The 43923-nt window shown below is 74.2% G+C and carries 42 protein-coding genes; 26 read left to right on the top strand and 16 right to left on the bottom strand.

What is annotated here, in order from left to right; translation table 11 throughout:
* Positions 1 to 208: 208 nt before the first annotated feature.
* Positions 209 to 457, bottom strand: a complete 249-nt coding sequence (locus ACFWI8_RS29615) for an acyl-CoA carboxylase epsilon subunit (RefSeq protein WP_387097821.1) — start codon at positions 455 to 457, stop codon at positions 209 to 211.
* An 11-nt stretch (positions 458 to 468) separates the two neighbouring features.
* The gene (locus tag ACFWI8_RS29620; RefSeq protein WP_387097824.1) at positions 469 to 2064 is read right to left on the bottom strand and encodes an acyl-CoA carboxylase subunit beta; all 1596 of its coding nucleotides are present in this window, start codon (positions 2062 to 2064) and stop codon (positions 469 to 471) included.
* A 115-nt stretch (positions 2065 to 2179) separates the two neighbouring features.
* On the opposite strand from ACFWI8_RS29620, the gene ACFWI8_RS29625 reads away from it, so the two are divergent.
* From ACFWI8_RS29625 to hutH, 5 genes are all read left to right on the top strand, one after another.
* On the top strand, positions 2180 to 3037 hold the full coding sequence (locus tag ACFWI8_RS29625) for a biotin--[acetyl-CoA-carboxylase] ligase (RefSeq protein WP_387097827.1): 858 nt from the start codon (positions 2180 to 2182) through the stop codon (positions 3035 to 3037).
* Between the two features lie 77 nt (positions 3038 to 3114).
* Positions 3115 to 4218, top strand: coding sequence for an adenylate/guanylate cyclase domain-containing protein (locus tag ACFWI8_RS29630; RefSeq protein WP_387097830.1), 1104 nt, complete (start codon positions 3115 to 3117; stop codon positions 4216 to 4218).
* Between the two features lie 32 nt (positions 4219 to 4250).
* Entirely contained in the window at positions 4251 to 5072 is an 822-nt protein-coding gene (locus tag ACFWI8_RS29635; RefSeq protein ID WP_387097833.1) for an enoyl-CoA hydratase/isomerase family protein, read from the top strand.
* A 50-nt stretch (positions 5073 to 5122) separates the two neighbouring features.
* Entirely contained in the window at positions 5123 to 6286 is a 1164-nt protein-coding gene (locus tag ACFWI8_RS29640; protein WP_387097836.1) for a diguanylate cyclase domain-containing protein, read from the top strand.
* 11 nt (positions 6287 to 6297) lie between these two features.
* A complete protein-coding gene (gene hutH, locus ACFWI8_RS29645; protein ID WP_387097839.1) occupies positions 6298 to 7875 on the top strand; it encodes a histidine ammonia-lyase in 1578 nt (525 codons plus the stop codon).
* A gap of 13 nt (positions 7876 to 7888) precedes the next feature.
* Here the strand turns inward: hutH and ACFWI8_RS29650 are convergent, their stop codons facing one another.
* Positions 7889 to 8062, bottom strand: a complete 174-nt coding sequence (locus tag ACFWI8_RS29650) for a hypothetical protein (protein ID WP_387097841.1) — start codon at positions 8060 to 8062, stop codon at positions 7889 to 7891.
* 119 nt (positions 8063 to 8181) lie between these two features.
* On the opposite strand from ACFWI8_RS29650, the gene ACFWI8_RS29655 reads away from it, so the two are divergent.
* The 5 genes from ACFWI8_RS29655 to ACFWI8_RS29675 all read left to right on the top strand — a co-directional run bounded on the left by ACFWI8_RS29655 (position 8182) and on the right by ACFWI8_RS29675 (position 11477).
* The gene (locus ACFWI8_RS29655; protein ID WP_387097844.1) at positions 8182 to 8514 is read left to right on the top strand and encodes a hypothetical protein; all 333 of its coding nucleotides are present in this window, start codon (positions 8182 to 8184) and stop codon (positions 8512 to 8514) included.
* Between the two features lie 160 nt (positions 8515 to 8674).
* A complete protein-coding gene (locus ACFWI8_RS29660; protein WP_387097847.1) occupies positions 8675 to 9940 on the top strand; it encodes an Ig-like domain-containing protein in 1266 nt (421 codons plus the stop codon).
* Positions 9941 to 10261: 321 nt separating this feature from the next.
* A complete protein-coding gene (locus ACFWI8_RS29665; RefSeq protein WP_387097850.1) occupies positions 10262 to 10813 on the top strand; it encodes a gamma carbonic anhydrase family protein in 552 nt (183 codons plus the stop codon).
* A gap of 71 nt (positions 10814 to 10884) precedes the next feature.
* Positions 10885 to 11334, top strand: a complete 450-nt coding sequence (locus tag ACFWI8_RS29670) for a phage holin family protein (RefSeq protein ID WP_387097853.1) — start codon at positions 10885 to 10887, stop codon at positions 11332 to 11334.
* A complete protein-coding gene (locus ACFWI8_RS29675) occupies positions 11292 to 11477 on the top strand; it encodes a DUF3618 domain-containing protein (protein WP_387097856.1) in 186 nt (61 codons plus the stop codon). Before ACFWI8_RS29670 ends, ACFWI8_RS29675 begins: the two co-directional genes overlap by 43 nt.
* A 778-nt stretch (positions 11478 to 12255) precedes the next feature.
* On the opposite strand, the gene ACFWI8_RS29680 is transcribed toward ACFWI8_RS29675, so the two are convergent.
* Positions 12256 to 13008: an ABC transporter permease gene (locus ACFWI8_RS29680; protein WP_387097859.1), complete on the bottom strand. Its 753-nt coding sequence runs from the start codon at positions 13006 to 13008 to the stop codon at positions 12256 to 12258.
* Positions 13005 to 13922 (bottom strand): ABC transporter ATP-binding protein, encoded by a 918-nt coding sequence (locus ACFWI8_RS29685; protein WP_387097862.1) that lies wholly within the window; start codon positions 13920 to 13922, stop codon positions 13005 to 13007. Before ACFWI8_RS29685 ends, ACFWI8_RS29680 begins: the two co-directional genes overlap by 4 nt.
* 87 nt (positions 13923 to 14009) lie before the next feature.
* Between ACFWI8_RS29685 and ACFWI8_RS29690 the strand changes: the two genes are divergently transcribed.
* The 4 genes from ACFWI8_RS29690 (at position 14010) to ACFWI8_RS29705 (ending at position 18580) form a co-directional block, all read left to right on the top strand.
* Complete coding sequence (locus tag ACFWI8_RS29690) at positions 14010 to 15245, top strand: sensor histidine kinase (RefSeq protein WP_387097865.1); 1236 nt, start codon at positions 14010 to 14012, stop codon at positions 15243 to 15245.
* 1 nt (position 15246) lies between these two features.
* Positions 15247 to 15927, top strand: coding sequence for a response regulator (locus ACFWI8_RS29695; RefSeq protein WP_387097867.1), 681 nt, complete (start codon positions 15247 to 15249; stop codon positions 15925 to 15927).
* A 130-nt stretch (positions 15928 to 16057) separates the two neighbouring features.
* Positions 16058 to 17662 carry an alkaline phosphatase D family protein gene (locus ACFWI8_RS29700; protein WP_387097870.1) on the top strand — a complete coding sequence of 535 codons (1605 nt, stop codon included), beginning with the start codon at positions 16058 to 16060 and terminating at the stop codon, positions 17660 to 17662.
* 63 nt (positions 17663 to 17725) lie between these two features.
* Positions 17726 to 18580, top strand: coding sequence for an LLM class flavin-dependent oxidoreductase (locus tag ACFWI8_RS29705; RefSeq protein WP_387097937.1), 855 nt, complete (start codon positions 17726 to 17728; stop codon positions 18578 to 18580).
* 15 nt (positions 18581 to 18595) lie between these two features.
* On the opposite strand, the gene ACFWI8_RS29710 is transcribed toward ACFWI8_RS29705, so the two are convergent.
* On the bottom strand, positions 18596 to 19204 hold the full coding sequence (locus ACFWI8_RS29710; RefSeq protein ID WP_387097873.1) for a TetR/AcrR family transcriptional regulator: 609 nt from the start codon (positions 19202 to 19204) through the stop codon (positions 18596 to 18598).
* Between the two features lie 105 nt (positions 19205 to 19309).
* On the opposite strand from ACFWI8_RS29710, the gene ACFWI8_RS29715 reads away from it, so the two are divergent.
* Positions 19310 to 20056, top strand: a complete 747-nt coding sequence (locus ACFWI8_RS29715; protein ID WP_387097876.1) for an SDR family NAD(P)-dependent oxidoreductase — start codon at positions 19310 to 19312, stop codon at positions 20054 to 20056.
* Positions 20057 to 20157: 101 nt separating this feature from the next.
* On the opposite strand, the gene msrA is transcribed toward ACFWI8_RS29715, so the two are convergent.
* Positions 20158 to 20814 carry a peptide-methionine (S)-S-oxide reductase MsrA gene (msrA, locus tag ACFWI8_RS29720; RefSeq protein WP_387097879.1) on the bottom strand — a complete coding sequence of 219 codons (657 nt, stop codon included), beginning with the start codon at positions 20812 to 20814 and terminating at the stop codon, positions 20158 to 20160.
* Between the two features lie 52 nt (positions 20815 to 20866).
* Positions 20867 to 21997, bottom strand: coding sequence for a hypothetical protein (locus tag ACFWI8_RS29725; RefSeq protein ID WP_387097882.1), 1131 nt, complete (start codon positions 21995 to 21997; stop codon positions 20867 to 20869).
* A gap of 117 nt (positions 21998 to 22114) precedes the next feature.
* Here ACFWI8_RS29725 and ACFWI8_RS29730 point away from each other — a divergent pair, with 117 nt between their 5' ends.
* The gene (locus ACFWI8_RS29730) at positions 22115 to 23269 is read left to right on the top strand and encodes a cystathionine gamma-synthase (protein ID WP_387097885.1); all 1155 of its coding nucleotides are present in this window, start codon (positions 22115 to 22117) and stop codon (positions 23267 to 23269) included.
* Positions 23270 to 23318: 49 nt separating this feature from the next.
* On the opposite strand, the gene ACFWI8_RS29735 is transcribed toward ACFWI8_RS29730, so the two are convergent.
* A complete protein-coding gene (locus tag ACFWI8_RS29735) occupies positions 23319 to 23834 on the bottom strand; it encodes a MarR family winged helix-turn-helix transcriptional regulator (protein WP_387097888.1) in 516 nt (171 codons plus the stop codon).
* Between the two features lie 181 nt (positions 23835 to 24015).
* Between ACFWI8_RS29735 and ilvA the strand changes: the two genes are divergently transcribed.
* The 4 genes from ilvA (at position 24016) to ACFWI8_RS29755 (ending at position 30755) form a co-directional block, all read left to right on the top strand.
* On the top strand, positions 24016 to 25233 hold the full coding sequence (gene ilvA / locus ACFWI8_RS29740; protein WP_387097891.1) for a threonine ammonia-lyase: 1218 nt from the start codon (positions 24016 to 24018) through the stop codon (positions 25231 to 25233).
* A 164-nt stretch (positions 25234 to 25397) separates the two neighbouring features.
* Entirely contained in the window at positions 25398 to 26438 is a 1041-nt protein-coding gene (locus ACFWI8_RS29745) for an ATP-binding cassette domain-containing protein (RefSeq protein ID WP_387097894.1), read from the top strand.
* Complete coding sequence (locus ACFWI8_RS29750) at positions 26435 to 27304, top strand: ABC transporter permease (protein ID WP_311601836.1); 870 nt, start codon at positions 26435 to 26437, stop codon at positions 27302 to 27304. The genes ACFWI8_RS29745 and ACFWI8_RS29750 overlap by 4 nt, the downstream gene beginning before the upstream one ends.
* Before the next feature lie 160 nt (positions 27305 to 27464).
* A complete protein-coding gene (locus ACFWI8_RS29755; protein WP_387097898.1) occupies positions 27465 to 30755 on the top strand; it encodes a tetratricopeptide repeat protein in 3291 nt (1096 codons plus the stop codon).
* A gap of 13 nt (positions 30756 to 30768) precedes the next feature.
* Here ACFWI8_RS29755 and ACFWI8_RS29760 read toward each other — a convergent pair whose 3' ends face one another.
* Positions 30769 to 31008 carry a hypothetical protein gene (locus ACFWI8_RS29760; protein ID WP_387097901.1) on the bottom strand — a complete coding sequence of 80 codons (240 nt, stop codon included), beginning with the start codon at positions 31006 to 31008 and terminating at the stop codon, positions 30769 to 30771.
* A gap of 4 nt (positions 31009 to 31012) precedes the next feature.
* Positions 31013 to 31885 (bottom strand): mycothiol conjugate amidase Mca, encoded by an 873-nt coding sequence (gene mca / locus ACFWI8_RS29765; protein ID WP_387097904.1) that lies wholly within the window; start codon positions 31883 to 31885, stop codon positions 31013 to 31015.
* 140 nt (positions 31886 to 32025) lie between these two features.
* Between mca and ACFWI8_RS29770 the strand changes: the two genes are divergently transcribed.
* The 3 genes from ACFWI8_RS29770 to ACFWI8_RS29780 all read left to right on the top strand — a co-directional run bounded on the left by ACFWI8_RS29770 (position 32026) and on the right by ACFWI8_RS29780 (position 35178).
* On the top strand, positions 32026 to 32442 hold the full coding sequence (locus tag ACFWI8_RS29770; protein WP_387097907.1) for a DUF4307 domain-containing protein: 417 nt from the start codon (positions 32026 to 32028) through the stop codon (positions 32440 to 32442).
* Positions 32443 to 32605: 163 nt separating this feature from the next.
* Positions 32606 to 33106, top strand: coding sequence for a transcription elongation factor GreA (greA, locus tag ACFWI8_RS29775; RefSeq protein WP_311601841.1), 501 nt, complete (start codon positions 32606 to 32608; stop codon positions 33104 to 33106).
* A gap of 83 nt (positions 33107 to 33189) precedes the next feature.
* Complete coding sequence (locus ACFWI8_RS29780) at positions 33190 to 35178, top strand: thioredoxin domain-containing protein (protein WP_387097910.1); 1989 nt, start codon at positions 33190 to 33192, stop codon at positions 35176 to 35178.
* Here ACFWI8_RS29780 and ACFWI8_RS29785 read toward each other — a convergent pair.
* Together ACFWI8_RS29785 and ACFWI8_RS29790 are read right to left on the bottom strand one after the other, a co-directional pair.
* On the bottom strand, positions 35175 to 35834 hold the full coding sequence (locus ACFWI8_RS29785) for a response regulator (protein ID WP_387097913.1): 660 nt from the start codon (positions 35832 to 35834) through the stop codon (positions 35175 to 35177). The genes ACFWI8_RS29780 and ACFWI8_RS29785 overlap by 4 nt on opposite strands.
* The gene (locus tag ACFWI8_RS29790) at positions 35831 to 37027 is read right to left on the bottom strand and encodes a sensor histidine kinase (protein ID WP_387097916.1); all 1197 of its coding nucleotides are present in this window, start codon (positions 37025 to 37027) and stop codon (positions 35831 to 35833) included. Before ACFWI8_RS29790 ends, ACFWI8_RS29785 begins: the two co-directional genes overlap by 4 nt.
* Positions 37028 to 37159: 132 nt before the next feature.
* Between ACFWI8_RS29790 and ACFWI8_RS29795 the strand changes: the two genes are divergently transcribed.
* Positions 37160 to 38068 (top strand): ABC transporter ATP-binding protein, encoded by a 909-nt coding sequence (locus ACFWI8_RS29795; protein ID WP_387097919.1) that lies wholly within the window; start codon positions 37160 to 37162, stop codon positions 38066 to 38068.
* Positions 38065 to 38898: an ABC transporter permease gene (locus tag ACFWI8_RS29800; protein ID WP_387097922.1), complete on the top strand. Its 834-nt coding sequence runs from the start codon at positions 38065 to 38067 to the stop codon at positions 38896 to 38898. The genes ACFWI8_RS29795 and ACFWI8_RS29800 overlap by 4 nt, the downstream gene beginning before the upstream one ends.
* Positions 38899 to 38907: 9 nt before the next feature.
* Here ACFWI8_RS29800 and ACFWI8_RS29805 read toward each other — a convergent pair whose 3' ends face one another.
* From ACFWI8_RS29805 to ACFWI8_RS29815, 3 genes are all read right to left on the bottom strand, one after another.
* Entirely contained in the window at positions 38908 to 39525 is a 618-nt protein-coding gene (locus ACFWI8_RS29805; RefSeq protein WP_387097925.1) for a TetR family transcriptional regulator, read from the bottom strand.
* Positions 39522 to 40847, bottom strand: a complete 1326-nt coding sequence (locus tag ACFWI8_RS29810) for an MFS transporter (RefSeq protein ID WP_387097928.1) — start codon at positions 40845 to 40847, stop codon at positions 39522 to 39524. The genes ACFWI8_RS29805 and ACFWI8_RS29810 overlap by 4 nt, the downstream gene beginning before the upstream one ends.
* Before the next feature lie 283 nt (positions 40848 to 41130).
* On the bottom strand, positions 41131 to 41775 hold the full coding sequence (locus ACFWI8_RS29815) for a hemolysin III family protein (protein ID WP_387097931.1): 645 nt from the start codon (positions 41773 to 41775) through the stop codon (positions 41131 to 41133).
* A 174-nt stretch (positions 41776 to 41949) separates the two neighbouring features.
* Between ACFWI8_RS29815 and ACFWI8_RS29820 the strand changes: the two genes are divergently transcribed.
* On the top strand, positions 41950 to 43791 hold the full coding sequence (locus ACFWI8_RS29820) for a phosphoenolpyruvate carboxykinase (GTP) (protein ID WP_387097934.1): 1842 nt from the start codon (positions 41950 to 41952) through the stop codon (positions 43789 to 43791).
* Positions 43792 to 43923: the final 132 nt, after the last annotated feature.

The raw sequence follows: 43923 nt of genomic DNA on the forward strand, positions 1-43923 counted from the left end.
GCTACCCCCCATGGCACCCCTTAGGCCCCCCCGCTGCCGCCGGTTTCCCCGCCCACCCCCTTTTTCCGGGGAATTGCACGGGGCCGGGGGGGGGGGCCACCTCCGGGTCGCCGCCGCCCGGCGGTTGGTGCAGATCCGACCAGAGCATGGGCCAAGGGTGGCAGCCAGGTCCGGCGGGCGCCTGAGTACCCGTACTCAGATCCGGCCCTCAGCCGGGCCAGAAGCTGGCCCGCCACGCGCCGGGCCCGGGGGCCGGCAGGCGGCGCGGGACGGTGCGGGCCGGGTGCGACCAGGCCGAGGCCGGCGGCGGCCCCGGATCCGCGTCCGCCTCGGCGGACGCCGCGGCCGCGGCGACCCGCGCCCGCATCACGGCCACCGCGGCGGCCAGTTCCTCGGGCGTCGGGTTGCCCCGCACCACCCTGATGCGCTCCGGCGCGTGCTCCCGTGCCTCGGACATCGACTCACCTCTCACAGTGGGATGTTGCCGTGCTTCTTGGGCGGCAGCTGGGCCCGCTTGGTGCGCAGCGCCCGCAGCCCGCGGACGATGTGCCGGCGGGTCTCGGACGGCTCGATCACCGCGTCCACGTAGCCGCGTTCGGCCGCCGCGTAGGGGTTGAGGAGCGCCGCCTCGTACTCGGCGGTGAGCCGGGCCCTGGTCTCCTCGCGCTCCTCCTCCGAACCAAGCTCCGCCAGCGCGCGCCGGTGCAGGATGTTGACGGCGCCCTGGGCGCCCATCACGGCGATCTGGGCGGTGGGCCAGGCCAGGTTGAGGTCGGCGCCCAGGTGCTTGGAGCCCATCACGTCGTAGGCGCCGCCGAACGCCTTGCGGGTGATCACCGTGACCAGCGGCACGGTGGCCTCGGCGTAGGCGAAGATCAGCTTGGCGCCGCGCCTGATGATGCCGTTGTACTCCTGGTCGGTGCCGGGCAGGAAGCCCGGCACGTCGACGAAGGTCAGCACCGGCAGGTTGAACGCGTCGCAGGTGCGCACGAAGCGCGCGGCCTTCTCGGAGGCGTGGATGTCGAGGCAACCGGCGTACTGCAGCGGCTGGTTGGCGACGATGCCGACCGGGGCGCCCTCCACCCGGCCGAAACCGGTGATCACGTTGGGCGCGAACATCGCCTGGGTCTCCAGGAACTCCCCGTCGTCCAGGACGTGTTCGATCGCCTGGTGCATGTCGTAGGGCTGGTTGTCGGAGTCCGGGATCAGCGCGTCGAGCTCGCGGTCCTCGACGGTGGTGGCCAACTCCTCGTCGGTGTACCGCTGCTCGTAGACGGGCGGCTCGGAGAGGTTGTTGGACGGCAGGTAGGAGAGCAGCGCCTTGACGTACTCGACGGCGTCCTTCTCGTCCCCCGCCATGTGGTGGGCGACGCCGGAGCGGGTGTTGTGGGTGCGGGCGCCGCCCAACTCCTCGAAGCCCACGTCCTCGCCGGTGACCGTCCTGATCACGTCGGGCCCGGTGATGAACATGTGCGAGGTCTTGTCGACCATCACGGTGAAGTCGGTGATCGCGGGGGAGTAGACGGCGCCGCCCGCGCAGGGGCCGACGATCAGCGAGATCTGCGGCACCACGCCCGAGGCGTGCACGTTGCGCCGGAAGATCTCCGCGAAGAGGCCGAGCGCCACCACCCCCTCCTGGATCCGGGCGCCGCCGCCGTCGTTGATGCCGACGATCGGGCAGCCGGTGCGCAGCGCGAAGTCCATCACCTTGACGATCTTCTCGCCGTACACCTCGCCGAGCGAGCCGCCGAAGACCGTGAAGTCCTGCGAGTAGACGCAGATCTGACGGCCGTCCACGGTGCCGTAGCCGGTGACCACGCCGTCGCCGTAGGGGCGGTTGTGCTCGATGCCGAAGTTGGTCGAGCGGTGTCTGGCGAACTCGTCGAGCTCGACGAACGACCCTTCGTCGAGCAGGAGTTCGATCCGCTCCCGGGCGGTCAGCTTGCCCTTCGCGTGCTGCTTCTCCACGGCACGCGCCGAGCCGGCGTTGACGGCCTCCGCCGCTCGGCGCCTGAGGTCGGCGATCTTCCCGGCCGTGGTCTGGATGTCCTCGGGCACCGGCATGGCTCCTCGTCCTCGGATGGCTACCGATCCGTAGGGTAACGGCGCGCCGGCGCGTCGCGCGGGCGCCTCCCTGGCAGCCGCCCCCGCCGGGGGCCGCTCCCTTAGATTGGTCCGCATGACTCCCCAGCCCAGCCGCTGGTCCGACCTGGACCGGCCGCCGTTGCGTGTCTCGCCGCTGCGCACCGCCCTGATCTGGCCGGACGGCGTGTGGACCAGGATCGACGTGACCGAGAGCACCGGATCGACCAACGCCGACCTGGCCGCGGCGGCGAGCGCCGGCCGGGCGGCGCCCGGCAGCGTGCTGGTCGCCGAGGAGCAGACCCGGGGCCGCGGCCGGCTCGGCCGCAGCTGGAGCGCACCGGCACGATCCGGCCTGTTCTTCTCCGTGTTGCTCGACCCGGAGCGGGCCGGGGTGCCCGCGCACCGGCTGACCTGGCTGCCGCTGCTCGCCGGGGTGGCGGCGGCGACCGCGCTGTCCCGGGTGGGCGGCGTGGACACGGCGTTGAAGTGGCCCAACGACCTGCTGGTGTCGGTGGGCGGCGAGGAGCGCAAGCTGGGCGGGATCCTCGCCGAGCGGGTCACCGGCGACGACGGCGCCGTGGTGCTCGGCCTCGGCCTCAACGTCTCGCTGCGCGCCGACGAACTGCCGGTGCCGACCGCCGGCTCGCTGCTGCTGGCGAACGCCGTCACCACCGACCGGGACCCGCTGCTGCGCGCGGTGCTGCGCTCGCTCGCCGACTGGTACCGGCGCTGGGTCGACGCCGCCGGCGACCCGGCGGCCAGTGGCCTCGACGCCGCCTACGCGGCCGGCTGCGCGACGCTCGGCCGCACGGTGCGCGCCGAGCTGCCGGGCGGCGGTGAGCTGCGCGGCGAGGCGGTGGCGCTGGACGGCGACGGCCGTCTCGTCATCGAGTCGGCCGGATCTCGCCAGCCGGTGGCGGCCGCTGACATCATCCACCTCCGTGCGACGTGACATAGGGCACACCTGCCGTAGGGTTGGGGCCGTGAGAACGCGCGAAGGGCTCGACAGGCGCGGCGTGGGCGAGGGCGGTGACCGTGTCCGAGGCTGATCCGGGCAGGCCCGAGGCCACCGCCGCCGGCGGCGACCCGGCGGAGGACGAGGCCCAGAACGTCGCGCTGCGCGTGGAGGCGTTGATCATCGGTGCCGAGCGGCAGTACACCCCGTTCCAGGCGGCCAGGGCCGCCGGGGTCTCGCTCGACCTGGCGTCCAGGTTCTGGCGCGCGATGGGCTTCCCCGACGTGGGCCAGGCGCGGGCGTTGACCGAGGCCGACGTGCTGGCGCTGCGGCGCCTCGCGGGTCTGGTGGAGGCCGGCCTGCTGAGCGAGTCGATGGCGGTCCAGGTGGCGAGGTCCACCGGGCAGACCACGGCCCGGCTGGCGGACTGGCAGATCGACTCCTTCCTCGAGCGGCTCACCGAGCCGCCCGAGCCGGGCATGACCAGGACGGACGTGGCCTACCCGCTGGTCGAGCTGCTGCTGCCGGAGCTCCAGGAGTTCCTGGTCTACGTGTGGCGGCGGCAGCTGGCCGCGGCCACCGGCCGGGTGGTCCAGGCCCAGGACGACACGGAGATGGTGGACCGCAGGCTGGCGATCGGCTTCGCCGACCTGGTGGGCTTCACCCGGCTGACCCGGCGTCTCGAGGAGGAGCAGCTCGGCGAGCTGGTCGAGGCGTTCGAGACCACGGCGGCCGACCAGATCGCGGCCCAGGGCGGGCGGTTGATCAAGACGCTCGGCGACGAGGTGCTGTTCGCGGCCGACGACCCGGGCGTGGCGGCGGACATCGGGGTGCGGCTCGTGGAGACGCTGGGCGACGACCCGATGATGCCCGAGTTGCGGGTCGGCATCGCGTTCGGCACGGTGACGACGCGGATGGGCGACGTCTTCGGCAACACGGTGAACCTGGCGAGCCGGCTGACGTCGATAGCGCCCAAGGACATGGTCCTGGTGGACGGCGTGATGCGGGAGGAGCTGACGGCGGCCGGCCTCGCCCCGCACTCGGAGAAGGCCGCCGACTCCGCCGACGGCCGCGCGGCCGGCTACCGCTTCGCCCTCCAGCCGCTCTACCAGCGCCCGGTGCGCGGGCTCGGCATCATCGAGCCCTGGCTGCTGACCCGCCGGGGCGAGACCGGCTGACGCGCGCCGAGCTGGGGCCGATAATGCCGGCCATGAGTGAGCTGAGCGAGCGAACGGTGACCCAGCGGTACGGCGAGTGGGTGTCGGTGGTGATCGACGAGGCGGCGCACGTCGGGGAGTTGGTGCTCGACCGGGCGGCGGCGATGAACGCGCTCTCCACCGAGCTGGCGTGGCGGCTCACGGCGGCCTGCGCCGACCTGTCGACCGACCGGCGGGTGCGGGCCGTGGTACTGACGTCCACGCACGACCGGGCGTTCTGCGTCGGCGCCGACCTCAAGGAGCGCAACGGCCTCTCCGACGCGGAGTTCGGCCGGCACCGCACGGTGCTGCGCGGGGCGTTCACGGCGGTGCTCGACCTGCCGGTGCCGGCCATCGCGGCGGTGCGGGGCTTCGCGCTCGGCGGTGGCTTCGAGCTGGCGCTCTCCTGCGACCTGATCGTCGCCGACCCGACGGCGGTGGTGGGCCTGCCCGAGGTGACCGTCGGCGTCATCCCGGGCGGCGGCGGCACCCAGCTGCTGCCGCGCCGGGTGGGCTCGGCCAGGGCGGCCGAGCTGATCTTCACGGGTCGCCGTGTCGCGGCGGGGGAGGCGCGGGAGCTCGGCCTGGTCGACGTGCTGACCGAGGACGGTCGGGCCAGGGAGGAGGCGCTGGCGCTGGCCGGCACCATGGCGGCCAACTCCCCGGTGGGGCTGCGGGCCGCCAAGCGGGCGCTGCGCACCGGCTTCGGCCTCGACCTGCGCTCGGGCCTCGAGGTGGAGGACGCGGCCTGGCGCACGGTGGCGTTCTCGCCGGACCGCAAGGAGGGGGTGGCGGCGTTCAACGAGAAGCGCACCCCGGACTGGCCAGGCGAGTGAAGGGCTAGCGTAACGACCCGAAGCCGGGCGTACGCCCATAGCCTGGGCTTATGGGTGAGGACAGCCGGCTGCGTGCCGTGGTGGAGCTGGCGCAGCGGATGGCCGCGGCGCAGGCGCTGCCGGAGGTCGCGCACGCCGCCGCCGAGGGGGCGCGGCGGGCGCTGGGTGGCGCCTTCGCCGCGCTGTCGGCCTGGGAGCGGGAGCGCGGCCGGCTGCGGGTGCTGGTCAACACGGGGGAGCTGGCGCCCGGCGAGGAGCCGTACCCGGAGGACGAGTCGTATCCGGTGCACGACTTCCCGGAGATCACCGAGTTCCTGCACGAGCGGTGGACGCGCGGCGCCGAGCCGCGGGCGTGGGTGGAGACGGCGGCCGGGCCGCGCGGCAGCAGGCGGGTGGCGGTGCTGCGGCGGCGCGGGCGCGGCTGCTGCGTGGTGGCGCCGATCGTGCTGCACGGGCGGGCGTGGGGGGAGCTGTACGTGGCGCGCGGCCCGGGCGCCGCGCCCTTCGAGCGCGAGGACGCGGACTTCGCCTCGGTGCTGGCGTCCGTGGTGGCGGCCGGCCTCGTGCAGTACGAGCGGCTCGCCGAGGCGCGGCGGCTGGCGTTCACCGACCCGCTGACCGGGCTCGCCAACCGCAGGGCGGTGGAGATACGCCTGGACGAGGCGCTGGAGCGGCACCGGGCGACGGGCGAGGTGGTGAGCCTGGTGGTCTGCGACGTGAACGGCCTGAAGAAGGTCAACGACACCTTCGGGCACGCCACGGGGGACCGGCTGCTCGAACGGTTCGGCTCGGTGCTGTCGCGCTGTGGCGCGGCCCTGCCGGGGGCGTTGGCCGCCCGGCTCGGCGGGGACGAGTTCTGCCTGCTGGCGGTGGGCGTGGACGCGGCCACGGTGGAGCGGGCGGCGGGGGAGGTGTGCCGGCGGGCGGCCGATCTCGAGCTGGGCGAGGGGGTGGCCTGCGGGATCGCGACCACCGGCGAGGCCATCGGGCCGCTGCGGTCGGCGCGATGGCTGTTCCGGCTGGCCGACGCGGCGCAGTACCGGGCGAAGGCGGCGCGCTCCCCGGTGCCGGTGGTGGCGGGGCGCGGCGGGGCGCACGACGTGGTGGTGGCGATGGCGGACGTGCCGGCACCCGAGGGGCCCGAACGCCGGGCGTTCCGGGCCCGGCCGGTCCCGGGGCCCCCGGCCGATGACGACAATCGATTCACTCCATAGGCTTAGTGAATATGAGTATGCACACCGGACCAGGCGGGGTCGCGCCCGTCCCGCTCTCCACCTCCGGCACCACGCCGGCCGACGTCGTCGCCGTCGCGCGGCACGGCGCCCGGGTCGAGCTCACCGAGTCGGCCAGGGCCGCGATGGCCGCCGCCCGCCGGGTCGTGGACGACCTCGCCGCCCGCCCCGAGCCGGTCTACGGCGTCTCCACCGGCTTCGGGGCGCTCGCCGTGCGGCACATCGACGCCGACCTGCGCGCCCGGCTGCAGCGCAACATCGTGCGCTCGCACGCCGCCGGCATGGGCCCCCGGGTGGAGCGCGAGGTGGTGCGCGCCCTGATGTTCCTGCGGCTGAGGACCGTCGCCTCCGGGCACACCGGGGTGCGCCCCGAGGTGGCCGAGACCATGGCCGCCCTGCTCAACGCCGGCATCACCCCGGTCGTCCACGAGCACGGCTCGCTCGGCTGCTCGGGAGACCTCGCGCCGCTCGCCCACTGCGCGCTCACGCTGCTCGGCGAGGGCGAGGCCGAAGGGCCCGACGGCGTGCTCGCGCCCGCCGGCGAGCTGCTGGCGCGGCACGGCATCGACCCCGTCGAGCTGCGCGAGAAGGAGGGTCTTGCGCTGCTCAACGGCACCGACGGGATGCTGGGCATGCTGCTGCTCGCCGGCGCGGACCTGGCCAGGCTCCTCACCGCCGCCGACGTCACCGCCGCGCTCACCCTGGAGGCGCTGCTCGGCACCGACCGGGTGCTGGCCCCCGAGCTCCAGGCCGTGCGCCCGCACCCGGGGCAGGCCGCGAGCGCCGACAACATGCTGCGGGTGCTCGCCGGCTCCGGGCTCACCGGGCACCACCAGGACGAGGCCCCCCGGGTGCAGGACGCCTACTCGGTGCGCTGCGCCCCCCAGGTGGCCGGCGCCGGCCGGGACACCCTGGCGCACGCCATGGCCGTCGCGGAACGGGAGCTGGCCGCGGCCGTCGACAACCCGGTGGTGATCGGCGACCGCGTCGAGTCCAACGGCAACTTCCACGGCGCGCCCCTCGGCTACGTGCTCGACTTCCTGGCCATCGCCGTCGCCGACCTGGCCTCCATCGCCGAGCGGCGCACCGACCGGCTGCTCGACCGCAACCGCTCGCACGGCCTGCCGCCCTTCCTGGCCGCGGACCCCGGGGTCGACTCGGGCCTGATGATCGCCCAGTACACGCAGGCGGCGCTGGTCAGCGAGTTGAAGCGGCTGGCGGCCCCGGCCTCGGTCGACTCCATCCCGTCCTCGGCGATGCAGGAGGACCACGTCTCGATGGGCTGGTCGGCGGCGCGCAAGCTGCGCACCGCGCTCGAAGGGCTCACCCGGGTCGTCGCCGTCGAGCTGTGCGCCGCGACCCGGGCGCTGGAACTCCGCGCCCCGCTGGCCGAGCGCGGCCTGCTGCCGGGGCCGGCCGGGCGCGCGGTGCTCGCGGCGGCGCGGGCGGCCGGGGTGGCGGGCGCGGGCGAGGACCGCTTCCTGGCGCCCGACCTGGCGGCGGCCGAGGAGTTCGTGCGGAGCGGGGGCCTGGTGGCGGCGGCCGAGTCCGTGACCGGGCCGCTGGCGTGAGCGTGGGGGCCGGCTACTGGTCCTGCTGGCCCTGGTCGAGCTGCTGCTCGACCGGTGGGACCACCGCGCCGCCGGCCTCCCCGTCCTCCCCGTAGGCCGAGGGGAGCAACCAGCCGAGGCCAAGCGCGCAGGTGGCGACCAGGGCGTAGACGAAGGGGCGGCGGTTGCTGCTTGCGTTGCCGTTCATGGCGCCCTCCGGTGGTGGTGCTGGTGTGGGCTGGGGGTCAGGCGTCGTGGTGAGCGATGTTACGCACGGGTGCGGGTCGTGGGGAAGAGGTCGCGCCGTGGCCCTTTACCCTCCGGGACATGACTGATGACATGACCGACGAGCCCCGCCACGTCCGGGTCCGCGTGGAACTGGTGCTGGAGATCAGCGAGCGGGACGAGCTGATCAGGGCCGCCTGGGCCCGGATCGAGGGCGACGAGCTGATGCCGCGCGAGGAGCGCGACCTGGCGGCCCAGGCCGTCTCGCGGGACGAGGCGGAGGCCGTCGCCTACCTCGTCGACCCGCTCGACCTGGTCGCCGAGGTGCCGGGCGTCGTGCTCTCCCAGGCGTCCTGGAGCAGCGAGTTGGCCGAGTACGACCCGGACGAGCCCTGGGACGGCGAGGACGAGTACGGGGAGGACGACGAGGACTAAGGTCCCGCCGCGACCTGACCCGGACGTCCCCCGAAGGACCGTCACTCGACCGTGTGGTTCACGGCACAGATTCACTTACAGTGGAACGCGCTGCCGCCATGGCACGTCACATCCCATGTGTCCTCTCTGGGGACCGCGGCAGCGGACGGAGAAGCTACTGATGAGGGACGGCATGCGGCGCAAGAGCCTGGGGGTGGCGGCTGCGCTGCTCACCGGAGTACTGACACTCACGGCGTGCAGCGGCGGCGGCGATGACTCGCCTGACGAGTCGGCGGCGGCGAGCGGCGGCTCGGGTCAGGAGGACGCGGACCGGGCCGCGGAGGACGCGAACACGTCGGCCGCGGTGATATCCATCACCCCGGACGACGCCGCGGACAACGTCGGCATCAACGACGACGTCCAGGTCTCGGTCGAGGACGGCACGCTCGACTCGGTGACCATGACGGCCACCGAGTCCGGCACCGAGGTCACCGGCACCATATCCGCCGACCAGACCACCTGGCTGCCGGACGCGCAGCTGGAGCGGGCCACCCAGTACCAGATCGACGTCCAGGCCAGCGACAGCGAGGGCCGCGCGGCGCACGAGACCCGCACCTTCACCACCGTCGCCCCGGAGAACAGCTTCATCGGCTACTTCACCCCGGAGGACGGCTCCACGGTGGGCGTCGGGATGCCGGTCTCGCTCAACTTCGACAAGCCGATCACCAACCGGGCCGAGGTCGAGGCCGCCGTCGAGATCACCACGAGCAGCGGCCAGGAGGTCGTCGGCCACTGGTTCAACGACACCCGGCTCGACTTCCGCCCCGAGGACTACTGGCAGGCCAACACCGAGGTCACCGTCAACCTCGACTGGGACGGCGTCGAGGGCGCCGACGGCGTCACCGGCGTCCAGGACCGCACCTTCAGCTTCACCGTCGGCCGCTCCCAGATCAGCACGGTCGACGTCGAGAGCAAGCAGATGCAGGTCGTGCGGGACGGCGAGGTGCTGCGCACCCTGCCGATATCCGCCGGCAGCGAGGAGACCCCGACCTACAACGGCCAGATGGTGATCTCCGAGAAGCACGAGGAGACCCGGATGAACGGGGCGACCGTCGGCTTCACGGACGACGACGGCGAGGGCGAGTACGACATCCCCGACGTGCCGCACGCCATGCGCCTGTCCACCTCCGGCACCTTCGTGCACGGCAACTACTGGGCGTCCGACGGCGTCTTCGGCTCCACCAACACCAGCCACGGCTGCATCGGCCTCAACGACGAGCAGGGCGCCGACGACGACACCACCGACGCCGCCTGGTTCTTCGACGAGTCGATGCTCGGCGACGTGATCGTCGTGGTGAACTCCCCCGACGTGGAGATGGCCCCGGACAACGGGCTCAACGGCTGGAACATGGACTGGACCGAGTGGCAGGCCGGCAGCGCGCTGTAGGCCGTGTCCGGCCGATCTTTCCGGGGCCGCGACTCCCCCAGGCCTGGCGGCCTGGGAGGTGCCCCCAAACACGGCACCTCGCTGCGTTGCCGAATCGCGCGAATACGGCCAAGTATGAGCTGCGATCCGGCGCCTTGAGCGAAGCGACTGGGGGCACCTCCCAGCGTTAGCTGGGGGAGCACCGCGTCTGACGCCGCGGCCTGATCCGAAAAGATCGACCGGACAGGACCTCGGCGCCGCCACCCCCCGCTCCCTTTTCCCGGCGGGCACTCCCCGGGGAGACTGGGCCGCCACCGGCCCGTCGACCCGAGGAGTGCCCCCATGACGTATCCCCCGGACCCGCGAGGACCGCGGCTGATCGCCCTCGAAGGCCGCACCCCGGTCCTCGCGCCCGGCGCCTGGGTGGCGCCGGGCGCGACCGTCGTGGGGGACGTCCACCTCGCCGAGGAGTCCAGCGTCTGGTACGGCACGGTGGTCCGTGCCGATACCGAGCGCATCGAGATCGGCCCCGGCAGCAACCTCCAGGACGGCACCGTCGTCCACGCCGACCCCGGCTTTCCCGCGATCCTCGGCGCCGGCGTCTCCGTCGGCCACCGGGCCGTGGTGCACGGCGCCGTCGTCGAGGACGACGTGCTGGTCGGCATGGGCTCCGTCCTCCTCAACGGCGTCCGCGTCGGCCGCGGCTCCCTGATCGCCGCCGGCGCGGTGCTGCTCGAAGGCACCGAGATCCCGCCCGGCTCCCTCGTCGCCGGCGTCCCCGGCAAGGTGCGGCGCCAGCTCACCGAGGAGGACGTCGCCCGGATCCGCGCCAACGCCGACCACTACCGCGCCTACGCCCGGCGCCACGCCAAGGAGGCCACCCCGCTGGCGTGACCCCCGCGTTTGAGGCGGCGGCGACGGGGCACTCGGCTCCGGCTTCCCGACTCTGAGGAGGTGGAGGTGCCATGTCGTTGACCTCGCGGAGGACGCGGCAGCGGGCGCGGGACCGGACCGCGGACCACGACGCCACGTTCGGCGAGCTGGTGGCCGACCTGACGATGGACGCGCGGACCCTGGTCCGCCAGGAGATGGAACTGGCCAAGGCCGAGATGCGGCAGGAGGCCACCCGCGCCGGCCGGGCCGGCGGCATGTTCGGCGGCGCCGCGTTCGCGGGCGTCATGGTGGCGGTCTTCGGCTCGCTGGGCGCCATGTTCGCGCTGACGGCGGTGCTGTGGAGCACCTGGGCCGCGCTCATCGTCGCCGGCGCCTGGCTGCTGCTCGGCGCCCTGCTGTTCCTGAAGGGCAGGGCTGACCTGCGGCGCGGCTCGATGACGCCGCGCCGCACCGTCGACACGCTGAAGGAGGACGCGGAATGGGCTCGTCATCCCACTCATCGGACTCACCCGAGCGCATAGCGAGGGAGATCGAGGAGACCAGGGCCCGGCTGACGGAGGACCTGGACCGACTGGCCGACCGCGTCACGGCCCGCGCCAGGCGCCCCCGGCCGCTGGCCAAGCTGGTCAAACGCGCGCGGGGCTCCCGCCGGTCCGCCGGCTGACGCCGGCCGCCCGATCCGCGCTGGCGCGCCCGTCACGGCTCGCGCCGGGCGCCGGGGCCGCCTCGCTGTGGCCGCATGCCGCTTGGCGGTACGGCCGCCGGTCCGGCTTGCGCCGGCCGCGCGGCGCGATCCGTGCTGGCGCGCGAGGCCGGCCGCGCCCTCGGCGCGGAGCCCGGCCGCCCCGCCGTCCGCCGCGTGCCGAGGCGAGCCATGGCTTGCTGCGGGGCCGCCGCCCGGCTGGCCGCAGGCCGAAGGGCGCTCCGCCGGAAGGTGGGTCGTGCGGTGTCCACCGCGCCCGCTGGCGCGGGACCCGGCTCGCGCGGGGCCGCGCGGCCTCCTGTGGATCGTGCGGATCCGCCGCCTGGGCCCAGCAGGACGCCTGGCCGGCCGCAGGCCGAAGGGCCCTCCGGCCGGAGGCGGGCCGGCTCCGCGCCGGTCGCGACCGCCCCGGCGCGCGTCCACGCGCGCGCTGCGGCCCGCGTCCTTGGCCCGGAGCCGGCCTCGTTGCGGGGACTGTCACCCGCCCGGCCGCAGGCCCAAGGCGCCTCTCGGCGGCCGGCGCCGCTCCGTCGGAGTCGGGTCGGCTCGCGCGCCTTGGTGGCTCGGCCATGGGGTGGAGGCGAGTCCTGGCTCGTTGCGCGGGCCGTCACCCGGCTTGCCGCAGGCCGAAGGGCGCACCCTTCGGCGGCCGGCGCCGCTCCGTCGGAGGCGGGGCGCGCCGCGCGGTCGTGGCCTGGCCGGCCGCGGGCCGAAGGCGGAGCCGGTGGATCGCCGGTCGTCATACCGCGCGGCGGCGAAGTGTCCACCAGCCGGCGGCCAGTGCGGCAGCGGCCCAGCAGGCCGTGATCGCCATTCCGGTCCACGGGCCGTAGGCCCGGGCGAAGGTCGGGTCGTCGGGCGGTCCGGCCATGCCGAGCAGCAGGCCGGCCGCCTGGTCGGGCAGGAACTGCAGCACGGTGCCGACCCGCGGGATGTTCGCCAGGCCCTGCGAGCCAAGCAGCAGCAGCGGCAACAGCACCCCGAGCGCCGCCGCCGACCGGCGCACCACGCTCGTCACGCCCAGCGCGAGCAGTGCCATCAGCATCAGGTAGAGCCAGCCGCCGAGCAGCGCGCGTGGCGCCCCCGCCGACCAGGGCGCCACCCCGGCCTCGCCCATCGTCGCCTGCGCCGCGAGGAACGAGCCGGCCACCGAGAGCGCGGCGACCACCGCGACCGCCAGCGCCGTGGCCACCACCTTGGCCGCGTAGAAGCCACCGCGGCGCGGCGCGGCGAGCAGCGAGGCCCGGATCGTGCCCGAGGTGTACTCGTCGCCCATCGCCCGCACCGCGAAGACCACGAGACAGAGCTGCGCCAGCATCAGCCCGTAGGAGCCCGCGAAGTGCGGGGCCGCGTCGGACCTGGCGTGGTCGCGGAAGCTGGTGCCGATCAGCGCGCCGAAGCCGGTGGCGACCGCCACCGTTCCGCCCAGCGTCCACCCCGTGGCCCGCACTGTCCACAGCTTCAGCCATTCGGCCGCGACCAGCCGCCTCATCGCGCACCGCCCCGGTACGCGACGGCGTCCGCCTCACCGGTGAGCCGGAAGTAGGCCTCCTCCAGGGAGACCGCGCGCTCCCCGACCTCGTGGAGCGTGATCCCGCCGGCGGCGGCCACCTCGCCCACTCGCGCCGCCGGCATGCCGGACACCAGCAGCGCACCCGTCGCGTCCGGGCCCTCGACCCGTGCCCCCTCCCGTACCACCGCGCGCCGCAGCGCTTCGGGGTCCGGGGTGCGGACGGCCACCCGGGTGCCGCCGTTGGCCGCCACGAACTCCGGTACCGAGGCGTCGGCCAGCAGCCGCCCCCGACCGATCACGAGCAGCCGGTCGGCCGTCAGCGCCATCTCGCTCATCAGATGGCTGGCCAGCAGCACCGTCCGCCCCTCGGCCGCCAGCTCCCGCAGCAGCGTCCGCAACCACACCACGCCCTCCGGATCGAGCCCGTTGACCGGCTCGTCGAGCACCAGCACCTCCGGGTCACCGAGCAACGCGGCCGCGATGCCGAGCCGTTGACCCATGCCGAGCGAGAAGCCGCCGGCCCGCCGCCGGGCCACGGGGGTGAGGCCCGTCAGTGCCAGCACCCGCCCGACCCGGGCCTCCGGTATGCCGCCGGCGCGCGCCAGCCAGCGCAGATGGTCGACCGCGCGCCGCCCCCGGTGTACGTCGCCGGCCGACAGCAACGCCCCGACGCGGCGCAGCGGCCGGTCGAGCTCCCGGTACGGGACGCCGGCGATCAGCGCCTCGCCCGCGGTCGGGCGCTCAAGGCCCAGGATCATGCGCAGCGTGGTGGACTTGCCGGCGCCGTTGGGGCCGAGGAACCCGGTCACCAGGCCGGGCCGCACCGTGCAGGTGAGCCGGTCAACGGCCACCGTGTCCCCGAAGGACCTGCTCAGCTCGTGTACGTCGATCACCCGGCCCACGCTAGGGACGGCGCCGGCGCCGAACTGTCCTCCAAAGTGGACACCTTCGGGCCGGTGCCCGCCCTTACGCTGGCTCGCATGGTCCGCCGCCTGATCGCCCTCGCCGCCGTGTCGCTGGCGGACACCGCGATCCTGGCGGCCGTGCTGCGCGATCGCGGGTCCTCGCCCTGGCCGCTCGCCGGCTACGCGGTCGCCGCCCTCGCGGTGGCGGCGCTGTGCCGGCGCCGCCCGCTGGCCGGGTTCGCCGCGGCGCAGTGCGCCGCCTCGCTCACCGGCGCGGGCCACGCGCTGCTGCTGTGGTCCTCCTACCTGGCGGGGCGCGCGCTGCGCGGCCGGGCCGACGCGGCCGTCGTCGCGGGCGCGGTGCTCGGCGGTATCGCCGTCCAGCTCCTGGCCGTCCCCGTCAGGACGGACGTCCTATCGCGGCTGGTCTCCGGTCAACTGATCTTCGTGGCCCTGCCGTTGCTGCTCGGTCGCTATCTCGCCCAGCACCACAGGCTGCTGCGCGCCCTCGACGAGCGGAACCGGCGGCTGCTGCGGGAGCGGGAGTTCCTGGCCGAACGGGAACGGCTGCGGGAGCGGTTGCGCATCGCCCGGGACATGCACGACTCGCTGGGCCACCGGCTCTCGCTGGTCTCCGTGCAGGCGGCGGCCCTGGAGGTGGCCGAGCTGCCGCCGGCCCAGCGCGCGACCACCCGGCAGCTCGCCGAGGCGGCGCGCGGCGCGCTGACCGAACTACACGACCTGGTCGGCGCGCTGCGGGGCACCGACGCCGGGCCGCGGCCGCCGGAGCACCGCCTCGCGGGGATCCGCAGCCTGGTCGCCGGCTGCCGCGCGGCCGGCGTGCCGGTGACGCTGCGGGAGCGCGGCGCCGAGCTGCCGCTGGGTGCGGCGGGCTGGGGAGCGGCCCACCGGGTGGTCGAGGAGGGGCTGACCAACGCGGCCAGGCACGCGCCGGGCCGGCCGGTCACCGTGGCGCTCGACTGGGAGTCCGACGCGCTGCTGCTCACCGTCGTCAATCCGCTGGCCGCCCCCGCCGCGCCCCCGGCGCCGTCCGGCGGCCACGGCCTGGCGGGCCTGGCCGAGCGGGTCGGCGCGGCCGGCGGCTTCCTCGACCACCGGCACGGCGAGGACGGCTTCCGGCTGGTCGCGATGGTCCCGGCCGAGGCCGTCGAGGCCGTCGAGGCCGTCGAGGCCGCCGAGGTGCCGGAGCCCGGCGCCGTCGGCGTCGCCCGCGGCCTGGCGCTCGGCACCGTGACCGCCGTGGTGATGCTGGCGGTGCCGGCCGCCGGGATGCTGGTCGGGGTGCGCTGAGATGACGGACGACGCCGAGCGGGCGGCGGTCCGCGTCCTGCTGGCCGACGACGAGCCGCTGATCGTGGCCGGGCTGCGCACCGTGCTCCAGGCGGCGCCCGGCATCCGGGTCGTGGCCGAGGCGGGCGACGGCCGCGCCGCCGTCGACGCCGCCCTGCGCCACCGGGTGGACGTGGCGCTGCTCGACATCAGCATGCCGGCGCTCGACGGCCTCGGCGCGCTCGAAGAGCTCCAGCACCGCGCGCCCGGCGTGCGCGCCGTGATGCTCACGGCGTTCGGCGCCGAGCCCAACGTGCTGCGCGCCCTCCAGGCGGGCGCCGCCGGCTTCCTGCTGAAGAACTGCACCCCCCAGGAGCTGGTCGCCGCCGTGCGCGCCGCCCACGGCGGCGACGCCTACCTGTCGCCCCCGGTGACCCGCCTCGTGTTGGGCCGCGTCACCCCGCGGGCGGCGCGCCGCCGACGGGAGGCGGCTGAGCTGCTCGCCCGCCTCACCGCCCGCGAGGCGGACGTGGTGCGGCTGGTGGCCGAGGGCCTGTCCAACGCGGAGATCGCCGGGCGGCTGCGGATGAGCGAACTGTCCATCAAGACGTATGTCAGCCGGGCGCTTGGCAAGCTGGACTGCGCCAACCGGGTGCAGGTCGCGCTGCTGGTGCGGGACGCCTCGTCCGGTGGCCTCGGCTGAGTCGGCACCGCACCGGCTTCCCCAACGTTTCCCCAAATCTGCGGGGCACCGGGCGCGCCTCCATCGAAATCCGGCATTTTGCAAGAAATGTGCCCGTCGCTGGTCAGCTGACAAGACGGGCAGGTTCTCCATGGGACTGACACGACGCGGACTGCTGGGCCGCGCCGCGGGCGCCGGGGTGGCCACCCTCGGCCTGCACGCCGCCGGACTGAGCGCGGGCGCCGCCTGGGCCGTACCCAGGTTCGCCGCCGACCCCTTCCAGCTCGGCGTCGCCTCGGGCGACCCGCGGCCGGACGGGGTCGTGCTGTGGACCAGGCTGGCCCCCGACCCGCTGGCCGTCGACGGGCGCGGCGGGATGCCGGCGGCGACGGTCGACGTCGAGTGGCAGGTCGCCGAGGACGAGGCGTTCGGCCGCGTGGTCCGCTCCGGCGTCGCGCCCGCCGTGCCCGAGCTCGGGCACTCGGTCCACGTCGAGGTGGCGGGACTCACCCCGGGCCGCGACTACTTCTACCGCTTCCGGGTCCCGCCGGGGGACACCGTCAGCCCTGTCGGCCGCACCCGCACCGCCCCGACCTCGGCCAGCGAGCTGCGGCTGGCCTTCGCCTCCTGCCAGTGCTGGTACGAGGGCTTCTACACCGCCTACCGCCACCTGGCCACCGAGGACCTGGACCTCGTCGTCCACCTGGGCGACTACATCTACGAGTACGGCGTCGGCGCCACCGGCGGGGTGCGCGGCCTCAGCCTCGACGCCTCCTACCAGCGCGAGACCCGCACTCTCGCCGAGTACCGCAACCGGCACGCGCTCTACCGCCTCGACCCCGACCTCCAGGCCGCCCACCAGGCGTTCCCCTGGGTGCTGACCTGGGACGATCACGAGGTCGAGAACAACTGGGCGGGCGACGTCGCCCAGATCGACTCCGACGGCTTCCCCGACGACGACGTCACCGCCTTCCGCGCCCGCAAGGCCGGCGCCTTCCAGGCCTACTACGAGCACCTGCCGCTGCGCCTCCCGCAGAAGCCCGACGGCGCCGACTCCCGCCTCTTCCGGCGGCTGCGCTTCGCCGACCTCCTCCAGCTGCACGTCCTCGACACCCGCTCCTACCGGGACGACCAGGTGTGCGGCGACGGCACCCAGTTCGGCTGCGAGGCCGAGCGCTCAGACCCGTCACGCACCATGCTGGGCGCGGCCCAGGAGGGCTGGCTGCTGGACGGCACCCGGCGCGCCGGCACGGCGTGGAACGTGCTCGCCAACCAGACCCTGATCGCCCAGGCCGACCACGACACCGACCCCGCCACCCACACCGTTGGCCTGGACATGTGGGACGGCTACACGGCCGCCCGCGACCGGCTCCTCACCGGCCTGCACGACCGCGGCGTCACCAACTGCGTGGTCCTCACCGGCGACATCCACCGCAGCGTGGTCGCCGACCTCAAGCTGGACTTCGACGACGAGAGCTCCCCGGTGGTCGCCACCGAGTTCGCCGGCACCTCGGTCAGCTCCGGCGGCGACGGCACCCCGATGGACACCTTCGGCTTCAACTGGATGACCCCGGGCGTGAATCCCCACTTCAAGTGGCACAACTCGCAGCGCGGCTACACGGTGATCGGCCTCACCCCGACCGAACTCCGCGCGGACTACCGGGTGGTGCCCTACGTCACCACACCCGGCTCGTCGGTCGAGACGGCGGCCTCCTTCGTGGTCGAACCCGGCCACCCCGGAGCCCACCAACTCTGAGGCGCCCGCGCCTAGAGTGTCACCGTGACCGAAGACGCTCCTGGAACCCGCCGCCTCGGCGTGATGTACGACCGTTCCCTCCCGCCGGAGGGCCTCGCCGAATTCGCCCGCGCCGCCGAGCGGTTGGGCGTCGACGACCTGTGGGTGGTGGAGGACCTGGGCTGGGCCGGCGGAATCTCGTCGGCCACGCTCGCGCTCTCCGCCACCGAGCGGCTGCGGGTCGGCATCGGCATCGTGCCGGCCCCCTTCCGCAACCCCGCCCTGCTGGCCATGGAGGTGGCCACCGTGGCCCGGCTCTTCCCCGGCCGCCTGGTCGCCGGCATCGGCCATGGCTCGCCCGAGTGGATGGCGCAGGTCGGCGCGGCCTCCCCGACCAAGCTGGCCCTCCTCGAGGAGACGATCGTCGCGGTCCGGTCCCTCCTCTCCGGCGCCACGACCGACATCGCCGGCCGCACCGTCCAGATCGACGGCGTCACCCTCGTCCACCCGCCGGCCGAGCCCCCGCCCCTGGTCACCGGCGTCGTCCGGCCCCGCTCGCTGGAACTCTCCGGCCGGGTCGCGGACGGCACGATCATCGCCGAGGGCCAGGGCCCCGCCCGCCTCGCCGCCGCCCTCGCCCACATCGAACGCGGCCGCGCCACGGCCGAGACCCCGCGCCCCGCCCACGAGCTCATCACCTTCACCCACCTCCACCTCGGCGACGACCCGGCCGCGCAGGCCCCCGTGATCGCCGAGTACTCCGGCTGGCTCGGCATCCCCCCGGAGGACGTCTTCCTCGCCGCCGGCGACCTCGCCACGGCTGCCACCCGCGTCGCCTCCCTCTGGGAGGCCGGCGCCCACACCGTCGTCCTCCGCCCCATCGGCGACGACCCGCTGGACCAACTCGCCGCGATCCTCCCGGCACTCCCGCGGGGGTGACGGACCGGCAGGCGGTCAGGAGGGCGGCCAGCTGCGCAGGGCCAGGTCGGCGACCCGCTGGAGGTCGTCGTGGGTGGCGCCGCTGGCCGCCTGGACGGCGATGCCGTTCGCCACGGTCATGAGGTAGCGGGCGAGGAGGTCGGGATCGCTGTCGGGCGGCAGGTCTCCTTCGTCGACGGCCTGCCGGAACCGGTCGCGGAGGTGGGCGGTGTGCTCGTTGCGCCAGGTGACGAGCTCGTCGCGGGCGGCGCGTCCGGGGTCGCCGGCGGCGAGTGAGCCCTGGACGCCGAGGCATCCGCTGGGGCAGCCGGGGCGGGTGGTGGCCCGGACGGAGCCGTTGAGGAACGCGGTGGCCACCTGGTGGGCGGTCGGCTCCCGCAGGGCGCGGGCGCCGTACGAGGCGGGGCCCTCGGTGTAGCGCTCCAGGGCCTTGCGGAACAGCTCCTCCTTGTTGCCGAAGGCCGCGTACATGCTGGTGCGGGTGATGCCCATGGCCTTGGTCAGGTCGGTGAGGCTGGCGCCTTCGTAGCCCTGTTCCCAGAAGACCCGCATGGCGCGTTCGAGCGCCTCGTCGGCGTCGAATCCCCTCGGGCGGCCGATCGGCGCCTTCTGCCGCGTCTCCATGCCGTCGATCCTACCTCTTCTGTACTGCTCGGTGCGGAAAGTGGTACGGTCCCGTTCGGCGTCGATCAGTACCGATCGGTACCGAACTCTGGGGAGGTCATCACCATGGGACAGCTCGAAGGAAAGACCGCCGTCGTCACCGGCGGCGGCACCGGGATCGGACTGGCCAGCGCCGTCCGGCTGGCGGCCGAGGGCGCGCACGTGTTCATCACCGGCCGACGCGGGACCGTGCTGGACGCGGCCGTCGAGACCATCGGCCGGGAGCGGGCCACGGCGGTGGTGGGCGACATCTCCGACCTGGCCGACCTGGACCGGCTCTACGACACGGTCCACGCCCGGGGCCGGGGCCTGGACGTGCTGTTCGTCAACGCCGCCACCGCGTCGTTCGCGACGCTTGAGCAGGTCACCGAGGAGCACTTCGACGAGACCTTCGGCGTCAACGTCCGGGGCACGCTGTTCACGGTGCGGAAGGCGCTGCCGCTGCTCAACCACGGCGCCTCGGTGATCCTCAACGCCTCCGTGCGCGCCGACGACGGCGTCGCGGCGTTCGGCACGTACGCGGCCTCCAAGGCGGCGATCCGCTCCTTCGCCCGGACCTGGGCCAACGAACTCAAGGACCGCGGCATCCGGGTCAACGCGATCTCCCCCGGCACCATCGACACCCCCGGGCTCGACGCCGTCGTCGCGGGAGACGCGGCTGTCACCAAGGCGCGGTTCGCCGCGCAGGTCCCCCTGGGCCGGATCGGGCGCCCGGAGGACGTCGCCAACGTGGTGGCCTTCCTCGCCTCCGAGCAGAGCGGCTTCATCCTCGGGGCCAACCTGTACGTGGACGGCGGCGAGAACCAGCTCTGACCGCGGACGACGCCCGCCGCGCGATCGGCGGCACCCCGGGCCCCGGCCCGGGCCCCCGCACCCCCCGGCCCTCGGACGTCGGGCCGGGGGTGGGACGCGGGTCAGGCCTTCGCCACGCCGACCGGGCAGCTCAGCCCCGTGCCGCCGAGGCCGCAGTAGCCGGCGGGGTTCTTGTCGAGGTACTGCTGGTGGTAGTCCTCGGCCGGGTAGAAGGCGCGGGTGTCGGCCGGCAGGATCTCCGTGGTGATCGCGCCGTAGCCGGAGGAGGCGAGCACCCGCTGGTAGGCGGCCTTCGACTCCTCCGCCGCCGCGGCCTGCTCCGGCGAGTGGGTGTGGATCGCCGAGCGGTACTGGGTGCCCACGTCGTTGCCCTGGCGGAAGCCCTGCGTGGGGTCGTGGGACTCCCAGAACACCTTCAACAGGTCGCCGTAGGAGACCACCGAGGGGTCGAAGACGACGCGGACCGTCTCGGTGTGGCCCGTCATGCCGCTGCACACCTCCTCGTAGGTCGGGTGCGGCGTGATGCCGCCCTGGTAGCCGACCAGGGTGGTCCACACGCCCGGCGTCTGCCAGAAGCGGCGCTCGGCGCCCCAGAAGCAGCCGAGGGCGAAGTCGGCGACCTCCAGGCCCTCCGGGTAGGGGCCGAGGAGCGGGTTGCCCAGGACGGTGTGGCGGGCCGGCACCTCGAAGGGCCGCTCGGCGCGGCCGGGCAGGGCCTCGTCCTGGCTGGGGAGCCTGGACTTGAAGGTGTACAGCATGGTCGATCTCTCTCCTGTGGTCGTCCGACGTCGGTGGTGGTCCTGGTCGGCGCTACTCGCCGGCGATGGCCAGGGCACGGTAGGTGGCGTACTCACGGGCCGGGTTCTCGCCGTCCACCCACGGAATCGCTCCCACATAACCGTCGATGGCCCGCACCTGTTCCGCCGCCTCCGGGTACCTCTCGGCGCGCACCAGGAAACACAGCAGCAGATGGCGCACGTGCGGCTCCACGGGGTGACCGGTGCGCGCCGTGTTCACCGCGAACTGCGCGGCCTCGACGGCGTCGGAGACCACCGCGCCCGTGTAGAGGCTGGGGGAGAGCTGCACGTCGGGCAGGTGGTCGTAGACGGCGAAGAGCGGCAGCGCGGCCAGCAGGCTGCCCTCGGGGGCCGAGGCGGCCGCGGCCGTGGCGAACGCGTCGGCCTGCTTGCGCGAGCCGTGCCACTTCTCCGACCAGTAGGGGAGGGCCGCCAGGTGGGCGCCCATGTGCGCCGGGTCGCGCTGGGTGACGTTCGACCACAGCGCCTCGAAGTCCGCCGGCCGGTAGCTGAGACCGCGGGCGATGAACAGCTCGGTGATGTAGGGGGTCGGGTCCTCGGGGGCCAGCTTGGCGGCCTCGGCGCAGACCGTGCGGGCCTCCTCCAGGATGATCCGGTGGTCGGCCGAGGACGGGTCGGCCATCGCCTGCCAGACCAGGAACTGCGCGTACACCTGGGAGCCGCCCGCGTCGTTCGGCTCGTCGGCGCGCCAGCTCCGCAGCCAGGCGGCGCCCGAGGTGTCGCCCGCGGCACGCGAGCGGGCCAGCTCCATCGCGGCCGCGCCGGCCAGCGACTGCACCCGCTGCCAGCGCAGCTCGCGGTCGTCGGTGAGGGCGAGCAGCTGACCCGCCGGACGCCAGTTCTGGGTGCGCTGCACCTCTTCGAGGGCGGCGACCAGCTGCGGGTCGGGCCCGGGCAGCCGCACGTCGAGCTGGTCGACGGGGACGAGGCCGGTCGCGGTCGGGGCGCCGACGCCGTCGCCGTCCTTGCCCAGCCGGACGCCGAAGACCGGGCGGGTGGTCCCTGCCTCGGCGGTGGCGGCGGCCCGCTCGAGCTCCTGGCGCTCGCGTCGCCTGCGGATGGCGGGCACCACGACCACCCCGAAGATGGTCGTCAGCGCGATGAGCAGCAGAAGGGCTTCCATGGCGGCGCGGCTCCCCCTCGTTCCTTCGGGTGTCCACCCTATGACGGGTGCATGTCGGCTGCGCCGGCGCTGCGGCCTGCGCGATATGTCAACCGTAAGGCCCACTACCGTGTACTCATGAACGAGCAGCACAGCCCGTCACGTTTCGAGACGCTGGCCATCCACGCCGGGCAGGAACCGGACGCGGTCACCGGAGCGGTGGTGCCCCCCATCCACCAGGTGTCCACCTTCAAGCAGGACGGTGTCGGCGGCCTGCGCGGCGGCTACGAGTACAGCCGCTCGGCCAACCCGACCCGCACCGCCCTTGAGGAGAACCTGGCGGCGCTCGAGGGCGGCCGGCGCGGCCTGGCGTTCGCCTCCGGGCTCGCCGCCGAGGACTGCCTGCTGCGCACCGTGCTGCGCCCCGGCGACCACCTGGTGATCCCGAACGACGCCTACGGCGGCACCTTCCGACTGATCGCCAAGGTGGTGGAGCGCTGGGGCGTGGAGTGGTCGGTCGCCGACACCTCGAACCCGGACGCGGTGCGGGCGGCGCTGCGGCCCACCACCCGCCTGGTGTGGGTGGAGACGCCGTCCAACCCGCTGCTCGGCGTCACCGACATCGCGGTGGTCGCGGACCTGGCGCGCTCGGCCGGCGCCCGCCTGGTGGTGGACAACACCTTCGCCAGCCCCTACCTGCAGCAGCCGCTGGCACTCGGCGCCGACGTGGTGGTGCACTCGACCACCAAGTACCTCGGTGGCCACTCGGACGTGGTGGGCGGCGCCCTGGTCACCTCGGACGCCGGCCTCGCGGACGAGCTCGCCTTCCACCAGAACGCGATGGGCGCCATCGCCGGCCCCTTCGACTCCTGGTTGGTGATGCGCGGCATCAAGACGCTGGCCGTGCGGATGGACCGGCACAGCGCCAACGCGGCGCGCGTCGTCGAGGCGCTGGTCGCGCACCCGAAGGTGGTCGAGGTCTTCTACCCGGGGCTCGACACGCACCCGGGCCACGAGACGGCCGCCAAGCAGATGCGCGACTTCGGCGGCATGGTGTCCTTCCGGGTGGCCGGCGGCGAGGAGGCGGCCGTCGCCGTGTGCGACCGGGCGCGGCTCTTCACGCTCGGCGAGTCGCTCGGCGGCGTCGAGTCGCTGATCGAGCACCCGGGCCGGATGACGCACGCCTCCGCCGCGGGCTCCGCGCTGGAGGTGCCGGCCGACCTGGTGCGGCTCTCGGTGGGCATCGAGGCCGTGGACGACCTGCTGGCCGACCTGGCGCAGGCGCTCGCCTGAGCCGAGCCCCGGGGCGCGACCCCCCGGGACGGCCGCCGGGCGCCCCGCCTCAGCCGGACTGGAGGCGGGCGATCGAGGAGTTGAAGCGGGTGAGGAGCGCGCAGAACGTGGCGCGATCCTCCTCCGTCCAGTCCGCCGTGAGCAGCGTCATCAGCCGGCGCCGTGACTCCCGCACCTCCTCCAGGCGGTCGCTGCCGCGCGCCGAGATCCGCAGCACCACGGCCCGCCCGTCGTCCGGGTCGGCGGTGCGCTTCACCAGCCCCGAGTCGACCAGCGGGGCGACCTGCCTGGTGACCGTCGACGAGTCGATCCCCATGCCGGCGGCCAGCGCCTTGACCCCGGTGGGGCCCTCCTGGTCGAGCCGGCTCAGCAGCAGGTACGCGGCCCGGTCCATGGTGCCGCGGGTGGGGCCGAGGCCGGCGAGCCGCGTCTGCTCGGCCCGCCGCGCGAACACCGCCACCTCGTGCTGGAACGCGTCGAGCAGGGCGACGTCGGCCACGGCCGGCGGGTCGGCCGGGGCAGCGCCGTGGGACGGGGCGGCGGGTGCGGTGGGTTCAGGAGTCATGTCCGGGTCTGTCGTCGGGGCGCGGCGGCCGCGGGGGGTGGCTCGCTGACTGGGCATCAGCGTACGCCGCCGCACTGACACCGGGGCGCGCGATGCCGGATCCGCCCCGTGCCACCCCGACGCACCACGTCCCTTCGGGCCCGAGGGGGCCTCGGGGGCGTCTGGCTGCCAGACTGGCGGCATGGCTGAGAACCACCGGCCCCGGCTGGACGACGTGCTGGCCGCCCAGAAGACGCTCGCCGGGATCGCCCGGGTCACGGCGATGGAGGGCAGCCGGTATCTGAGCCGGCTGGTCGGCGCGCCCGTCCACCTCAAGTGCGAGAACCTGCAGCGCACCGGCTCCTTCAAGATCCGCGGCGCCTACACCAGGATCGCCGGCCTCGACGAGGCAGAGCGGGCCCGCGGCGTGGTCGCCGCGAGCGCCGGCAACCACGCGCAGGGCGTGGCGCTCGCGGCCTCGCTGCTGGGGGTGCGCTCGACCGTGTTCATGCCGGTCGGCGCCCCGCTGCCGAAGATCGCCGCGACCCGCGAGTACGGCGCCGAGGTGCGGCAGCACGGGACGGTGGTGGACGAGACGCTGGCGGCGGCCAGCGAGTACGCGGAGCGCACCGGCGCCGTGCTGATCCACCCCTTCGACCACGAGGACGTGGTGGCCGGCCAGGGCACGGTGGGCCTGGAGATCCTGGAGCAGTGCCCCGAGGTGCGGACGATCGTCCTCGGCATGGGCGGCGGCGGGCTGGCGGCCGGGGTGGCGCTGGCGGTGAAGTCGCTGCGGCCCGACGTGCGGATCGTCGGGGTGCAGGCGGCGGGTTCGGCCGCCTACCCGCCCTCGCTGGCCGCCGGGCGCCCGGTGGCGCTGCCCGAGGTGGCCACCATGGCGGACGGGATGAAGGTGGGGCGCCCCGGGGACGTGCCGTTCCGGATCATCGCCGACCTGGTGGACGAGGTCCGCACCGTCTCCGAGGACTCGCTCTCCGGGGCGCTGCTGCTCTGCCTGGAGCGGGCCAAGCTGGTGGTGGAGCCGGCCGGGGCCAGCCCGGTCGCGGCGCTGCTCGCCGATCCCGAGGCGTTCGTCGGCGGCCCGGTGGTGGCGGTGCTGTCCGGCGGCAACGTGGACCCGCTGGTGCTCCAGCGCACCCTGCGGCACGGCATGGCGGCGGCCGGGCGCTACCTGTCGCTGCGGCTGCGGGTTTCGGACCGGCCCGGCGCGCTGGCGGCGCTGCTCGGGGAGCTCTCGGTGACCGACGCCAACGTGATCGCGGTCAACCACGTCCGCACGGATCCCAGGCTCGGGGTGGGCGAGGCCGAGGTGGAGCTGCAGTTGGAGACGCGGGGGCCGCGGCACTGCGAGGAGGTCACGGAGGCGCTGCGGGCGGCTGGCTACGGCGTCATGGACTGAAGGGGGCCGAACTCCCGGGCCGGCCGGCGGACCGGCGGATCGCGACACGACAGGTGTTCGAATACGGAAACGGGTATCGCGATGTATCGCGAGTGCCCTAGACTGGCGTCCCCGCGCTCCGCGGGACACCCTGAACCTGCCGATCCGAAAACGGGAGAAACACCATGCCAGGTGCCATCTACGCCGAGGGTCTGGTGAAGACCTTCGGCGATGTCAGGGCACTGGACGGCGTCGACATCGACGTGCCCGAGGGCACCGTCCTCGGCCTCCTCGGGCCGAACGGCGCGGGCAAGACCACCACCGTGCGGGTCCTCACGACCCTGATCCGACCCGACTCCGGGCGCGCCGAGGTGGCCGGGATCGACGTCCTCGCCCACCCCAACGAGGTGCGCCGCTCCATCGGCCTGTCGGGCCAGTTCGCCGCGGTGGACGAGTACCTGACCGGCCGGGAGAACCTGCGGATGGTCGGCCAGCTCTACCAGCTGTCCGCGAAGGACGCCAAGCGTCGGGCCGACGAGCTGCTGGAGCGGTTCAACCTGGCCGACGCCGCCGACCGCACCACCAAGACCTACTCGGGCGGCATGCGCCGCCGCCTCGACCTGGCGGCGGCCCTGGTCGTCAGCCCGCCCGTGATGTTCATGGACGAGCCGACCACCGGCCTCGACCCGCGCAACCGGCAGGCGCTGTGGGAGGTGATCCAGGAGCTGGTCGCCGGCGGCACCACGCTGCTGCTCACCACCCAGTACCTGGAGGAGGCCGACCACCTGGCCGACACCATCGCCGTGGTCGACCACGGCCAGGTCATCGCCCGCGGCACCTCCGACCAGCTCAAGGACCAGACCGGCGGGGACGTGGTCGAGGTCGTCGTCCACGACCGCGAGCACATAGCGGCGGCCGAGGAGGTGCTGCGCCGCCTCGGGGACGGCGAGCCCTCGCTGGTCGAGCACACCCGCAAGCTGAGCGTGCCGGCCTCCGGCGGCGCCAAGCTGCTCGCCGAGGTCATCCGTGAGCTCGACGGCCGGGGCATCGAGATCGACGACATCGGGCTGCGCCGCCCCACCCTGGACGACGTGTTCATCTCGCTCACCGGCCACGCGGCCGAGCAGGCGGGCAACGCCGCCGACGGCGAGGCCGAGGGCGCGGGCGCGGCGAAGAAGGCCGCGACGAAGGGGAACGCGGCGAAGGAGAAGGGGGACCGCCGATGAGCACCACCGTCCAGAAGTCCGTGCCGGTGCCCGTGCCGCGCGCCGGGGACCGGATCTCGTTCGCCCAGGGCCTGCGGGACTCCCTGGTCGTCGCCCGGCGGAACCTGCTGCGCATGCTGCGGATCCCCGAGGTCGTCGTCTTCGGCATCATCCAGCCGGTCATGTTCGTGGTGCTGTTCGCCTACGTCTTCGGCGGCTCGATCAACATCCCGGGCGCCGGCACCGACGCCTCCGCCTACCGCGAGTTCCTGATGGGCGGCATCTTCGCGCAGACCGTCACCTTCGCCGTGGCGGGCTCCAGCGCCGGCATCGCGGAGGACATGCAGAAGGGCATCATCGACCGCTTCCGCTCGCTGCCCATGGCCCGCGGCGCGGTGCTCACCGGGCGCACCTTCGCGGACGTCGTGCAGACGGCCGTGGTGCTGCTGGTGCTGGCCGTCGTCGCCTTCCTGGTCGGCTGGCGGATCCACGACGGCGTGCTCAGCGCGCTCGCGGGCTTCGGCCTGCTGCTGCTCTTCGGCTACGCCTTCACCTGGATCGGCGCGCTGATCGGCCTCTCGGTCCGCTCGCCCGAGGCCGCCACCTCGGGCGGCCTGGTCTGGCTGTTCCCGCTGACCTTCATATCCATCGCCTTCGTGCCCTCGGAGAACATGCCGGGCTGGCTGCAACCCGTGGCCGAGTGGAACCCGTTCAGCGCCATCGTGCTGGCGGCCCGCGAGCTCTTCGGCAACCTGCCGGCCGGATACCAGGCGCCCGACGCCTGGCCGATGCAGCACCCGGTGCTGGCCTCGCTCATCTCCTCGGTGGTCGTCATCGCCGTCTTCCGCACCCTCGCGGTCCGCAAGTACAAGCGGGCCGCCGGCTGAGAAGACCGGCTCCGCCGACTCTTCCCCTCCCGGCCTCCGTTCTGTCACGATTCGCCCTCACGAGAACTCTCGACGTCAAGACGGCGTGGTAGGAAGCGAGTTGGGCAGGCGAGCAGTCGGTCCCTCATGTCCACAGGAGGAGACCGGGAGGGGGAAGAGCATGACGACACATGTCGTGGGCGCGCTCACCGAGCGGCACCGGGCGGAGATCGACGGGCTGATCGAGCGTGCCGTGCAGGAGGAGGTGCGGCGCTCCGAGGGCCGGATCGACGGCCCGCAACTGCTCCAGCGGGCCCGCGCCGCGCTGGACGAGATACTGCGGCCCGCGGAGGAGGAGTACGCGGCGTATCTCCGTGCGGAGACCGAGCACGCGCCGAGCCGGCTGGCCGACCGGTTCGGCCGGCGCGCCGTGGGGGGCCCGGCGGCCGCGGCCGCCGGCGCGGCGCTCGCCGCGCTGCTGCTGATCGGCAGCATCGACGACTCGGCCGCCACCGCCTTCGCCGACGCCGCCATCGTGGGCGTCGCCGCGCTGGCCGGCTTCTTCGCGCAGGCCGTCCTCGCCCACCTGCTGTCGGCCGAGCGGCAGGCGGGCAGCATCAACCAGCCGGGCGGCGTCGAGCAGCTACGGCTCGCCTGGCGCAACGCGGTCGAGGTGCGTGGCCTCCGCCCGTACCTGGAGCAACAGCGCGCCGTGGCCCCGCGTCGCGAGCCGCTGAGCCCCGAGCAGCGGGAGCCGCGCCGGGTCAGCCAGCAGCGACCCCGCGACCGCGGCGGCGCCGCCCGCACCAGAGCCGTGCTCGCCCGCTCCTTCGACCGCCTGCCGGAGCCGGGCAACCCGTTCATCGGCCGCCGCAGCCAGCTCACCCAGATCACCCAGTGGGTCAACCGCGACCGGGCCCGCACCGACACCCGGCCCACCGTCGTCGTGCTGCACGGCCCCTCGGGCTCCGGCCGCACCATGCTGGCCCGCTGGGTCGCGCAGGAGACCCGTGAGCTGTTCCGCGGCGCCTGCCTGGTCGACCTGCGCGGCCAGAGCGAGAACCCGCTCACCACCAGGGACGCCCTGCTCCACCTGCTGAACCGGCTCGGCGCCCCGCGCGAGCAGTTGCTCTTCCGCGACGGCGCCGCCGGCGGCGCCGACGCGGCCCACCCGCGCCGCCTGATGGAGCGCTACCAGCAGCACCTGGCCGGCCTGCCCGTGGTGCTCATCCTGGACGACGCCACGGACCCCGAGCAGGTGCGCGCCCTCATCCCGGAGCGCTCCGACTCACTGGTGCTGGTCACCGCCACCGAGCCGCTGCGCGTCGAGCCCGACTTCCCCGCCTCCGTCCACCACCTGGAGCTCGGCCCGCTCGACCAGGCCGCCGCCGAGGAGCTGCTGCGCGCCGCCGTCGCCGACGGCGGCGCCATCGCCGCCGGCGAGCCCTACGACGAACCCTACGACGACGTCGGCTGGCGCCGGGTGGTGGAGCTGTGCGAGGGCCGCCCGCTGCTGCTGCGGATGGTCGGCGCCGCGCTCGGCGAGCGCTCCCCGGCCCGGCTCGCCGACGACCTCACCAACCACCCGGGGGACGCGGCCGAGCGCGCCCTACGGCTGCGCTACGCCGACCAGGACGAGCCCGCGCGCCGGCTGCTGCGCCGGCTCGCGCTCGTCGGCCGCGCCAGCCTGGGCGCCCGCGCCGCCGCCGCGCTCCTCGACGTCCGCGAGCAGGAGGGCGCCCGCCGACTCGAGGAGCTGACCGCCGCGGGACTGCTGCGACACGTCCGCGGCAACCGCTACCGGCTGCACGACCTGGTGCGCCGCTTCGCCCGCGCCCGGCTGCACGAGGAGGAGACCGACGAGGACCGCTCGGCCGCCCAGGAGCGGCTGATCCGCAGCTACGCCGACCTCGCCGACACCGTGATCCGCCTCGTCGACGGCAAGACGTCGACGCGCGCCGACCTGCTGCCCGCCGCCGCCGGCGGCCACGGCTTCACCTCGCTCGACGCCGCCCTGCGCTGGCTCGACGACGAGACCAGCTTCATCACCGCCACCCTCCGACACGCCGACGAGCGCGTCGACCGGGACGCCGTCCAGCACCTGCTCGGCGCCCTCTGCGACTACTGCCTGCTGCGCGGCGACCTCTACCGCCTCGGCGAGCTCAACGAGCTGACCCAGGCCGTCAACCAGGGCCTGCTCACCCGCTCCGTCCAGTGGCGCACCGGCGTCGCGGCCCGCCAGCTCGGCGACCTCGACAAGGCGCGCTCCACCCTCTCCGACGTGGTCACCCTCTACCAGCAGGCCCACCACGAGGCGGGCACCGCCCGCGCCCTGCGCGACCTGGGCATCACCCTCCAGCACCAGGGCCAGCTGCGGGGGGCCGGCGAGAAGCTGCGGGAGGCCCTGGAGCTCCAGACCGACGCGGGGCTCGACGGCGACCGGGCCTGGACGCTGCACGCGCTGGCCGCCGTGGAGCGCGAGTGCGGCCGCGTCGGCTCGGCCAGGGCCATGCTGGCCGAGGCGCTCCGCCTGCACCAGCGCAGCGGCAGCGTGCACGGCGAGGCCTGGACCCGCTTCCAGCTCGGCCAGACGCTGCTGTGCGGGGGCGACATCCCCGGTGGCGAGCGCGAGATCCGGCTCTCCCTCGACCTCTACGAGCGCTCCCGGGACGTCCGCGGTGTCGCCTGGGCGCAGACCGAGCTCGGCCTGGCCCGCGTCTACGACGGGGACCCGACGGCCGCCGAGGAGCAGCTGCGCGCCGCCCTCGCCAGGCACCGCGACACGGAGGACGCGCGCGGCGAGGCGTGGACCCTGTACAACCTGGGCCAGGCGCTGGAGGAGAGCGGCGACCTGGCCGGCGCCGTGCGCACCCTGGAGCAGGCCCGCGCCAAGTTCTCCCGCATGCGGGACGTCTACGGCCTGGCCTGCGCCCGCCACCACTCGGCGCGGGTCACCAGGGACATGCGGGCCGAGTCCACCGGGTCGCTGCGCAACAGCGGCTTCGCGCGCCAGCTGCTCAACGACGCCAGGCGCGACTTCCAGCGCGCCGGCGTGGTCTACGGGGAGGCGTGGACGTGCGTCGAGCTCGCGGTGGTCGACGCGGGGAACGAGCGCCTGGGCCAGGCCCTGGAGCTGACAGACGAGGCGCTGCGCCTCTTCACCGACGGCTACGGCGAGGGCCGGGCCGACCGGCGGGGCGCCGACTGGGCCGCGTTCCTGCGCTGCACCCTGCTGCCGCTGGCCTCACCCGGCGGCTCGGAGGTCGGCGCGGCGGTGGCGCAGGAGGAGCTGGCCGAGCTGCTGCGCGCCGAGCACCCGTGGCGCGACCCCAGGCTGACCGACGCCGCGCACAGCTTCGCGCTGATGCTCACGCGCGGCCTCGGCCCGGAGGACGGCTGGCCCGCCTGGCGCCTCGGCATGGTGCCGAGACGCGCCGCGCGGGACGTCTTCGGCGTCCTCGACGCGGCCTGAGGCCGGCCGGAACCTAGGAGCGGGCCGGGGAGGAGCCGGTGGCGGCCCCGGCCGGCTCGCCGGCGCCCTCGGCCTCGCCCCGGTCGGACTCCTTGACGGAGATCCGGCCCAGGTGCCTGCTCATGGACTTCAGCAGGATCCAGACCGCGATCCCGAGCACCGCGAACACGATGAAGCCCAGCACACCGGGCGTGACCGTGTACTCGTTCAGGGGCTGGGCCGCGAGGGGAAGCCGCTCACTCATGTCGTCCATGGCCTCAATTCTGGCGGATGCCCGCGAAGAGGTCGGACTCGGGGAGCGCGGTATCGACCCGGGACTTCGCCAGCTCGTAGTCCTCGGTCGGCCAGACCTCCTGCTGGAGCTCCATCGGCACCCGGAACCAGCCGCCGTCCGGGTCGATCTGGGTGGCGTGCGCGATGAGCGCCTTGTCCCTGGTGGGGAAGTACTCCGCGCACGGCACCCGGGTGGTCAGCGACCGCTCGGGCCGGTCCGAGTCGTCCCAGCGCTCCAGCCACTCGCCGTAGGGCGACTCCAGCCCGCGGGCGAGCAGCGCCTCGTGCAGCGCGACGGTGCGCGGCCGGTTGAAGCCCTGGTTGTAGTAGAGCTTCAGCGGCTGCCAGGGCTCGCCGGCCGCCGGGAAGCGCTCCGGATCCCCGGCCGCCTCGAAGGCGACCATGGAGATCTTGTGGGTCATGATGTGGTCCGGGTGCGGATAGCCGCCGTTCTCGTCGTAGGTGGTCATCACGTGCGGCCGGAACTCCCGCACGAGCCTGACCAGACGCTCGGCCGCCACGTCGATGTCCTGGAGGGCGAAGCAGCCCTCGGGCAGCGGCGGCAGCGGGTCGCCCTCGGGCAGCCCGGAGTCCACGAAGCCCAGCCACTCCTGGCGGACCCCGAGGATCTCGCGGGCCTCCGCCATCTCCCTGGCGCGCACCTCGTGGATGTGCTCCTCCAGGTACGGGTCGCCCTGCAACTTCGGGTTGAGGATCGAGCCGCGCTCGCCGCCGGTGCAGGTGGCGACCAGCACGTCCACGCCTTCGGCCACGTATTTCGCCATGGTTGCCGCGCCCTTGCTGGACTCGTCGTCCGGATGGGCGTGCACGGCCATGAGTCGCAGCTGCTCTGTCAAGGCTCGTCCTCAGTCACTCGGGTGGGTCGTCCGGGGCTTCTCCCGGGCTTCTATAGTGACTGATGGACCAGGGGTCGTTGTTCCCGTTTTTCACGCCATGACCTCTCCCACGCCGAACCGCGAGTTCCCGGAGGTCGAAGATGGCTGACACCCGCACGGGGCTCCCCGCCGGCCGCTACGGCCGTGCCACCGACGACGCCCGCACCGACCGCCGGCTGATGATCGTGGGCGGGGTGCTCGGCGCCCTGCTGCTCGCCTTCGTGGCGTGGGCCGGGTACGCGTACGTCGCGGGCGAGCAGGTGAGCTCCGAGCTCACCGGCTTCGACGTCGTCTCGGACGAGCGGATCGACGTGAACCTCGCGGTGCGCAAGCCGGCGGACCTGGTGGCCGTGTGCACCGTCCGGGCCCAGGCGGAGGACGGTCTTGAGGTCGGCCGGGCGGACTTCACGTTCGACGAGGACGAGTCGAGCCTGCACCGTTCCGTTACTCTGAGGACTACGCAGCGTGCCACCGCTGCCGAGCTGATCAGCTGTTCGGAGGCCCAGGGCGCCCGGTAGGCAACCCTGGGTTTCACGCGTGGCAGCGGAGGGTAATCCTTCCGCACATCGGCCAGCGTTGTTAAAGTCGACAGTTCGATCGATGTTTCCGCCCGCCCAGCGGCGTAGCCGTCCGGGTCGGGCCTTGTTTTTATTTCCCTTCGCACAATCCCGAGGAGCACCTGTGACGCAGACCAGCGACACTGTCACCTGGCTGACCCAGGAGGCGTATGACCAGCTCAAGGCCGAGCTGGATCATCTGTCGGGTCCCGCCCGCATCGAGATCGCGAAGAAGATCGAGCAGGCACGCGAAGAGGGCGACCTCAAGGAGAACGCCGGCTACCACGCCGCCAAGGAGGAGCAGGGCAAGCAGGAGGCCCGCGTCCGCCAGCTCACCCAGCTCCTGCAGAACGCGCAGGTCGGCGCCCCGCCGGCGGACAACGGCGTGGTCTCGCCCGGCATGGTCGTCACCATCGCCTTCGACGGCGACGAGTCCGACACGATGACGTTCCTCCTCGCCTCCCGCGAGTTCGCGACGTCCGACATCGAGACGTACTCGCCGCAGTCGCCGCTCGGCGCCGGCGTGCTCGGCAAGAAGGCCGGCGAGGACGCCGAGTACGAGCTGCCCAACGGCAGGAAGGCCATGGTCCGGGTCCTGGAGGCCAAGCCCTACCAGGCCGCCTGAGCGCGCCCCGCGGCGCGCCGCCGCCCCTCCCTCCCGTCTCGCCCGTCCTGCGGCGCCCCCGGCGCCCGGTGCAGGATGGACCCATGGCAAACCGACTCGCCGCCGAGACCTCGCCCTACCTCCTGCAGCACGCCGAGAACCCCGTCGCGTGGTGGCCCTGGTGTCAGGAGGCCTTCGACGAGGCGCGGCGGCGGGACCTCCCGGTGCTGCTCAGCGTCGGGTACGCGAGTTGCCACTGGTGTCACGTCATGGCGCGGGAGAGCTTCGAGGACGCGACCGTCGCCGAGTTCCTGAACGAGCGCTTCGTCCCGGTGAAGGTGGACCGGGAGGAGCGTCCGGACGTCGACTCCGTCTACATGGACGCCGTGCAGGCCGCCACCGGACAGGGCGGCTGGCCCATGACCGTGTTCATGACCGCCGAGGGTGAGCCGTTCTACTTCGGCACCTACTTCCCGCCCGAGCCGCGCGGCGGCCTGCCGTCCTTCCGGCAGCTGCTGGAAGGCGTGGACTCGGCCTGGCGGGACCGCAGGGGCGAGGTGGCGCAGGTGGCGGCGCGGATCGCGAGCGACCTGGCCGGCCGCGAACTGCCGTACGAGGCGCCCGCGCCGCCCACCGCCGAGGACCTGGCGGTGGCGGTCAGCGGCCTGGACCGGGAGTTCGACGAGGAGCGCGGCGGCTTCGGCGGCGCGCCCAAGTTCCCGCCGCCGATGGCCCTGGAGTTCCTGCTCAGGCACCACGCGCGGACCGGGGCCCCGGAGGCGCTGCGGATCGTGGAGCGCACCTGCGAGGCGATGGCCAGGGGCGGGATCTACGACCAGCTCGGCGGCGGCTTCGCCCGTTACGCGGTCGACGCGGCGTGGGTGCTGCCGCACTTCGAGAAGATGCTGTACGACAACGCGCTCCTGGCGCGGCTGTACACGCACCTGTGGCGGAGCACCCGTTCGCCGTTCGCCCGCCGGATCGCCCTGGAGACCGCCGACTTCCTGGTGCGCGAGCTGCGCACCCCGGAGGGCGGCTTCGCCTCCGCGCTCGACGCGGACAGCGAGGTGCCGGGCGGGGGCCACGAGGAGGGCGCCTACTACGTCTGGACGCCGGAGCAGCTGGCCGAGGCGCTGGGTGGCGAGCCGTCCGGCTACGAGCTGAGCGAGGCCGGCACGCTGCTGCTGCCGGCCGGCGAGCCGCCGGCCGAGCAGCGGGCCAGGCTGCTCGCGGCGCGGACCCCGCGGGCCAGGCCCGAGCGGGTCGAGCTGGTGATCGCCGCCTGGAACGGGCTGGCCATCGCGGCGCTCGCCGAGGCCGGCGGCTGCTTCGAACGTCCCGACCTGGTGACCGCGGCGACGGACGCCGCCGAACTGCTGGCCCGGGTGCACCTGGACGGCGAGGGCCGGCTGGCCCGCACCTCGCTCGACGGCCGGGCCGGGCCGAGCGTCGGCGTCCTGGAGGACTACGGGGACGTCGCCGAGGGCTTCCTCACCCTCTACGGGGTGACCGGGCAGAGCCGCTGGCTCGACCGTGCCGGCGCGCTGCTCGAAACGGTGCTGACCCGCTTCGCACGTCCCGACGGCGCGCTCTACGACACGGCCGACGACGCGGAGACCCTGATCAGGCGCCCCCAGGACCCGACCGACGGCGCCGCCCCGGCCGGCTGGACGGCGGCGGCCGGCGCGCTGCTCTCCTACGCCGCCTACACCGGAAGCGACCGGCACCGCAGGGCCGCCGACCTGGCGCTCGGCATCGTCACGGCGCTCGCCCCGCGCGCGCCCCGGTTCATCGGCTGGGGCCTGGCGGTGGCGGAGGCCGCGCTCGACGGCCCGCGGCAGGTCGCCGTCGTCGGCCCGGTGGGGGACGCGGCCACCGCCGCACTCCACCGGACGGCGCTCACGGCGAACGCGCCCGGCGCGGTGGTGGCGCTCGGCGCGCCGGAGGCGCCCGACGGCGTGCCGCTGCTCGCCGACCGCCCCCTGCGGGACGGGCAGCCCACCGCCTACGTCTGCCGCGGCTTCACCTGCGACCTCCCCACCAGCGACCCGACGACCCTGGCGGCGCAGCTGGGCGGGCCCGGCGCGAGCTAGTCCGTGCGGCCGACCAGGCCGGTCTCGTAGGCGATGATCACCAGGTGGACCCGGTCACGGGCGTCGAGCTTGGCGAGGAGCCGGGTGACATAGGTCTTGGCGGTGGCGGCGCTGATGGAGAGCCGTTCGGCGATCTCGGCGTTGGTCAGCCCGGCGCCCACCAGGGTCAGGACCTCGCGCTCCCGCTCGGTGACGCCGGTCGGTGCCCTGGCCGGCGGCGGTGCGGCGGGGCGGGCGGCGAACTCCCTGATCAGCCGCCGGGTCACGCCCGGCGCGAGCAGCCCGTCGCCCGTCGCGACCACCCGGATCGCGTCGAGGATGTCGTCGAGCGCCATGTCCTTGACGAGGAAGCCGGCCGCGCCCGCGCGCAGCGCCCCGTAGACGTAGTCGTCGTCGTCGAAGGTGGTGAGCACGATGACGTGCGCCGGGCTCGGGCCGGTCGTGATCCGGCGGGTGGCCTCGACGCCGTCCATCCCCGGCATCCTGATGTCCATCACCACCACGTCGGGCGCGAGGCGCTCCGCGAGGCGGACGGCCTCGGCGCCGCCGTCCGCCTCGCCGACCACCTCCAGGTCGGCCGCCTCGCCGATCACCATCCGCAGCGCCGTCCTGACCAGCGGCTGGTCGTCGACGAGCAGCACCCGGACCGCCGTCATCGGACGCCCACCGGCAGCGGCAGCCGGGCGCTGACCAGGAAGCCGCCGCCGGCCAGCGGCCCGGCCGTGAACTCGCCGTGCAGCAGGGCGACCCGCTCCCGCATCCCGACCAGGCCCCAGCCCGTGCCGGTCGCCGTGCCCACGCCGTTCCCCCCGTCCAGCACCTCGATGCTGAGCTCCTCGCCCCGCTGGTCGATCGTCACCCGGCAGCGGTCGGCGCCGGAGTGCCGCACCACGTTGGTGACCGCCTCCTGGACGATCCGGTACGCCGAGACGTCGATCTCCGGCGGCAGCGGCCCCGACTCGCCGAGCCGGCACACGTCCACCCGCACCCCGGCCGCCGTCGTCGCCTCGGCGAGGCGCGGCACGTCGGCGAGGCCGGGGCCCGGGTCGAGCGGTGCCCGCCCGGGGGCCGACTGGCGGAGCGCGCCCAGCATGCGGCGCAGGCCGGCCAGGGTCTCCCGGCCGGTGGCCTCGATCTCGCCCAACGCGGTCCTGGCCATCGCCGGTTGGCTGTCGATGACCCGGCCGGCCGCGCCGGCCTGCAGGGCGATCACGCCGATGCTGTGCGCCACCATGTCGTGCAGCTCGCGGGCGATCCGCAGCCGCTCCGCCGTCACGGCCTGCGCGGCGGCCTGGGCGCGCGCCGCCTCGGCGTGCTCACGCGCCTCCCGGGCGGCGTTGCCCAGCAGCCAGGCGATCACGGCGGTCAGCGCGACGGCGAGCGCCGCCGAGAGACCGACCACCCAGCCGGAGAGCAGCCGGGCGGCGAGGAAGCCGGCGAGGGTGGCGAGCGACAGGCCGAGCGCCATGGCACCGGTGCGCCGCGGCCCGGCGGCGGCGACGAAGTAGAGGGCGACGTCCACGGCGAGGAACTGGGCCATCGGGATCCCGCCCACGCTCAGGGGGACCGTCGCGATGACGGAGCCGGTCAGCAGCAGCGCGAGCGCCGGCAGGGGGCGACGGTCGAGCCGGCGGGCGCCGAGCACCGTCACGAAGGCCGCGACCGCGAGGAAGAGCAGGCCGTCCCACCGGTACAGCAGCACGCCCGGATAGACACTGGGCTCGCTCTCACCGGGCAGCCGCATCCGCATCAGGAAGGTGAGCACCGCGCCCACGTACCAGGCCAGCACGACCCAGGCGGTCGGCGGCAGGTGCCTGAGCCGCGGAAACGGGGACTGGTCGACGGGCATGGCCCCGATGCTAGGCGGCCGGCCCGTACCGGGCATCGGACCGGGGGTGTACACCCGTGGGTGACGGCCGGGGCGCCGACTGTCGGCACGGGGCCGATGCCCGGACGCCGCGCGCCCGGCAGCGTGGGCGGCGTGATCGAAGTACGCGAACTCACCAAGCGGTACGGCGGCACCACGGCCGTCGACCGGCTGACCTTCACCGTCCGCCCGGGCCGGGTCACCGGCTTCCTCGGCCCCAACGGCGCCGGCAAGTCCACCACGCTCCGGCTGATCCTGGGCCTGAACGCCCCCACCTCGGGCACCGTCACGGTGCACGGCCGCCCGTTCCGGGACCGGCCGCGCGGGCTGCGGCACGTCGGCGCGCTGCTGGACGCCGGCGACGTGCACGGCGGCCGCACCGCGCGCGCCCACCTCACGGCGCTGGCCGTGAGCAACCGCATCCCGCGCGCCCGGGTCGCCGAGGTGCTGGCGGAGGTCGGCCTCGCGGAGGCGGCCGGCCGGCGGATCGGCGGCTTCTCGCTCGGCATGCGGCAACGCCTCGGCATCGCCGGTGCCCTGCTCGGCGATCCGCCGGTGCTGCTCTTCGACGAGCCGCTCAACGGCCTTGACCCGGAGGGCGTGAAGTGGGTGCGCGGCCTCTTCCGCCGGCTCGCCGCCGAGGGCCGCACCGTGTTCGTCTCCAGCCACCTGATGTCCGAGATGGAGCACACCGCCGACGAGTTGGTGGTGGTCGGGCGCGGCGCACTGATCGCGGCCGAGAGCCTGGCCGAGTTCGCGGCACGTGGCGGCAGCGCCGGCGTGGCCGTGGCCACCCCGGAACCGGCCGTGCTGGCGGCCGCGTTGACCGCCGAGGGCGCGGTCGTCCGCGAGGCGGGCGGGGACCTCACGGTGACCGGCCTCGACGCGGCCCGGATCGGCGAGCTGGCGCTGCGCCACGGCGTCCCGCTGCACCAACTGACCACCCGCGCCGCCTCGCTGGAGGAGGCGTTCATGGAACTGACCGCCGACCGCGTCGAGTACGCCTCCGGAGCCACCCGATGACCTCGCTCTCCCTGCCCGTGGCCGAACCGCGCGCCCGGTTCCGTGACCCGCTCGCCGCCGAGTGGCTCAAGTTCTGGTCGCTGCGCTCCACCCCGTGGTTCCTGCTGCTCGCCGCCCTGGCCGTGGTCGGCTTCAACGCCGGCTCGGCCTGGGACCACTACCGCTACTGGCACCAGTACGACGCGCGGACGCGGGCGAACTTCGTCGCCGACGGGATGCCGCTGCTCGACGCGTTCACCGCCAACGGCGCCCTGATCCTGATGCTGGCCACCAGCGCCGTGGGGGCGCTCGCCGTCACCGGCGAGTACGGCAGTGGCTCGATCCGGACCACCTTCGCCGCCGTCCCGGCCCGTGGCTCGGTGACGGCGGCCAAGGTGTGCGTGCTGGCCGTGGTGCTGACCGGGTTCGGCGCGCTCGTCGCGGCGGTCTCGTTCTGGTCGTCCCAGGCGATCCTGTCGGCCCGGGACGCCGGGGTGTCGATCGACCACCCGGGGGCGGCGCGGCTGGTGGTGGCCTCGGCTCTGCTCGCCCCGGTGAGCGGTCTGGTGGGCGCCGCCCTCGGGGCCGTCGTCCGGCACAGCGCCACGGCGGTGATCTGCGCGGTCGTCACGCTGCCGCTGCTGCCGACGTTCTTCAGCGAGCGGCGTCACTGGTCGGCGACCGTCGCGCACGCGATGCCGTTCCCCGCCTGGCAGGAGCTGACCAGGACGGTCGACTGGGTCACGGTGCCCTACCCGATGACGGTGGGCGGCGCCTGGACGGTCTACGTGGTGTGGGCGGCGGTGGCCGCGGCGGTGACGGTGGTGGCGGTGCTGCGCCGCGACCAGTGAGAGACGGGGTCAGTCGGCGAGGCCGTTCTCCAGCACCCTGAAGGAGCGGTCGAGGACGTCCAGCAGGTCGTCCTCCAACCCCTCCTCGGTCCAGTGCAGCAGCGCCTCGGTCAGGGCGCCGAGCATCGCGCCGGTGAAGACCCGGATCTCCAGGTCCCCCGGGGCGCGGCCGGTCCGCTCGGCGATCGCCCCGTGCAGGACGTCGCCCGACTTCCCGACGGACTCGTGCATCCGGGCGCGGATCGCCGGCACCGACGCGACGAGACGCATCCGCTGCCGCAACTCGGTGACCGCCTCCGGCTGGCGCCACAGCTCCGTCATCACGTCGTGCAGGGCGGCGCGCAGCGCGGTCAGCGGCGGCTCGTCGGCGGGCCTGGCGCGCAGCGCCGCCTCGATCACCGGGTCCTCCTCGTCGGAGAGGACGATGTCCTCCTTGGTCGGGAAGTAGCGGAAGACCGTGCTCGGCGAGACCTCGGCGGCCTCGGCGATCTCGTCGACCCGGGTGGCGTCGAAGCCGCGCTCCTCGAACAGCCGGTACGCGGCCCGCCGGATGGCCTGCCGGGTGCGGATCTTCTTGCGCTCCCGGAGGCCGGGCGCGGGCTTCGACGCTGTGGACATGGGAGTCATTGTCCGTCACGGTCTCCCGGCGGCGCCACGCCCCGGCCGGGCAGCAGCAGCCCGCCGAACACCGCGCCCACCCCGGCGACCAGCGCCGTCGCGAACAGGGCCAGGCCCATGCCGTGCAGGAACGCCGTGTCGGCCGCCGCGGCCAGGCCGGGGTCGCCGCCCCGCTCCGCGACCAGCCGGGCGGCGACGACGGACTCCCGGGCGGTGTCGGCGGCCTCGGCCGGCAGCCCGGTGGTGTCGAGCCGGTCGCGGTACCCCTGGGCGAGCAGGCTGCCGAGCAGCGCGACCCCGACGGCGCTGCCCACCTGCCGCACGGTCATCAGCAGCCCCGAGCCGCTGCCCGCGCGGTCGGCCGGCAGCGCGCCGAGGGCCGCGTCCATGGACGGGATCAGGGCGAACCCGACGCCGAGCCCGGTGACGCTCAACCAGGCGGCGGCGAGCCCGTAGCCGGAGTCGGTGTCGGTGGTGGCGCCCAGCAGGCCGGCGAAGGCGAGCAGTGCCAGGCCGCCCGCCACGGTGGCGCGCGGCCCGAGGAGCCTGGTCACGGGCTGGCAGGCGCGCGCGGCGAACAGCAGCCCACCCATCATCGGCATCAGCCGCAGCCCGGTGGCGAAGGCGTCATGGCCGCGCACGGCACCCAGGTACTGCGGTACGACGAACAGCAGCCCGGCCATCGCCAGGCTGGCCACCGTGCCGACGAGGGCGGCCGAGCGGAAGCCGCGGTCGGCCAGCAGGCCGAGACCGAGCACCGGCACCGGCCGGCGCAGGTCGCGGAGGACCAGCCAGGCGAGCAGCGGCAGCGAGCCGACCAGCGGGCCGAGCACCACGGGCTCGGTCCAGCCGCGCGCCGGGGCCTCGATGACACCGAAGACCAGCAGGCCGAGGCCGCCGACGCCGATCAGGGTGCCGAGCGGGTCAAGGCGCGGCGCCGCGGGGTCGTGGCTCTCCGGGAGCAGCAGCACGCAGGCGGCGATGGCGACGCCGATCAGCGGCACGTTGAGCAGGAAGATCGAGCCCCACCAGAAGTGGTCGAGCAGCAGCCCGCCGAGCAACGGCCCGAGCGGCATGCCGGCGGCCAGCGCCGCGGTGAGGGCGGCGATGGCCCTGGCCCGCTCGTCGGGGTCGAAGAGGGTGGGCAGCACCGCCATGGCGAGGGGGGTGACCAGCGCGGCGCCCAGGCCCATCACGGCGCGGGCGGCGATCAGGGTGGCGGGGTCGCCGGCGAGGGTGCCGGCCAGTGAGCCGACGAGCATGATCGCCAGGCCGGCGACCAGCATCCGGCGGCGGCCGAACCGGTCGCCGAGCAGCCCGGCGGGGAGCATGCAGGAGGCGAAGACGACGAGGAACGCGTCGATGATCCGCCCCCAGGCCTGGCGGCCTGGGAGGTGCCCCCAGCTGCTCGCCCGTGCTCGCGCCGAGGTCGGCGGCGAGGGTGGGCAGCGCCACGTTGAGGATCGTGATGTCGAAGCCGAGCACGAACATGGCGAGACCGAGCGCGGTCAGCGCCCACCAACGGCGAACCATGGACAGACCTCCGATAGTCGCTATCAAATGATAGTGACTCTCAGAAGGTGGTTGCTGTCAAGTTATTGGTCTCGGGGGGCGTCAGCCGTGCTGGTAGGCCACCAGCGAGATCCCCACGTAGTGGACGACGAAGGCGACCAGCGTGAACGAGTGGAAGACCTCGTGGAAGCCGAACCAGCGCGGTGACGGGTTCGGCCGCTTCAGCCCGTAGACCACGCCGCCCGCGCTGTAGAGCACCCCGCCGATCACCACCAGGGCCAGCACCGCGATCCCGCCGGCGCGTAGGAAGTCCGGCAGGAAGAAGACCGCGGCCCAGCCGAGCGCGATGTAGCAGGGGGTGTAGAGCCAGCGTGGCGCGTTGGTCCAGAACACCCGGAAGGCGATTCCGGCCAGCGCGCCCAGCCAGACGATCCACAGCAGCGCCTGCCCTCGCGCCCCCTCCAGGAGCAGGATCGTGAAGGGGGTGTAGGTGCCGGCGATGATCAGGAAGATGTTGGCGTGGTCCAGTCGGCGCAACACCGCCTCCGCCCGCGGGCCCCAGGTCCCCCGGTGGTAGAGCGCGCTGATGCCGAAGAGGGCGCAGGCCGTTATGGCGTAGATCGCACAGGCGACACGGGCCCGGGGGCTGCCCGCGAACGCGGTCAGCAGGATGCCGGCTATCAGGACCGCCGGGAACATCCCGGCGTGGAGCCAGCCGCGTAGGTGGGGTTTGACGGGCGGGGTCATGCGATTGATGGTATAGGGGCCGTCCAGCTCGCTCACATGAGCTCCTCTGGACACAGAAGAGAAGAACCGGCACCATCAGATGAGCGCCTGTTCTTATCGAATGAGCGCATCGGTCGTGTGCCGGTCCCCGGCGCCCGGCCCGCTCCACGAAAACCCTCAACCTCAGGAGCGAACGTGACGCTGACCTCAGCTCCCGTCGCCGCCAACGCCCCGACCCGGCACCAGAAGCTCGTCGCCTGGGTCGAGGAGATAGCAGCACTGACCGAACCGGACGAGGTCGTCTGGTGTGACGGCAGCCAGGAGGAGTACGACCGCCTGTGCGCCACCCTGGTCGCCAACGGCACCTTCACCCCGCTCGACGCCGAGAAACGGCCCGGCTCCTACTACGCCGCCTCCGACCCGACCGACGTCGCCCGGGTCGAGGACCGCACCTTCATCTGCTCCGAGCGTGAGCAGGACGCCGGCCCCACCAACCACTGGATGGCGCCCGGCGAGATGCGGGAGATCTTCACCGGCGCGAACGGCCTGTTCCGCGGCGCCATGCGCGGCCGCACCATGTACGTGGTGCCGTTCTGCATGGGCCCGCTCGGCTCACCGCTCTCCGCGCTCGGCGTCGAGATCACCGACTCGGCCTACGTCGCGGTCGCCATGCGCACCATGACGCGGATGGGCAGCGCGGTGCTCGACGAACTCGGCGAGGACGGCGCCTTCGTGCGCGCCGTGCACTCACTGGGCGCGCCGCTCGCCGAGGGCCAGCAGGACGTGCCGTGGCCCTGCAACTCGACCAAGTACATCTCGCACTTCCCGGAGACCCGCGAGATCTGGTCCTACGGCTCGGGCTACGGCGGCAACGCGCTGCTCGGCAAGAAGTGCTACGCGCTCCGCATCGCGTCGGTGATGGCCCGCGACGAGGGCTGGCTGGCCGAGCACATGCTGATCCTCAAGCTCACCCCGCCCGAGGCCGGCGCCGAGCCCAAGTACGTAGCCGCCGCGTTCCCCTCGGCCTGTGGCAAGACGAACCTCGCCATGCTGCAGCCCACGCTGCCCGGCTGGACGGTCGAGACCATCGGCGACGACATCGCCTGGATGCGGTTCGGCGAGGACGGCCGGCTCCGCGCCATCAACCCCGAGGCCGGCTTCTTCGGCGTCGCGCCCGGCACCGGCGAACGCACCAACGCCAACGCCATGCGCACCCTGTGGGGCAACTCCGTCTTCACCAACGTCGCCCTCACCGACGACGGCGACGTGTGGTGGGAGGGCATGACGGACGAGCCACCCGCGCACCTCACCGACTGGCGCGGCAACGACTGGACCCCGGACTCCGGGGTGCCGGCCGCCCACCCCAACGCGCGGTTCACCGTGCCGGCGGCCCAGTGCCCGACCATCGCCCCCGAGTGGAAGGACCCGGCCGGGGTACCGATCTCCGCCATCCTCTTCGGCGGCCGCCGGGCCACGGCCGTGCCGCTGGTCACCGAGTCCTTCTCCTGGCGCCACGGCGTCTTCCTCGGCGCCAACGTCGCCTCCGAGAAGACCGCCGCCGCCGAGGGCACGGTCGGCGAACTGCGGCGCGACCCGTTCGCCATGCTGCCGTTCTGCGGCTACAACATGGGCGACTACTTCGCCCACTGGCTGAAGGTCGGCGAGAACGCGCCCGACCCGGAGAAGCTGCCGAAGATCTACTACGTCAACTGGTTCAAGAAGAACGCGGCCGGCGAGTTCGTCTGGCCCGGCTTCGGCGAGAACATCCGGGTGCTGAAGTGGATCATCGACCGCCTCGACGGGCGCGGCGAGGGCGTCACGACCCCCATCGGCGTGCTGCCGGCGGCCGGGGCGCTCGACGTGACCGACCTCGACCTGGCCCCGGCCGACCTCGACTTCCTGCTGGAGGTCGACCCCGAGATCTGGCGCCAGGAGGCGGCACTGATCCCGGACCACCTGCGTACCTTCGGTGACCACACGCCGGACGGCCTGTGGGCCGAGTACGAGGCGCTGGCCGCGCGGCTGGACCAGCGCTAGCCGCCGGGCGGGGGCGCCCCGCGCTCCGCGCGGGTTTTGGGGGGCCCCCCCCCCCCCCCCCCCCCCCCCGGCCGCGCGGGGGCCCCCCCCCCCCCCCGCCGCCCCGGGCACAGAAAAAAGAACAAGAGACGC

It is taken from the genome of Streptomyces sp. NPDC127098 (assembly GCF_042722465.1).
GTDB classification, from domain to species: domain Bacteria; phylum Actinomycetota; class Actinomycetes; order Streptomycetales; family Streptomycetaceae; genus Streptomyces; species Streptomyces millisiae.

What these genes read in the sequence shown, in the direction of transcription:
- ACFWI8_RS29705 (WP_387097937.1), top strand. Translation starts at nt 17,726, where the DNA reads ATGTACGACCGTTCCCTCCCGCCGGAGGGCCTCGCCGAATTCGCCCGC.
- ACFWI8_RS29700 (WP_387097870.1), top strand. Translation starts at nt 16,058, where the DNA reads ATGGGACTGACACGACGCGGACTGCTGGGCCGCGCCGCGGGCGCCGGG.
- ACFWI8_RS29745 (WP_387097894.1), top strand. Translation starts at nt 25,398, where the DNA reads ATGCCAGGTGCCATCTACGCCGAGGGTCTGGTGAAGACCTTCGGCGAT.
- ACFWI8_RS29800 (WP_387097922.1), top strand. Translation starts at nt 38,065, where the DNA reads ATGACCTCGCTCTCCCTGCCCGTGGCCGAACCGCGCGCCCGGTTCCGT.
- hutH (WP_387097839.1), top strand. Translation starts at nt 6,298, where the DNA reads ATGAGTATGCACACCGGACCAGGCGGGGTCGCGCCCGTCCCGCTCTCC.
- ACFWI8_RS29620 (WP_387097824.1), bottom strand. Translation starts at nt 2,064, where the DNA reads ATGCCGGTGCCCGAGGACATCCAGACCACGGCCGGGAAGATCGCCGAC.
- ACFWI8_RS29650 (WP_387097841.1), bottom strand. Translation starts at nt 8,062, where the DNA reads ATGAACGGCAACGCAAGCAGCAACCGCCGCCCCTTCGTCTACGCCCTG.
- ACFWI8_RS29660 (WP_387097847.1), top strand. Translation starts at nt 8,675, where the DNA reads ATGAGGGACGGCATGCGGCGCAAGAGCCTGGGGGTGGCGGCTGCGCTG.
- ACFWI8_RS29785 (WP_387097913.1), bottom strand. Translation starts at nt 35,834, where the DNA reads ATGACGGCGGTCCGGGTGCTGCTCGTCGACGACCAGCCGCTGGTCAGG.
- ACFWI8_RS29760 (WP_387097901.1), bottom strand. Translation starts at nt 31,008, where the DNA reads ATGGACGACATGAGTGAGCGGCTTCCCCTCGCGGCCCAGCCCCTGAAC.
- ACFWI8_RS29750 (WP_311601836.1), top strand. Translation starts at nt 26,435, where the DNA reads ATGAGCACCACCGTCCAGAAGTCCGTGCCGGTGCCCGTGCCGCGCGCC.
- ACFWI8_RS29790 (WP_387097916.1), bottom strand. Translation starts at nt 37,027, where the DNA reads ATGCCCGTCGACCAGTCCCCGTTTCCGCGGCTCAGGCACCTGCCGCCG.
- ACFWI8_RS29815 (WP_387097931.1), bottom strand. Translation starts at nt 41,775, where the DNA reads ATGACCCCGCCCGTCAAACCCCACCTACGCGGCTGGCTCCACGCCGGG.
- ACFWI8_RS29730 (WP_387097885.1), top strand. Translation starts at nt 22,115, where the DNA reads ATGAACGAGCAGCACAGCCCGTCACGTTTCGAGACGCTGGCCATCCAC.
- ACFWI8_RS29715 (WP_387097876.1), top strand. Translation starts at nt 19,310, where the DNA reads ATGGGACAGCTCGAAGGAAAGACCGCCGTCGTCACCGGCGGCGGCACC.
- ACFWI8_RS29670 (WP_387097853.1), top strand. Translation starts at nt 10,885, where the DNA reads ATGTCGTTGACCTCGCGGAGGACGCGGCAGCGGGCGCGGGACCGGACC.
- ACFWI8_RS29770 (WP_387097907.1), top strand. Translation starts at nt 32,026, where the DNA reads ATGGCTGACACCCGCACGGGGCTCCCCGCCGGCCGCTACGGCCGTGCC.
- ACFWI8_RS29735 (WP_387097888.1), bottom strand. Translation starts at nt 23,834, where the DNA reads ATGACTCCTGAACCCACCGCACCCGCCGCCCCGTCCCACGGCGCTGCC.
- ACFWI8_RS29755 (WP_387097898.1), top strand. Translation starts at nt 27,465, where the DNA reads ATGACGACACATGTCGTGGGCGCGCTCACCGAGCGGCACCGGGCGGAG.
- ACFWI8_RS29655 (WP_387097844.1), top strand. Translation starts at nt 8,182, where the DNA reads ATGACTGATGACATGACCGACGAGCCCCGCCACGTCCGGGTCCGCGTG.
- ACFWI8_RS29695 (WP_387097867.1), top strand. Translation starts at nt 15,247, where the DNA reads ATGACGGACGACGCCGAGCGGGCGGCGGTCCGCGTCCTGCTGGCCGAC.
- ACFWI8_RS29690 (WP_387097865.1), top strand. Translation starts at nt 14,010, where the DNA reads ATGGTCCGCCGCCTGATCGCCCTCGCCGCCGTGTCGCTGGCGGACACC.
- ACFWI8_RS29680 (WP_387097859.1), bottom strand. Translation starts at nt 13,008, where the DNA reads ATGAGGCGGCTGGTCGCGGCCGAATGGCTGAAGCTGTGGACAGTGCGG.
- ACFWI8_RS29665 (WP_387097850.1), top strand. Translation starts at nt 10,262, where the DNA reads ATGACGTATCCCCCGGACCCGCGAGGACCGCGGCTGATCGCCCTCGAA.
- ACFWI8_RS29640 (WP_387097836.1), top strand. Translation starts at nt 5,123, where the DNA reads ATGGGTGAGGACAGCCGGCTGCGTGCCGTGGTGGAGCTGGCGCAGCGG.
- ACFWI8_RS29675 (WP_387097856.1), top strand. Translation starts at nt 11,292, where the DNA reads ATGGGCTCGTCATCCCACTCATCGGACTCACCCGAGCGCATAGCGAGG.
- ACFWI8_RS29710 (WP_387097873.1), bottom strand. Translation starts at nt 19,204, where the DNA reads ATGGAGACGCGGCAGAAGGCGCCGATCGGCCGCCCGAGGGGATTCGAC.
- ACFWI8_RS29810 (WP_387097928.1), bottom strand. Translation starts at nt 40,847, where the DNA reads ATGCTCCCCGCCGGGCTGCTCGGCGACCGGTTCGGCCGCCGCCGGATG.
- ACFWI8_RS29625 (WP_387097827.1), top strand. Translation starts at nt 2,180, where the DNA reads ATGACTCCCCAGCCCAGCCGCTGGTCCGACCTGGACCGGCCGCCGTTG.
- ACFWI8_RS29615 (WP_387097821.1), bottom strand. Translation starts at nt 457, where the DNA reads ATGTCCGAGGCACGGGAGCACGCGCCGGAGCGCATCAGGGTGGTGCGG.
- ACFWI8_RS29725 (WP_387097882.1), bottom strand. Translation starts at nt 21,997, where the DNA reads ATGGAAGCCCTTCTGCTGCTCATCGCGCTGACGACCATCTTCGGGGTG.
- ACFWI8_RS29635 (WP_387097833.1), top strand. Translation starts at nt 4,251, where the DNA reads ATGAGTGAGCTGAGCGAGCGAACGGTGACCCAGCGGTACGGCGAGTGG.
- ACFWI8_RS29805 (WP_387097925.1), bottom strand. Translation starts at nt 39,525, where the DNA reads ATGACTCCCATGTCCACAGCGTCGAAGCCCGCGCCCGGCCTCCGGGAG.
- msrA (WP_387097879.1), bottom strand. Translation starts at nt 20,814, where the DNA reads ATGCTGTACACCTTCAAGTCCAGGCTCCCCAGCCAGGACGAGGCCCTG.
- ilvA (WP_387097891.1), top strand. Translation starts at nt 24,016, where the DNA reads ATGGCTGAGAACCACCGGCCCCGGCTGGACGACGTGCTGGCCGCCCAG.
- ACFWI8_RS29780 (WP_387097910.1), top strand. Translation starts at nt 33,190, where the DNA reads ATGGCAAACCGACTCGCCGCCGAGACCTCGCCCTACCTCCTGCAGCAC.